This window comes from Nitrosomonas sp., from assembly GCF_019635155.1.
In the GTDB taxonomy this organism is placed as follows: domain Bacteria; phylum Pseudomonadota; class Gammaproteobacteria; order Burkholderiales; family Nitrosomonadaceae; genus Nitrosomonas.
This window is the reverse complement of sequence record NZ_JAHBZY010000001.1, coordinates 1-57671: the sequence shown is the minus strand read 5'-3', so window position 1 is coordinate 57671 and position 57671 is coordinate 1. Positions and strand designations below refer to the sequence as shown.

Sequence of the window (57671 nt, the reverse complement as noted above, 5' to 3'; positions counted from 1 at the left end):
TTTTGCCTGCCGAGGATTTTCCGGAAGTGGCTGACGAACCGGAATCCGAAGCGGCAATCACGTTATCGCAAAAGGAATTAAAAAATCTTTTTCATCATGTGCAATTTGCCATTGCACAGCAAGATATCCGCTATTACTTGAATGGTTTGTTGTTACTGGCGGATGGTAAGCAATTGATCAGTGTCGGCACCGATGGTCACCGCCTGGCTTATATCGCAACACCATTGGAAATCACACAAAAAAAACAGGAAGTGATTTTGCCGCGCAAGGCGGTGTTTGAATTGTCCAAATTGCTTGAGGATAGCGACGATCCGGTTAAAATCGAATACTTGCAGAATAAAATCCGCTTTTCTTTTGCAGACGTCGTGCTCACATCGAAAGTCATCGATGGCAAATTTCCCGATTACAACCGGGTAATTCCAACTCGCAACGACAAAGTGTTCGATATCGACCGGTTGATGTTTTTACAAGCATTGCAGCGCGTTTCGATTCTTTCGAACCAAAGCGAAAAATTCCGCGGGGTGCGGTTAATCGTCGACAAGGGCAGCTTGCGCATCATTTGCAAAAATAACGAGCAGGAAGAAGCCGAAGAAGAACTGGAAATCAACTACCAGGAAGAGCTGGTGGATATCAGCCTGAATATAACTTACTTGCTGGATCTGTTGAACAACGTGTCCAGCGAAACGGTGCAATGCGCATTTGAAAACGCCAATAGCAGCGTGCTGATGACGATACCCAGCAGCAAAGCGTTCAAATACATCGTCATGCCGATGCGGATTTAGTTTCACAGTTTAGCTATTTAGCTGGAAGAAACCTGCCACCGTGCTCGTAAAACCTTTTTAAACATTTCCTAGACAGACATATAAAAACCGATGACTGATCACAATTCCAATCCAAGCGACTACGATTCCGAAAGCATTAAAATCCTGAAAGGCCTCGACGCGGTTCGTAAACGGCCCGGCATGTATATCGGCGATACCAGCGATGGTACCGGTTTACATCACATGGTGTTCGAAGTCGTCGATAACGCCATCGACGAAGCATTGGCCGGGCATTGCGATGAAATCACCGTGACCATTCATCCCGACAATTCCGTCAGCGTGCTCGACAACGGTCGCGGCATCCCGACCGGCATTAAGCAGGACGACGAGTTGAAACGCTCCGCTGCGGAAATCGTGATGACCGAGCTGCATGCCGGCGGCAAGTTTGACGACAACTCGTACAAAGTGTCCGGTGGTTTGCATGGCGTCGGTGTATCGGTTGTGAATGCGTTATCCGAATGGCTGAAACTGACCATCCGCCGCGACGGCAAGGTGCATCATATGGAATTCCGCATGGGCGAACGGGTCGAGCCGCTAAAAGTGATCGGCGAAAGCGAACGTCACGGCACCGAAGTGCATTTTCTCGCCAGCAAGGAGATTTTCGGCCTTGTCGAATTCCATTACGATATTTTCGCCAAACGCCTGCGCGAGCTGTCGTTTTTGAACAATGGCGTGAAAATTCATTTGATCGACCAGCGTACCGGCAAGGATGAAAATTTCGCCTTTACCGGCGGCATCAAAAATTTCGTCGAATATATCAACCGCAGCAAAACTGTGCTGCACCCGGCGGTTTTTTACACCAGCGGTGTGAAAGACAATATTACCGTCGAAGTTTCGATGCAATGGAACGACAGCTATACCGAGCAGGTGCTGTGTTTTACCAACAACATCCCGCAAAAGGACGGCGGCACCCATTTAACCGGCTTGCGCGCGGCGATGACGCGCACGCTGAACAGTTACATTGAAAAGAACGAACTGGCGAAAAAAGCCAAGGTGGAAACCTCCGGCGACGACATGCGTGAAGGCTTGTCGTGCGTGTTGTCGGTAAAACTGTTCGAACCCAAATTCTCGTCGCAAACCAAGGAAAAGCTGGTGTCGTCGGAAGTGCGGCCGGTCGTCGAAGAAGTGGTATCGCAAAAATTTTCCGAATATCTCTTGGAAAACCCGGTCGATGCCAAAACTATTTGCAACAAGATTATCGACGCCGCCCGCGCTCGCGAAGCGGCGCGTAAAGCCCGCGAACTGACGCGCCGCAAAGGCGTGCTCGACAGCATGGGATTGCCGGGCAAACTGGCCGATTGCCAGGAGAAAAACCCGGAATTATGCGAACTGTATCTGGTCGAGGGTGATTCCGCGGGCGGCTCCGCCAAACAAGGGCGCGACCGTAAATTCCAGGCGATCATGCCGCTCAAGGGAAAAATTCTCAACGTTGAAAAAGCCCGCTTCGACAAACTGATCTCGTCGCAGGAGATCATTTCGCTGATTACTGCGCTTGGCACCGGCATCGGCAAGGATGAATACAATCCGGACAAACTGCGTTACCACCGCATCATCATCATGACCGACGCCGACGTCGACGGCTCGCATATCCGCACGCTACTGCTGACGTTCTTCTACCGGCAGATGCCGGAATTGATCGAACGCGGCCACGTCTACATCGCGCAACCGCCGCTGTACAAAATCAAACACGGCAAAAAGGAGCGCTACGTCAAGGACGACCATGAGTTGAAGCAATACATGCTGAGTCTCGCGCTCGACGGCGCCGAACTTCACACCAGTGAAGCCAAGCCGCCATTGAGCGGCGACACGCTGGCGCAAATCGCAAATGAATATATTCTCGCCGAAGCGGTCATCGAGCGCATGAGCCAGGCAATCGACAGCACGGTCATGCACGAATTGCTGCGCCAGCCCGATGTCGACCTGAGCAATGGCCAAACCGCCAGTGATAGTGCAGCCCGCTTGACCGCGCGCGTCAAGGATGTGGAAATCGTCGCGGAATACGATGAGGTGCACGAGCGCTACCGCCTCAAAATCATGCGTTTGTCGCACGGCAATATCGTCATCAGCTACCTCGACAGCGATTTCCTCGACAGCGGCGACTACGCGCAAATTCAGAAAACCGCGCAAGTATTCGACGGCCTGATCGGCCAAGGCGCTTATGTGCAACGCGGCGAACGCAAGCAATCGGTCAGCGAATTCAAACAAGCGCTGGAATGGCTGCTGGACGAAGCCAAAAAAGGCGTCAACATCCAGCGTTACAAGGGCCTTGGTGAAATGAACCCCAGCCAGCTCTGGGAAACCACCATGGACCCGCAAAACCGCCGCCTGCTGCGCGCGCAAATCGAAGACAGCATCCTCACCGACGAAATTTTCACCACACTGATGGGCGATGTGGTCGAACCACGCCGGGCGTTTATCGAGAAGAATGCGCTAAGGGCGACGAATATTGATATTTAAATCCGGTTTATTCAGTCATTAAGCGGTTACCGGGATTTTCAAAATCCTTCAAGGATTGACAGAATCAAATAGTAAAGAGGGTCGTTGTTGATTACGAAACCGCAATTAACACCGCATCAAAGTCAGTATTTTGCTTGGCTGCTCACGCGCCGGGCTGCAAGTGATTCGGTCGAATCGTTGGCTTCGACGCTGGTCGATTCGCAAGTTGACCTCAATCCCCATCAAGTCGAAGCAGCGCTCTTCGCATGCCGTAATCCGCTCTCTCGCGGCGTGATCCTTGCCGATGAGGTGGGGCTGGGTAAAACCATCGAAGCAGGTTTGGTGATTTCACAACGCTGGGCCGAGCGCCGCCGCCGCATTCTGATTATTGTTCCAGCTAACCTGCGCAAGCAGTGGCATCAGGAATTACAGGATAAATTCAGTTTGCAAGGCCGGATCCTGGAAGCCAAAAGCTATAACGCCATCCGCAAGCAGATTGATCGGAATCCGTTTGAGCATGGTTCTGGCCCGATGATTTGCTCTTATCAGTTCGCCAAGGCCAAAGCGGATAATATCAAAACCATCGAATGGGATTTAGTCGTGCTTGACGAAGCCCATCGGTTGCGCAACGTCTACAAAACCAGCAATGTCATCGCCAAAACACTGAAGGAAGCGTTGGCGCACGTCCATTCCAAGGTGCTGCTCACAGCAACGCCGCTGCAGAACTCTTTGCTGGAACTTTATGGGCTTACCAGTATGATCGATGACCGGATTTTTGGCGACATCGATAGTTTTCGCACCCAATTCACTGCGGCTGGAAAAGATCAAAATTTCGCCAACTTGCGTCATCGCTTGGCACCGGTCTGTAAGCGTACTTTGCGCAAAGAAGTACAGCCCTATATCTCGTATACCTCTCGCAAAGCGATTGTTGAGGAATTTACACCTTCAAGCGAAGAGCAGGAGCTGTCCCATCTTGTGTCGGACTATTTGCGCCGCCCAAACCTCAAGGCATTACCGGAAGGTCAGCGCCAATTGATCTCTCTGGTGTTGTGGAAACTGCTGGCATCGTCGACACATGCGATCGCAGGTGCGCTGGATACTATGGCAAACAGGCTTCAGAAAATACTGGATGATGCGGTCAATCTGCCTGATTTAGCGGAAGATCTGGATAAAGACTATGAATTGCTAGACGAAACCGCCGACGAATGGAACGATTTAGCGAGTAATGCCCCCTCTTCTATATGCAACGAACGTGAAGCCATTTCACAGGAAATTGGCGATTTGCGCCATTTCAAAACATTGGCAAGCGGCATTCACGAAAATGCCAAGGGTAAAGCGTTACTCACCGCGCTGGATCGCGCTTTCGCCGAATTGGATCGGCTCGGCGCGGCCAAGAAAGCGATCATCTTTACCGAATCGAAACGAACGCAGGATTATCTGCTTTCTTTGTTAGAACAAACCCGCTATGGCGAGAACATCGTGCTCTTCAACGGCACCAACAGCGATGCACGGGCGCAGACTATCTACAAAGATTGGTTGAAGCGCCACCAAGGCAGCGACCGCGTGACTGGCTCCAAGACCGCCGATACGCGAGCGGCGCTGGTCGAACACTTTAAGGAATATGGCAAGATCATGATCGCCACCGAGGCAGGCGCTGAAGGCATCAACCTACAATTCTGCTCGCTGGTCATCAACTACGACCTGCCGTGGAATCCGCAGCGTATCGAGCAGCGCATCGGGCGCTGTCATCGCTACGGGCAAAAGTTCGACGTGGTGGTGGTGAATTTCGTTGACCGCAGCAACGAAGCCGATGCGCGGGTATACGAACTGCTGGCGCAGAAATTCCAGCTTTTCGAGGGTGTATTCGGCGCCAGCGACGAAGTGCTGGGCGCTATCGGTTCCGGGGTGGACTTCGAGCGGCGTATCGCCGAAATTTATCGAAACTGCCGGGAACATGGGGAGATCAAGGCCAGCTTTGAACAGTTGCAACTCGACCTTTCCGGTGAGATCAGTGAGGCAATGGTCAAGACCCGCCAAATCTTGTTGGAAAACTTCGATGAGGAAGTGCAGGATAAACTACGCGTGCGCGCCGAGGACAGCCGCGTCGCGCGCAGCAAATTCGAGCGCATGCTGATGGACTTGACCCGGATGGAACTGGATGGCTGCGCCGCGTTCGATGATGACGGGTTCGTGCTTGGCAATCCACCAGCTGGAATTGAAAACAGCGGTGTCGCGGGAATCGAGCCTGGGCGCTACGAGCTGCCTCGCCGTTCCGGTGACGCTCATCTATACCGCATCGGTCATCCGCTTGCTGAATGGGTCATCCAGCAAGCGAAAACCCGCGATCTTCCTGCAGCTCGGCTGGTGTTCGACTACGAGGCTCACGGCACAAGAATCAGTACCCTTGAACCGTACCGCGCCAAGAGCGGATGGCTAAGTGTGAAGCTGGTTTCGGTCATGGCGCTTGGACAAAATGAACAGCATCTGCTGGTTGCTGCCAGTACCGCCGAAGGCGAGGTGCTGGCTGAAGACGATCCTGAAAAACTACTGCGCTTGCCCGCAATTATACAAGATGCAAACTTGTACAATAATGGCGAAGTTTTACAGGTCGAGCTTGAAGCCCGTCAGACCACGCTGCTGCGTGATATCAACCAGCGCAACCTCGGTTACTTTGAGCAGGAGGTCCAAAAATTGGACGCCTGGGTGGACGATCTGAAACTGGGATTGGAGCAGGAAATCAAGGCCATCGATGTTGAAATCAAGGAAGTACGCCGCATGGCTGCGGTTTCTGCCACATTGGAAGAGAAATTGGCGCAGCAGAAGCATCAGCGCGAGCTGGAAAGCAAACGCAGCAAGCTGCGCCGCGAGCTGTTCGCACGGCAGGACGAAATCGAAGCCCAGCATAACGCGCTCATCAATCAATTGGAAATACAACTTCAACAGCAGGTCGAAGAGCGCACGTTGTTTACCGTTGAATGGGAGTTGAAATGAGAAACCGAATGATCAACAGTGAATCAAGCAACCACACGGTTGATTTAGAGTTTTTTACTTCATTCAAATACGGAAAATAAATATAAAATCAATAGCTTTTTATATTCACTATGAAATACTGGATACTGTCGAAAGGGAGTTGATATAGGTCTATGAATAAAAATGTGACGATAGCTGGAAAATCTTTTGAGGATCTGAAACAAGTCAATGAACATGGAGCAGAATATTGGAGCGCCCGGGCTTTGCAATTTCTATTGGGCTACAGTCAATGGCGGCGTTTTGAGCAAGCCATCGATCGTGCCATAAGTTCTTGCAAAGAATCGGGAAATCCCCCGGAGAACCATTTTGCCGGCGCCGGCAAAATGGTCGAGCTGGGATCTGGTAGTGAGCGTATTGTCGAGGATTATCACCTTTCCCGCTTCGCCTGCTACCTCATCGCTCAAAACGGTGATCCACGTAAATCTGAAATCGCTCAAGCACAAAAATACTTCGCTATTCAAACTCGCCGCCAGGAATTGAGCGACCAAGCTGCTGCCGATATGGAACGATTAGAGTTACGAAAGCAGACCGCAGAGGAATTCAAAGCACTTTCCGGTGCTGCACAGGACGCCGGTGTACAAAACAAAATGTTCGGCGTCTTCCACGATGCGGGTTACAAGGGCTTGTATGGCGGATTGGGGCGCGACGCCATTAAGCGGCGCAAAGCCATTCCTGAGAAAGACAATCTGCTTGACCGCATGAATGCTACTGAACTGGCCGCCAACCAGTTCCGCATGACCCAAACCCGCGATAAACTGGCACGCGATCGGGTACATAACCAATCGCAGGCTATTCAGACCCACGAACAAGTTGGGCGTGAAGTACGCGATGCAATCAAGCGTATAGGCGGTGCGTTTCCCGAGAATATTCCTGCTGATGAACATATTAAAGAGGTGGAAAAGCGGATCAAGACAGCTATCCCTAAATTAGAACTGGATGAACGAGATGCAACGGGATTGCTGGGAGAGAACAAAGATAAGTAACAAGTAAACATTTTTTTACCATTAAGTGACGGTTACATGAAGCTTCGCTTTTTTGCATCTCTATTGATGTTCATTAGTTCTTACTTTCCATTGGCACTGATTTTTGTCATTAAGGACTTGGATGACACTAACTTTTTACCTAAACACCCGATTGCAGCGGGAATTATTTTAGTAATAACAATTTTAGCGTGTGCGACGGTAATTATTGCTGCCAACAAGATACAAAGTGGCATACCCGTAAAAGTTACAAAACTGGCGAACAAATCGGGAGATATGTTTACCTATACGATCCCCTACATGATTTCTTTTTACAATTTCGATCTTGGAGATTGGAAAACGCTAATCAGCCTTTTTGTATTCATGATTCTGATGTTTGCGTTGGCATACCGAACTCAGAATATATTCATCAACCCTGTTCTGGCACTGGCTGGTTATGGTCTTTATGACTGTCAATTTAAAGATGGCGAACGTGAAGTATCAGGACTTTTAATATCAAAATATCCATTCCAGCTCGGTGATATCTGCGTCATCGAGCGTTTATCGCAGTTCCTATATTTTGTAAGCAGTGTCCAGCTGAAGGGGAAAGCCGATGCCAAATAATGTCCAGAAGAAAATTGCTCATCTTCGCCAAACAGAGTTTAAAGATTGGGTAATTACTCTATGGCTTGTAAAGAGGCGTTTAGTAGAACAAATTGCGAATTACTCGGTATTACGTGTCGATATTGATATGAAATTACAGAATAAATTCAAGAATACCCTCACCGATAGAATTCAAGGAAAGAGTTATAAGCTCGAAGAATACGATTTTCTGACAGCAGATCAAGATGATCATCTTCTCACGATAGATTCAGCTGAAACTGATTTCAAGAAAATTCAAGAGGCGATAAACCAAGGATTACAAAACCATAAAGCTGAAAAATACGAAGACTTACTTGATTCTTGGGCATTCGTTGTCAAGCTGGAATACGATGGAGAAATTCTATATGGCGTAAGAAAAGTCAATAAACTGACAGGTGCCGCCAAGATGGCGAAACTATCCTACTTCATATTCGATAACCATCAATTAACTGATTTAGAAGACAAGAAAGTTTTTACACTAGACACAAGTATTGATTTCTTTGTTTATGATGGAACAACTTTCATTGCCAATAAGAAGGAATTTGAAAGCATTTTAAATTTCCGGCAAGGCATGGAAAATAATCGCGATGCTGTTCTCAAGGATTTTTCTGAGCTAGATATATTTACGGATATAGAAGCAATCAGAAAAACTGTGGGTTCAAATATTCGTTTATTACGCAAGATTTCAGCGATACAAAAGTCCGGTTATTACAAAAATAAGGACTTCATGGGGAATCTCATTAAAATTAATGAACAAAGAAGCTGGGGATTGTCTCTTCAGGATAACCAGATTGTTGTGACAGAAGAGAATGTGGAGTTGGTTTTAACGTTGCTAAATAACAGTCGACTCGAATCACCAATTAATCACGAAATATTTGATGCTTCGGTAAAAAAGAAAGTCGTATGAGCAACCAAAAACTAGAACTCACGTGGATCGATAAGGACAAACGTCAAAATCCGGAATCGCGTATCCTGCGTGAAGAATGGGTATTGAAATGAAGCGCATCCCCCCTTCGCAACATGGCACCTTGGAATCCTTGGCCAGTCAGATTGCCGAGATCGTTCAGCAGGCGCGCAGCCAGGTACGCCAAAGCGTCAACCAGGCGATGGTGGCCAGCTACTGGGAAATTGGCCGCCTGATCGTGGAGTACGAACAGCAGGGGCAGGAACGCGCCGCCTATGGCCAGCGCCAACTGGCGGAGCTATCCACCCGCCTCACAGACCTGTTTGGCAAGGGATTTGACGTCAGCAACCTGCGCAACATGCGCCGGTTTCATCTGGCTTTTCCGATTCGGGAGACAGTGTCTCCTGAATTGAGCTGGTCGCATTACAACGTCTTGACCAAGGTGGAAAATCCATCCGCCAATAAAGGTACGCAACGCAGAGAAAGCCATCAGCCAGAACTTCTGGGAGCGTAGGGCGCTACGGACGACAAATCGGCGACAGCCACGAGCGCTTGTTGAGCAGCAAGGACAAGGCGCTGGTCGAGGCCGAAGCCGCGCAGTACACGGAATCCCTGGTGGAAACCCGCAAGGATTTCCTGCGTGATCCGTATGTGCTGGATTTTCTCAACCTGAATCCCAGCCGCTTTCTGGAAGGCGATCTGGAGCAAGCCATCATGGACAACCTGCAAAACTTCCTGCTGGAGCTGGGCAAGGGCTTTGCCTTTGTCGCCCGCCAGCAGCGCGTGAGTTTTACCGATGAAGATTTTTATCTTGACCTCGTGTTTTACAACTACAAACTCAAATGCTTTTTGCTGGTGGACTTGAAACTGGGCAGGCTCACCCATCAGGACATGGGGCAGATGGATACTTATGTGCGCCTGTACGACGAGCAAATCAAAGGCGCGGACGACAATCCCACCATTGGCCTGGTGTTGTGCAGCGAAAAAAGCGAAGCCGTGGTGCGCTATTCCGTGCTGGCGGAACAACAGCAATTGTTTGCCGCCAAATATCTGCCTTATCTGCCGAGCGAAGCAGAGCTCAAACACGAACTGGAACGCGAGCGCGAACGCGCCCTGCAAAGATTGGTGCAGCGGCAAGAGGCACAAGAATGAGCGGCAAACAAAAACTCGAACTCACCTGGATCGGCAAGGACAAGCGGCCCAAGCTGGAGCCGCGCATTTTGCTGGAGAGATGCTGCGCTGTCGTATCACGCCAGGCATCGGGTGTCGGATAACGATAGCTTCGACAACCGGTTGATCTTCGGTGACAACCTGCTGGCGCTGAAGGCGCTGGAGCAGGAGTTCTCGGGGAAGGTGAAGTGCGTGTTCATCGATCCGCCGTACAACACCGGCAGCGCGTTCACGCATTACGACGATGGGCTGGAGCATTCGATCTGGCTGGGATTGATGCGCGACCGGCTGGAAATTATCAAGCTTGCTGTCCGAGGATGGTTCGTTGTGGATCACGATTGATGACAACGAGGCGCATTATTTGAAGGTGTTGTGTGATGAGGTGTTTGGGCGGGCGAATTTTGTTGCGAATGTGGTTTGGCAGAAAAAGTATGCTGTAGCTAATGACCATAAAACTATTGCGCCAATGCACGATCATGTTCTCGTCTATCGCAAAAGCGAAAAGTGGGAACGCAAGCTCATTCCAAGAACTGAAGCGAAAGATCGTCAATATAAATTTGAAGATGAAAAAGGTGTGTTTCGCTTTCCAGTGATTACACCTGTAGCAAGTCATTTGAAGAACGCCCAAATCTTTACTACCCGATTACGCAACCAAATACAGGGGAAGAAATTTGGCCTAGCAAAACACGTGTATGGGCATATTCTCAAGAAGAACATTTGCGGCATGCAGCTGAAGGTTTCATTTATTGGGGAAAAGACGGTTCCGGAAAAACCCCTTCTTTTAAACGTTATAAGCATTTACTGCGCAATCAGGGTATCGTCCCTCAGACGCTTTGGTCACATGAGTACGCAAGTCACACCGATGCGGCTCGAAAAGAAGTGAGGGCTGTATTGAGTAGCTCCTCTTTGTTGGATGACTTTATTACCCCAAAACCTGAAGGTTTGATTCAACGCGTTTTAGAAATCGCCACCAACCCCGGCGATCTCGTCCTCGATTCCTTCGCCGGTTCCGGCACCACCGGCTCGGTGGCGCACAAGATGGGCCGCCGCTGGATCATGGTCGAACTGGGCGAGCATTGCCACACGCACATCATTCCGCGCCTGAAGAAGGTCATCGACGGCGACGATCAGGGCGGTATTTCCAAAGCGGTGAACTGGCAAGGCGGCGGCGGGTTTCGCTACTACCGGCTGGCACCGACGCTGATCGTCAACGACCGCTGGGGCAATCCGGTGATCAATCCCGAGTACAACGCCGCACAGTTGGCCGAAGCGCTGGCGAAGCTGGAAGGTTTTACCTACGCGCCGTCGGAAGTTCGTGGTGGCAGCACGGCCATTCCAGCGAGCGCGATTTCATCTACGTCACCACGCAAAACCTCTCCGCCGATCAGTTGCAGGCGCTGTCCGACGAAGTCGGCGGCGAACAAAGCCTGCTGGTGTGCTGCGCCGCGTTCCGGGGTTTGGGTGCAAATGGCGCGGCGCAAGCCGCCGAGCGCTGGTCGAATCTGACGCTGAAAAAAATCCCCAAAATGGTGCTGGCGCGCTGCGAGTGGGGCCATGACGACTACAGCCTGAATGTCGCGAATCTGCCGATGGCGCAGCCTGAACCGGCCGAGCCTGCCGTGAGCCAAGGAAGACGGGCCAAGACGGATGGGCGCATCGCCGATCTGTTTGGCGATGGGGAGGAGGCGTGATGGCGAAGAAAAAGAAAGAAGTCTCCATTGTCCGCTCTTCGGCGGCGGAGTATCTGACCTTTGTGGCGGCCAGCGGCCAGGGCGGCGTGGAGACGGTCTATGCCGACGAGAATGTCTGGCTGACGCAGAAGATGATGGCCACGCTCTATGATGTGGATGTACGCACCATCAACTATCACCTAAAAAAAGTATTTGAAGACAACGAGCTGCAGCAAGATTCAGTTATCCGAAAATTTCGGATAACTGCCACCGATGGCAAGAACTATGACACCAGGCACTACAATCTGGCCGCCATCATTGCGGTGGGCTACAAGGTCAATTCCGAACGGGCGGTGCAATTTCGCAAGTGGGCCACGGGCATCGTCGAGGAATTCGCTATCAAGGGGTGGGTCATGGATGTGGAGCGCCTAAAGCAAGGCGGCTCTGTCCTGACAGATCAATACTTTGAGGAACAGCTGCAGCGTGTCCGTGAGATTCGCCTTTCGGAGCGCAAGTTCTATCAAAAAATCACGGATCTTTATGCCACGTCGATTGATTACGATGTGACTGCACAGGCCACCAAGCGATTTTTCGCCAGCGTACAGAATAAACTGCATTGGGCCATTCATGGGCAGACGGCGGCGGAAGTCATCGTTGCGCGTGCGGATGCAGAAAAGCCCAATATGGGGTTGACCACTTGGCAGGATGCGCCACGTGGAAAAATTCAGAAGTTTGACGTGGTTATCGCCAAAAATTACCTGAGCGAAAATGAAATGGCTCAACTTTCCCGGCTGGTGAACGCCTATCTGGATATGGCCGAGCTGATGGCGCAGAACAAGATGCCCATGACCATGCAGGACTGGGAAATTCGATTAAACCGATTCATTGAAATGACCGATCGTGAGGTATTACAAGATGCCGGTAAGGTCACGGCGGAAATCGCACGCGCCCATGCTGAAGCTGAGTTTGAAAAATACCGCATCGTGCAGGACCGATTGTTCGAGAGCGATTTTGACCGCATGCTGAAGCTGCTGGACAACAAGGGAGAATGAAGCATGAGTGTCCGCATCCAGAACCATATTATAGGACGCTTGTCGCTCCGCCCGCCGCAGGCCGAATCGCTGGCCAAATTAAAACAGGCATTGGATGCCGCGCCGGAAATGTTGACGCAGGAGCGCAATGTTCCGGCGGTACTGGCGACGCTCAAGGCGCAGTTCCCCAAGCTGGAAGACTTCGAGCGCGAGTTTCCCTCGCTTTGCTTTGCAATGGCGACCGGTGTGGGCAAGACGCGGTTGATGGGGGCTTTTATCGCTTATCTGCATCTGGCGCACGGCATCAATAACTTCTTCGTGCTCGCGCCCAATCTTACGATCTACAACAAGCTGATTACGGATTTCACGCCGAATACACCGAAATACGTGTTCAAGGGCATCGGTGAATTTGCCATCCATGCGCCGCGTGTCATTACCGGCGACAACTACGATCAGCAAAACATCACGGGTGGCGAGTTGCTGGGCGAAGTTCGCATCAATATTTTCAATATTTCCAAGATCACTTCCGAAGTGCGCGGCGGCCGCGAACCGCGCATCAAGCGCATGAAAGAGGTATTAGGCGATAGCTACTTCAATCATCTCGCCAATTTGCCGGATCTGGTGCTGTTGATGGACGAATCGCACCGCTATCGCGCGCAAGCCGGGATGCGGGCGATCAATGAATTACAGCCTTTGTTCGGACTGGAGGTCACGGCGACGCCGTTCGTGGAGGCAAACCCAAAGCCGATTCCGTTCAAGAATGTGGTCATGGACTATCCGCTGGCACTGGCGATGGAAGACGGTTTTGTCAAGGAGCCTGCCGTTGTCACGCAGCGTAATTTTGATGCGAAAGCACACACGCCCGAGGAAATCGAGAAAACCAAGCTGGAAGACGGCGTGCGTCTGCACGAAACAACAAAAGTTGAGCTGCTGACCTATGCCCGGGAAAACGGTGTTGCGCCGGTCAAGCCCTTCATGCTGGTGATTGCACGCGATACCACGCACGCGGGGCAACTCCGGGAATTGATTGAAGAGCGATTATACGAAGGGAGATATCAGGGCAAGGTGATTCAGGTCGATTCCAGCCGCTCAGGCAGCGAAGAGGAGGAAATGATCGCTCGTTTGCTCGCGGTCGAGAGTGTGGACGAGCCGACCGAGATTGTGATTCACGTCAACATGCTCAAGGAGGGCTGGGACGTGACCAATCTTTACACCATTGTGCCGCTGCGCGCCGCTAATGCCCGCACGCTGATCGAGCAATCCATCGGCCGGGGTTTGCGGTTGCCTTACGGCAAGCGTACTGGTGTGGCGGCGGTGGATCGCCTGAACATCGTCGCACACGACAAGTTTCAGGAGATTATCGACGAAGCCAATCGGGGCGATTCACCGATTCGCTTGAAGCATCTCATTCTCGATGCGCCTTCGGCTTTCGACAAGAAAGTGAGCGTGCAGGTTGAATCGGGAGCCGCAACTTGCCTCGGTCTGACGGACGCGCCGGTTATGCAGACGGGTGCATCAGGTGCTGATAATGAATCGGCAGCCGTTGCCGTGCCGGAGCCGGTGTTTACCACCGAGGCAGAAAAGCAGGCCGCACGCATGGTCATGGACGTGATCGGCAAGTACGAGGTCAAGCGCGATTGGGTACCCACCAGTAGCGCACTGCTGAAGCCCGAGGTGCAAAAGGAAATTCTGGCGGAGGTGGTTGAGCGGCTGAAACCCGTGCAAGGCGATTTGTTGGCGGGCGTGGATGAATCGGCTCCAGCACTCGATCTATCGGATGTGGTGGCAAAAACCGCTGCAATCGTGGTGCAACAAACCATCGACATTCCGCGCATCGCCGTGGTGCCGACTGGCGAAGTCACCACGGGTTTTCATCCGTTTGCGCTCGATGTCAGCCAGCTTCACTTGCAGCCTGGTGAGCGCGAGATCGTCGGTCAAATGCTGCGCACCAACGAGCAATTCACCTTAGCCGCAGAAGCCGGACTGAAGGAGCAGCGGCTGGAGGATTATATCGTTCATGCCCTGGTGGATTTAGATGATATCGACTACTTCATCCACGCCGATCTTCTTTATGATCTTGCAGGCCAGATGGTTCAGCATTTGCGCGGTTATCTCTCGGAGGGAGAGACTATAAACGTACTGGATCGTGACCGTCGTCTGATCGCACGCGAAATCCACGCGCAAATGATGGCTCACTTTTGGGAGCAGGCAACGGAGTATGAGGTGCAGGTCAGCCGCGGTTTTACCGGGCTTAAACCGTGCAACTACACGGCTACAGCTGGTCAGATGGCTCATCACTTCCGGGAGACGGTGCTTGATGTCAGCCGCATCAAGCAGATGCTGTTCGGCGGTTTCACGCGCTGTTTGTATCCGCTGCAGAAATTCGATTCGGATACCGAGCGCCGCTTTGCCATTATTCTGGAACGTGACGCTCTCAAGTGGATTAAACCGGCGAAGGGGCAGTTCCAGATCTACTACAAACTGGGTTCCGAGCAACCGGAATACATTCCCGATTTCGTCGCCGAAACCGATTCGGCAATTTTCATGGTGGAAACCAAAGCGCGTAACGATATCGATACTCAGGAAGTGCAAGCCAAGGCGGCAGCGGCTATGCGCTGGTGCAAGTACGCATCGGATTATGCCGCAACGGTTGGCAATAAACCCTGGAAGTATTTGCTGGTTCCGCACGATGAGATTACCGAATCAAAACGCCTGAGCGATTTCTTGCGCTTTGAAGTGAAGTGCTAAAGTTAGTCTTGCTGGGGATATCATGCCGATTCATAGCGTTTATTGGCGCAAATTTTGACAAATCGCGCCAATAAAGTTAATCTTTTGGCGTAATAATTTCTCTATCGCGCCAAATAATCTTGTTATGCCCAAAAAACTGACTGATGATCTGAACGAGCGGATCGAAGCCGAGATTGTCCGGCACATCGAAGGCGTTGGTATCGACGCGCTGCATGCGGCATTGGCAGAGATAGTCAGCCGCCGTACGTTGCAGCGCCGTCTTGCAAACTTGACCGATCTGAAAAGGGTATTTGTTTCCGGTAAAGGCCCGAGTCTGCGTTACCGCCAATCCCAAATAATCTACGCCCGGACACATGAACCGGCTTTAGTCGCAGCCTCGCCGGGCACCGAGGTTGATACCCCGGTATCGCCGGAAGGGAAAGAGATCCGGCGTTATGTGCGTCAGCCTCGGCAACAGCGGGCGCCGGTCAGTTACAAGCAGTCTTTCCTGGAGCAATATACCCCGAACAGTACCGCCTATCTCTCCGAATCCCTGCGCACGCAACTGCACAATCTCGGCCGTCCGTCCGTGACGGCGGCTGACGATGCTCCGGCGGGTACTTTTGCCCGCGACATTCTCAATCGCTTGTTGATTGATCTTTCCTGGGCCTCGTCGCAACTGGAGGGCAACACCTATTCGCGGCTCGATACCGAACGCCTCATCGAATACGGGCAAGCCGCCGCCGGTAAGGATGCGCTGGAAACCCAGATGATCCTCAATCACAAGGTGGCGATTGAATATCTGGTGCGCGATACCGAGCATGTGGGTGTTAATCCGGAAACCGTCATTGCGCTGCATGCCTTTTTGTCGGATGGTCTCATGCCCGATCCCGCAACTTGCGGCCGCCTCCGTAGCCGGCCGGTTGAAATCGGTGGCAGTGTTTATCTGCCGATTGCTCTGCCTCAGCGTATCGAAGAGTTATTCGGCGTCGTTATCGAGATGGCGGCCGAAATTCTTGATCCCTTTGAGCAAGCTTTCTTCCTGATGGTGCATCTGCCCTACCTGCAACCGTTTGAGGATGTCAATAAACGCGTTTCCCGGCTGGCTGCCAACATTCCCTTTATCCGGCATAACTTCTCGCCGCTGTCTTTCATCGACGTCGCCGCGAAGGATTACATCGAAGCCCTGCTCGGCGTCTATGAACTCAATCGCGTGGAATTGCTACGCGATATCTTCGTGCGTGCCTACGAGCGTTCCTGCCAGCAATACGTCGCCGTGCGCCAGCAGCTGGTGCCGCCGGACGCTGTGCGCCTGCGCTATCGCACCCAGTTGTCAGCACTTGTTGCAGCTATTGTCCGTGGTGGCGCTAAAGCCGACTTAGCAGCGATCCGCGCCCAAGTACCCGGTACCGTGGCCGAAGCCGATCATGAGCGTTTTGTCGCGCTGGTGATGGAGGAATTTCAGAATCTTCATTCCGGTAATGTCATCCGATTCGGTCTGCGGCCGTTGGAATTTGCGGCATGGCAGGAAAAGAATAGCGGTAGAAATTGAATTGCAATAACAAACACACCAGCCTATTCTTGTAAAAGCATGTTCGTTGAAACAAGGAGGTCAAGTAATGAAAAAGCATTTTATCAATCTAAAACTTTTATCCGTGCCGCTGGCATTTGTTGTGACGCAGGGTGTTTCCCATGCCATGCCCGGTATGCACGGTTCCGGGAGCGGAGCTGCGACGGAGCATCCGCGGGTGTCGAACAGCATCGCTGGGAAAATCAATTCGACCGGTTCGGAGATGGAGATTACCTACAGCGTCGATGGCAAGACCGCGATTTTTGTGTCGACGCGCGAGGGCAGTATCCAGTCGCCCGGTGGTAATTACAGTTTCGATATCTGGATGTCGCGCCTGGTCGATGGCGAATGGCAGGAGCCGGTTCATTTGGGGCCGGGCATCGATCCCAAAATGGGGCCGAACATCAATACTTCGGCGTGGGAGTTGGAGCCGAGCTTTTCCGACGACGGCAATGTGATTTATTTCACGCGCTACGAGCCGGGCAATATGTTGTCCGGCGATTTGTACGTGGTGCAGAAAGTCGATGGTGTGTGGCAGGAGGCCAAAAACTGGAACGACGTGCCGGAACTGCCGAACATCAACACGACGACCGGCGAGGAACATTGTCCGATTATCGCGTCCGACAGCTTGATTTATTTCAGCTACCACCAGCCCGGCGTGACCCAGGACAGCGATATCTGGAAGGTCGAGAAAAAGGACGGCGTGTGGCAGAAACCCGAAAGTTTGGGTCCGAAAATCAACTCGCCGCACCGTGACCATATGCATTGGACCGGATTGTCGAAAGACGGCAAAAGCCTGATCATCACCAGCACGCGGCCGGATTTGGGTTCGCGCGGCGGGCACGACGAGTGGATTTCACAGCAAAATGCCGATGGCGAATGGCAGCAGCCGGTGAATCTCGGCGATGCGGTCAATACCGGCGGCGAGGATATGTGTTGGACGTTCACGCCGGACGGTAAGCAATTTACCGGTAGTTGGGGGCCGCATGGCACCTACGATATGGATATCCGTTCGATTAATAAAAGAGATGTGCCATTGCTGAAGGATTTCGAGCCGATGGGATTGCCGCCTAATTTGCTGAAGAGCAGCAGGTAAGAGCTTAATGCGCCGGTAGAGTTGATACCGGCGCAGTTGTTTGAAGATCAGCGATTACGCTGCTGCGCGTGAAGCGCGTTTACGTTCGTGTTCCAGCAAGTAGCGTTTGCGGATGCGGATGGTTTTCGGGGTGATTTCCACCAATTCGTCGTCGGCGATAAATTCAATCGCGGATTCCAGCGTGAGTTGAATCGGCGGGATTAATGTCACCGCTTCATCGGTTCCCGAGGCGCGGATGTTGGTCAGTTGCTTGCCCTTGATCGGATTTACGACCAGATCGTTATCGCGGGTATGGATGCCGATCACCATGCCTTCATAGAGACGGTCACCGGGGCTGACGAACATGCGGCCGCGGTCTTGCAGTTTCCACAGCGCATAGGCGACGGCTTCACCTTGTTCGGCGGAAATCAGCACACCGTTTCTGCGCGGCGGAATTTCCGGGCGCATCGGCGCGAATTCGTCGAATACGTGACTCATCAGACCGGTGCCGCGCGTCATGGTCATGAATTCCGATTGGAAACCGATCAAGCCGCGCGCCGGGATGCGGTAGTCGAGTCGCACGCGCCCTTTGGCATCCGATACCATATCTTGCAAATCGCCGCGGCGCGCGCCTAATGCTTCCATCACCGCGCCTTGATTGGCTTCGTCAACGTCGACGGTAAGCATTTCAAACGGCTCGCATTTGACACCGTCGATTTCGCGGATCACGACGTGCGGACGAGAAACAGCCAGTTCATAGCCTTCACGGCGCATGTTTTCCAGCAGAATAGTCAGGTGCAATTCGCCGCGGCCGGAAATCAGGAATGAATCGGTTTCGCTGGTATCTTCCATGCGTAATGCAACATTGGTCAGCAATTCTTTTTCCAGGCGTTCGCGCAATTGGCGGCTGGTGACGAATTTACCTTCCTGCCCGGCAAACGGCGAGGTGTTGACCTGGAACGTCATGGTCAGGGTCGGCTCGTCGACCGCCAGCATCGGCAGCGCTTCGGGTTGGTCGACATCGGCCAGCGTGGCGCCGATGCTCAGTTCTTCCACGCCGTTGATCAAGACAATATCGCCCGCCAACGCTTCTTTCATTTGTATCCGTTCCAGACCGCGGAAACCGAGCACTTGATTGACTTTGGCTTTTTTCGGCGGCTTGTCGCCCGCGAGCACCATCACTTCCTGACCGGCTTTCAGCTTGCCGCGATGAATGCGGCCAATGCCGATGCGTCCGACGAAGCTGGAATAATCCAATGCGCTGATCTGCAGTTGCAGCGGTTCATCGGGATTGCCGGTGGGTGCGGGCACATGGTTGAGAATGGTATCGAACAGCGGGCGCATGTCCGGGCTGGATTTATCCGGATCCAGCGTGGCAAAGCCATTCAACGCGGAAGCGTATACGACCGGAAAATCGAGCTGTTCATCGCTGGCGCCGAGTTTGTCGAACAAATCAAAGGTTTGATCGACTACCCAACCGGCGCGCGCGCCAGGCCGGTCGATCTTGTTGATCACCACAATCGGGCGTAAGCCTTGCGCCAGCGCTTTTTTGGTCACAAACCGGGTTTGCGGCATCGGACCTTCCACTGCATCGACCAACAGCAGCACACCGTCGACCATCGATAATACGCGCTCCACTTCACCACCGAAATCGGCGTGACCCGGGGTATCGACGATGTTGATATGAACGCCCTCGTAGTCGATGGCGCAATTCTTGGCTAAAATGGTGATGCCGCGCTCGCGCTCAATATCGTTGGAATCCATCACGCGCTCGGAAACTTGCTGATGCGCGGCAAAGGTGCCGGCTTGATGCAGGAGCTTGTCAACCATCGTGGTTTTACCGTGATCGACGTGTGCGATGATGGCGATATTGCGGATCGAACGAGACATAAATAATTCCTCAAAAAAATAAGCTGTTAGTTGTGCCAATGGGGGCGATATTATAGCAGCCGATGGTTAAAATACGATGACAAATTTTCAAAAACCTGGAAATTCGCCGGGAATCTTGCATGAATCCGGCAATAAATCGCGCGATTCAACGCCGTGCTTTTTATCGGCAGATTCTTTGCAATCCTTGCAATTAATCCCCCAAGAAATTACCGCCAGTATTGAACGTTTGCTACGGGCGCGCAGCCGTCAACAGGCTTGGAATGCACCCAAAGCAGTCATTACGCCGCCCGATAACCGCTATATGATGGCGACATTGGCGGCTGCCGACGATCCGCCGTTTTTAGCCGTCAAGGCATTGGTACTGAATCCGGATAATCCGCAACAAGGCTTACCGAGCATTAATTCGCTGGTAACATTGCTCGATAGCCGCAGCGGTTTGCCGCTGGCGGTAATCGACGGCAATTGGATTACTGCGGTGCGAACTGCCGGGTTGAGTGCGGTCGCAGCCAAACGGCTGGCTCGCACGGATGCTTGCGTCGCGGCGTTTATCGGTTGCGGCATACAGGCGCATAGCCATTTGCAAGCATTTGCCGCATTGTTTCCGTTAAGCAGCGTTCGCGCCTATGCACGCGGGCCGAGCCGCGATCGTTTTTGCCAATATGCCGAAAATATGGGGTTGACCGCAATGGCTTGTCAAACCGCCGAAGCAGCGATCCGCGGTGCGGATTTAATCGTTACGTCGGTGACCTTGTCGCCGCAATTGGTTCCGTTTCTCGATGCACACTGGTTGGAACCCGGTGCATTTGTGACAATGACCGATCTGGCGGCGCCGTGGCTGAAAGACAGTATGCCGATGCTGGATCGCATCATTGTCGACGATCTGGAACAAGAAGCCAGTATGCCTGTGCCGCTGGTCGATCCGGCGCTGGTGTGCGGTGATCTGACCGGTTTGATGATAGACACCGCGTTGGTTCGTCAAAATGCCAGTGAGCGGATTGCGTTCGTATTTCGCGGTTTGGCGCTGGGAGATCTGGCTGTGGCTGGTTTGGCTTATCAGCGTGCTTGTGAGCGTGTGCCGGATGAATCGGCAGAGTAATTACCGGCCGGAGATTATTCCTTGTTAGTTTCCGCGCCGGTCATCAGGAATTTAACCAGCAGCGCGAAAATCAGCGGAACCATGCTCAAGCCGGTGACCATATAATGTTCGGTGGTGAATTGATCGCCTTCGTCCATGATGATGTAACCGAAGAAGATGGTGACCGGGGTAAGAATTGCCAGCACGATGACTAATCTGAATAATCCTTTCATGGTATTTTTCCTTTCATACAATAATTTTTAGAGATGCTTTAATTTGAGTATATGCCGATTGCAGTCATGAACAAAACCCCGTCTGTCCATCGAAGTGCTATCAGGTCGTTGAAAAGCTATCTGCGCGCCGCTACGGTGTTGCGCATTTATTACGCATAAACTGCGCTTTTCGTCTGGTTTTGCTTTGTTATAGGCTGTCTCGAAAACGTTTTTCAACGGCCTGATAAGCAAGGTAAAATAAAACCTTTGATGCAACAATATTACGAATGGAATCCGTATTGATCATTTCCAATTTTCCCGATCACGAAAGTGCCGATGCATTGGCGAAAGCTTTGCTTGATCAGCATTTGGCAGCTTGTGTCAATCTCTTAAGTCCTTGTACATCGGTTTACCGCTGGCAGGATAACATCGAGTCGGCGGCGGAAATTCCGGTTCTGATCAAAACCCGCCGCCAGCATTATGACCGGGTTGAACAGTTGATCAAGATGATGCATCCTTATGAACTTCCTGAAGTGATTATGGTTCCTATAGTGGGCGGATTACCTGCCTATCTGCAGTGGGTAGCCGATGAAACTCACCGATCAGACTAAATATTACAGAATACCGATGCGATTAATTCAATTTTTGTTGTTGTTATTTTTAATATCCTGTCCGCAAGCGTTTGCGCAGGAAGGCAGCTCTTTCAGCATATTCCAGAAATTACAGGGGTTGGGCATCAACCTCGGGCAGAACAATCCGCAAGAACTGCTGCCGCCGGACGAAGCGTTCAAAATATCCGTGGAAGTGCGCGACGGCCAAACGTTGATTGCCCATCTGACACCGGCGAAGGATTATTATCTATATCGCGACAAGATTACTTTCGAGCCGAAACAGGAAGGCTTAACCATCGAAAAAGTGACGTTGCCGCCGGGTCAAATGAAAGATGACATGACCTTTGGGCAAATGGAAGTTTATTTCAACCCGATACAAGCGATCATTTCGTTGAAGCGCACCGATTCCGCCAGCGAGCAGCCGCTGACGCTGGAAGCTGGTTATCAGGGTTGCAACGAACCGGTCGGCGTGTGTTACGCACCGATTCATAAAGTTATCGAATTGACGCTGCCGGCAGTCGCCGCGGCTATCGGTGCCGTTGCCGATGCGGTCAGCAATCCGGCGGTTGCTGCCGACGCCACTGCGGAATTATTTCAAATGCCATCCCGCGTGCCCGCCATCGAAACCGAGTCCTACAAAATCGAGCGGATGTTTGAAAGTGGCGATTACTGGCTGATCCTGACCGGGTTTTTCGGCATTGGTTTGCTGTTGTCGTTTACACCGTGCGTGTTTCCAATGTTTCCGATATTGTCGGGGATTATTGCCAATCGCGGCAAACATATGACCAAGCGGCACGGCTTTATTCTGGCGCTGGCTTATGTGCTCGGTATGGCGATTACCTATGCCATCGCCGGTGTGGCAGCCGGATTGTCAGGCGCAATGTTATCCGCTGCATTGCAGAACGCTTGGGTCTTGGGTACGTTTGCGGTGATTTTTGTGTTGCTGTCGTTTTCGATGTTCGGTTTTTATGAATTGCAATTGCCGGGTGCATTGCAAACCAAATTGTCCGAGGAAGCCGGGCATCTGAAAGGCGGGCATTTGACCAGTGTGTTCGGTATGGGCGCGTTATCCGCTTTGATCGTTGGGCCTTGCGTTGCGGCCCCGCTTGCAGGCGCGTTGCTTTACATTAGTCAAACCCGCGATGTCATGCTGGGAGGTTCGGCGTTGTTTGTCATGGCACTCGGTATGGGTGTGCCGTTGCTGCTGCTCGGTACATCGGCCGGTGCATTGCTGCCCAAGGCCGGGTCGTGGATGGAATCCATCAAGCGCTTTTTCGGCGTGCTGCTATTGGCGGTCGCGCTCTGGATTGTCTCGCCGGTTATCAACGATGTCGTGTATATGTCGCTTTGGGCGGCGTTGTTGATCATTTCGGCGATCTATTTACATGCAATCGATCCGTTACCGGAGAGAGCGACAGGGTTGCAGAAATTTCTTAAAGGCATCGGCGTGATCGCATTGCTGATCGGTGTTGCAATGCTGATCGGCGTGTTATCAGGCAGCCGCGATGTTTTGCAGCCGCTTTCCAAAATCGGTATAGCCGGTAGCGGCGGAAATACTGCGGAAATGACAGCGGCGGCTTATCCGTCATTACCGTTTCAACGGGTAAAAAGCCTCGCGGAGCTTGATGAGCAGATTGAGCGTTCCAAAAATAAATATGTTATGGTGCGGTTTCATGCTGATTGGTGTGTTTCCTGCAAGGAAATGGATCGCTTCACTTTTTCCGATACCAAAGTCCAAGCCCGCTTGAAAGATGTGGTGTTACTGGAGGTTGATGTAACCGACGGCACGCCGGATGATATGGCGCTGCTTAAGCGATTTAAGTTGTTTGGGCCGCCGGGTATTCTTTTTATTGACCGTCAGGGACGGGATGTGCCGGACATCAAAGTCATTGGATTCCTCAACAATAACGATTTCTTGACAGTATTGAATGCGGTTCTGATTTGAGTGCACGCTCTATAAACCGCAAGCTGCTGTTCAGACAGTAAAATAATTTTAGGATGTGACGATGTCAAAATTTAAGCAGATTTTTTTGTATTTTTGTGTTGCCGTGGTTGCTTTGGGCGCAGGCTCATTTTTTCGTGCATTGTTGTCGGATGTGTATCAAACGGAGTTGACCAGCGAAGAAAGCCAGCAAGGTGCAAAAGCGATTCTTGAAACCAGCTTGCCTGATTTGCAAGGAAAAGATCAGGCGGTTTCGCAGTGGCTTGGTAAAGTCATGGTGGTAAATTTCTGGGCGACTTGGTGTACCCCATGTCGGGAGGAAATCCCGGAATTTATCGAAGCGCAAAAGAAATACGGCGATGATGGCTTGATTTTTGTCGGAATTGCCATTGATCAAGCTGACAAAGTGAAAATGTTCAGCCAGGAATTCGGGATCAATTATCCGGTTCTGATCGGGAGTTTTAATACCTGGTCATTGCTCGAGGCCACCGGAAACCGTATGTCTGCTCTGCCCTATACGGTGGTTCTGAACCGCTCCGGCGAGATTGTCGAAACCTATTTAGGGCGTGTCAGCTTGAAAAAATTGGAAAAACTGATCGCGCCGCTATTGAAAGAACAGTCGGCAACCGGACAATCGGCGCAGATCTGATAAATGTTCGAATAGGAAGCGGATTTCATAATGGTAACCATTGTCTCTGCCGGAATGAATCATGTAATATGTTTGTCAGGAATGAAATGCATCGAACGTTAGCCATACATGCGAGCCGCTCTATCCTTGCAATACCTCGCGCATTCTGATGTTTGCAAATACTTACCTAAGGATTCAAAAGCTTTTGATTTTTATTGTATAAGGTACTGAAGGTAGGAGAGCAAGGGGTTAATCGCAATGTGATGGGGGGTTTTTTCCGGTAATCGTTTGGGAGAACCTTATCATGACACAGCGTACGGCTAATAATTGTTTCATCGTTTTATTCTTGTTGTTCCAAGTGCTTTTTTCCCTTGGCTGCACATCGGCTCAAAAATATGAGGGCAGCCGCGAACAATTCGACGATATCGTCATTACCACCAAAGTGCATGAGGCGATTATCGACGAACCATCCTTAAGACCGTTCGATATCAATGTCAGAACCATCAAAGGCATCGTCGAACTGAGTGGTCATGTCAATTCCAGGGATGATATGGATAAAGTAATTGCAATTGCCCGCAAGGTGGAGGGTATCAAGCTGATTAAAAACGACATGCGGACTTATGGAACCGGTGATTATTGAACGCTGGATAAATTACAGTTTGCGTAAGTACGAATACCGGGAGAATTTCTTTATTTTGCTTAACGTGAAACTGACGTGACCGGCATCGGCGGCCGGATGATCGTCATCATTTAAAACGGACAAATGAAGTGACTGCCGATTTTGTTCTGATCGTTCATTTTTTGTATGTGTTGTTTGTCGTTGGCAGTTTGCCAGTTATCTGGATTGGTGCCTGGCTGAAATTTGGATTTGCCGCAAATCCATGGTTCCGCTACCTGCATCTTGCCGCTATTTTATTTGTTGTGGCCGAATCGTTGCTTGGCGTTGCTTGTCCGCTAACTGTTTGGGAAAACAATCTGCGCCAAATGGAGCCGGATGTCGGTTTCATTCAGCATTGGTTACATCGCATCATTTTTTATCAAGTGTCCGAAGTGGTGTTGACAGCGATTTATATCGCTTTTGCCGCTTTGGTGGTAATGACTTTCAAATGGATTCCGCCGAGACGCAATAATAATAATTAGTCTTCTGAAACCAAGTATTAATTGTCAATTCGATAGTTAAAACTTAATCTGACTGGATTAATCGTATTTATGACATCTATTCAAGCAGAAACAATTTTATTGTTCGGTGAGGTACTGGCAGATATATTCGAGGATCGAAAAGTGTTTGGAGGCGCGCCATTTAATGTCGCACGCCACCTGCAAGCATTTGGATTGCATCCAGTACTGATATCGCGCATTGGAAACGACGAGCTTCGCCGTGAATTACTGGCGGTGATTAAGGATGCCGGCATGGATGATTGCGGTATACAGCTTGATGCCTCTCATCCAACGGGCCAAGTGATGGTGCACATGGAAGAAGGTAAGCACCGTTTTGACATTCTGCCGGAGCAGGCGTATGACTACATCCATGCCGGCATAACGCATATGATCACTTTGGCCATGCGTCCGCAGCTGATATATTTTGGTACGCTGGCCCAACGCAGCACAAAATCCGCTCAAGCCTTGGGTGCGCTTATCCGCAGCAGCAATGCGCCGCGCTTGCTGGATATCAATTTACGTGAGCCTTGGTATGATGCGCCTACCATCGAGCGTTCTCTGAGGCGCGCAAACCTGTTAAAACTAAATTGGGAAGAGCTGGATATGCTGGCATCTTTATTCCGGTTATCCGGTAAAAATCCAGCACAAAATGCTGACGCGCTGATTAAGTGTTTCGGTTTGGATAGCGTTTTGGTCACCTGTGGTGAACAGGGCGCTTGGCAACTCGACAACGAAGGCAAAATAGAAAGTGTTAAGGGATCCGCATCTTCACAACCACTGGTGGATACGGTTGGTGCAGGCGACGGCTTTGCGTCTGTTTATATTCTGGGTTTATTGCGCGGTTGGCCGGTGACGCTGATTTTGTCGCGTGCCAATGCCTTTGCGGCCGCTCTGTGCGAAATAAGAGGAGCAATTCCAGATTCTCCGGATTTTTATGAACCGTTCATAAAGGATTGGAATATATGACGATGGACTCGGGCAACAACGAAAACCCATTGTACATTTTAATGATCAGTCCGCACGGTTTGATCAGAGGGGATAACATGGAATTGGGGCGGGATGCGGATACCGGCGGACAAACGACCTATGTGGTGGAACTGGTACGCGCGTTGGCACGCCATTGCGATGTCGGGCAAGTTGATTTGTTGACACGATTGGTTGATGATCCCGCGGTATCCCCGGATTATTCCCAGCCCATTGAAGAAATGGGTGACGGCGCGCGTATTCTGCGCTTGCCTTTCGGTCCGTCGCATTACATACGCAAGGAATTGCTGTGGCCTCATCTCGACCAGCTGGTGGATCGCAGCTTACATTTTTTGCGCCAACAGGGACGATTGCCGGATCTGATACATACGCATTACGCCGATGCAGGGTATGTAGGACAACAACTATCACTGCTCCTTGGTATACCGCAAGTGCACACGGGGCACTCGCTGGGACGTCCAAAGCAAGCGCGTTTGCTGGCAAGTGGCCGGAAAAAGCACGCGATTGAACGCCAGTTCAATTTCGAGCGCCGCATCGCGGTGGAAGAGGAGTTGCTGGTAAGCGTTAATATGGTGGTTACCAGCACGCGGCAAGAGGTTACCGAACAGTATGGCATGTACCATAATCGTGAAAGCAGCCGCTTTGTCGTAATTCCTCCAGGGACCGACATTACGCGTTTCTCGCCGCCGGGACGCAGAAAAATTAATCCTAACGTAATGCAAATGGTGGATAAATTTTTATCGGATCCGACCAAACCGATCATACTCACAATTTGCCGCCCTTCCATTCATAAGAATCTGAAAGGTCTGATCGAAGCTTATGGAGGTAATCCCGAGCTACAGAAAATGGCTAATCTGGTTATCGTTTCCGGCAACCGTGATGACATTCGTGAGCTGGATGAAGCTTCGCAGAAAGTGCTAAGGGAGCTGTTACTGGATATTGATCGTTACGATTTATGGGGACGCGTGGCCATCCCTAAACATCATTCCGCCGAGGATGTGCCGGAGCTATACCGCCTGGCTGCGCGCCGCCGCGGCGTATTTGTCAATCCGGCGCTAACGGAACCATTTGGCTTGACCTTGATTGAAACCGCCGCGAGCGGTTTGCCATTTGTCGCTACCGAAGATGGCGGGCCGCGGGATATTTTGGCGAATTGCTGCAATGGTTTGTTGGTGAATCCGTTGGATCCGGTCGCGATTGCTGCAGCATTATCCAACGTATTATCGAACAAGCAGCAATGGCGGACGTGGTCGAAGAATGGCGTCATAGGGGCGCGTCGTCACTATAGTTGGGATGCGCACGTAAGCAAATATATGAAGGAAATACGCCGGCTGCTGCATCGTGATCGCAAGCGCATGCGGCGCCAGATTTCATTCACAATGCAAGACGGCAAATCGCCCATGCCGCTGGCGCGAAGAGCCTTGATCAGCGATATAGACAACACCTTGCTTGGAAACAGAGCAGGACTGCAACAACTGATCAGCTGGTTAAAAAAACATGCGGGATCCATCGTTTTCGGTGTCGCTACCGGGCGTTCTCTGGAAAGTGCGGTGAAAGTTCTCAAGAATGCACGGGTTCCGATTCCGAATGTACTAATCACCTCGGTTGGGAGCGAAATCAATTATGGCCCCAGGCTGCAACCGGATATCGGATGGGCTAACCGCATTGCCCATCTATGGCGGCGTGATGCATTGGAACAAGTTTTGTCCGGTCAGCCTGGATTGACGCTCCAAGTTGCTGAGAATCAACGCAAATTCAAGCTCAGTTATAACGTGATATCAAAGGAAATGCCACCCCTGCAGGATTTATATCGATTGCTGCGGGAGCATCGCTTGCATGCGCGACTTATCTATTCGCATGAAAAATTTTTAGACGTATTGCCGATACGCGCCTCCAAGGGACATGCCATCCGCTATCTGGCGTGCAAATGGGGACTGGCACTGGAGAATTTTCTGGTGGTGGGTGATTCCGGCAATGACAAGGAAATGTTGCTCGGGGATACGCTGGGGATCGTGGTTGGTAACTACAGTCCAGAGCTCGAGTCGCTGCGCGACTTGGAACAAATCTATTTCGCTCAGGCTCATCAAGCCAACGGTATTCTGGAAGGGCTGGAGCATTATAACTGGCGGACTGAGCATAACGGTTAATTGTAGGTATATTTATGTATGAACAGATCTCACATTCTTTGCTCAATGACATCCTGGTTGAGGTAAAGAAAAAAACGAAGCCGCAGAATCTGCAATTTTTCTATACCCGGCTGGGGGCAAATTTCTATGCCATTTATTCGCTATTTAATACGCTTTATGGCGATCACCCGGATTTTAAGCAACACATGCTGCATCTCGTAGAAGCGCTAATGCGCCAATATATCAGCAGGCCCAGTCATCTTAAGAAAATTGATCTGGAACGGGAAAAAGATCACAACTGGTTTTTAAGTCAGAAATGGGTCGGTATGGCGCTGTACTGCAACGGATACGCCGACAACCTGAAGGATATGCTGTCTCGATTGAATTATCTGCAGGAATTGGGTGTTAATCTAGTGCATATCATGCCCATCTGCGATTGCCCCGAAGGCAAAAGTGATGGCGGCTATGCCGTAAGAGATTTTTGCAAGATTGATAGCCGTTTCGGTACTTTCGAGGATTTTGACAAATTAGTCGCTAGCCTGAAAAAACGGGACATGCTGCTCACCCTGGATGTGGTCGTCAATCATACTTCCGACCAGCACGAATGGGCTAAGAAAGCACGCGAGGGCGATAAGGCGTATCAGGACTATTATTTCACCTTCAATGACCGGTCGATTCCGGATATTTATGAAGAATCCATGCCGGAAGTATTTCCGGAAACGGCACCCGGCAACTTCACCTGGGATGAGGCGATGGGCAAATGGGTGATGACGGTGTTTAATCGCTATCAATGGGATTTAAACTACCGGAACCCGGCGGTTTTTATAGAGATGTTGAACATCATTCTATTCTGGGCCAATCGAGGCGCGGATATTCTGCGGCTTGATGCCGTGGCGTTTATGTGGAAGAAAATGGGCAGTTCTTGCCAGAATGAGCGCGAAGCGCATCTGATTTTGCAGCTGATGAAGGATTGTTGCCAAGTTACCGCTCCCGGTGTGTTGTTCATCGCGGAAGCCATCGTTGCGCCTACCGAGATAATCAAGTACTTCGGTGAAGATGCCATTAATGCTAAAGAATGCGAGATTGCCTATAACGCGACGTTTATGGCGCTGTTGTGGGATGCCGTGGCGACAAAAAAAGCGGTGTTGCTTAACAAAGGGATACAAAATATTCCTTCAAAACTTGAGCGGGCAACTTGGCTCAACTACGTGCGCTGTCATGATGATATCGGCTGGGGTTTCAGCGATGACGACATTGTTACTGCAGGGTATGAGCCGCAGTCGCATCGGCGCTTTTTAGTGGATTATTTTACCGGAAATTACGAAGGATCATTTGCGACCGGGCTTGCTTTCGGGAGAAATTCAGAGACCGGTGATGCGCGTATCTCCGGATCCCTGGCTTCACTTGCCGGGCTCCAGCGCGCACTGAAAAATAACGACCCCGATGCCATTAATACAGCCATCAAAATTATTCTCCTGTTGCACGGAATGATTCTTTCTTTCGGCGGTATTCCGATGCTTTACTACGGAGATGCTATTGGAACGCTAAACGATGATTCCTATCTGAACGATGAATCAAAAAACGATGATAGTCGCTGGATACACCGCCCGAAAATGAATTGGGAAAACGCGATGCTAAGAACGCAGCCAGGAACAGTCGAGTACAGCATCTTCAATGCGGTAAAGAAAATGATTTCTATCCGTAAGGAAATACCGGCTTTTGCGGATAGAAACAATCGGGAGTTATTGAATGTAGATAATCCTCATCTTTTTGTATTTTCACGATTTGATCAAATCAATAGCAGCTCCAGAGTTTTAGTCATTGGAAACTTTGATGATGAGTCGCAATTCTTGAATTTGTCGCCTTTGCAGCGGATGGGTTTTTTTCAGTACGATTCAATCAAAAATTTATGTAGTGGCGAATCGTTGCCAATAATGAATGAGAGTCTAATGATTCCCGCCCGGTCTTTCTATTGGTTGCAGACATAAAGGTTGTTATACGGAATGACAGGGAAGACGGCTGCCGCCAGGATACTGTAATAACCATCACTCTTCCGATACCAAGTATTGATCGAGACCTTTGTACGGTGTCATGAACGGTACGAGAATAAGGCAGATTTTTAACGCAATTATTGTGCCGTGTAGTAACCGTGCAAAGATCTGTGGTTGTTAATTTCTGAATTTTCTTCGGTATCGGGTTGCAACAGTTCCTCGATATTGGGTTCGAACGTTTCGTCATCGAAGGCGATATCGCCGTTTTCAAATGGACGGTCCTGTACTTTGAGATTTGCAAAATCATAGCGGGCGGTATCGGCCAAATGCGATAGTTGCACGTTTTGCAGGGAACGGAACATGGTTTCCAGCCGGCCCGGAAATTTTTTGTCCCATTGCTGCATCATTTCTTTAATAACCTGGCGCTGCAAATTAGGCTGCGATCCGCACAGGTTACACGGGATAATCGGAAAATCCGCAACTGCCGCGTATGACGCCAAATCTTTTTCCTTGCAATAGGCTAACGGCCGGATCACGATATGTTTGCCGTCGTCACTCACCAGTTTGGGCGGCATCGCTTTGAGTTTTCCGCCATAAAACATGTTTAAGAACAGTGTTTCCAGGATGTCGTCGCGATGATGGCCCAACGCGATTTTGGTGGCGCCCAGCTCGCCGGCAACCCGGTATAGCACGCCGCGGCGTAGCCGGGAGCATAGACTGCAGGTCGTTTTACCTTCGGCGATGACGCGTTTTACAACACTGTAGGTGTCTTGTTCTACGATGCGGAACGGCATGCCGGTGCGGGTCAGGTATTCCGGTAGTACTTGCTCGGGAAATCCGGGCTGTTTCTGATCGAGATTGACAGCAATTAATTCGAATTCCAGCGGCGCATGTGCTTGCAGATTGCGTAAGATATCCAGCAGCGCATAGCTGTCCTTGCCGCCGGACAGGCAGACCATGATCCGGTCACCGGCTTCGATCATATTGAAATCCGCGATTGCCGACCCCACTAATCTTCTTAAGCGCTTTTGTAGTTTGTTGGCATTATATTGCTGTTTTTTTTGCATGCTGTACGATAAATCTATAGAAAAAGTTTCAAAAAAGATTGCTCAAACCGATAACAGGAGCGCTGCGGATATTCGACAAACGGTTTGGAACAATTTAGCATAGCCGGATTCTAATCGGGTTTGATCGTTGGACCGAGGGTTATTTTTCAGGAGAGTTTGATGAACAGAATTATACCATTGGTAATTTTGGTCTTGTTTTCAACCAATGGCTTCTCGGCTGCAAGCCATTCCCAATTGGAACATGATTTCGGCAAGCCAGGCGATGCTGATAAAGTATCGCGTATTATTAAACTGACGCAAGTGGATAACATGTTTCTGCCGGCTGAAGTGACTGTAACGGAGGGCGAGACGGTACGGTTTGTGGTTAAGAATGGCGGAAATCACAAACATGAAATGTTGATAAGCTCAATGGCGGAACTTAAGAAAGCTGCGAATATGCGACGGATGTATCCGGATAAGGAGCACACGGAAGCCTATTTGCTGCAATTGGAACCCGGTGAGCAAAAAGAATTGGTTTGGCAATTTTCGACTGCAGGCACTGTTGATTTTGCTTGCCCGTTGCCCGGTCATTTTAAAAAGATGCGTGGAAAAATTATTGTGGAGAAGAAATGAACAAACAAATCGGTACCTTGTTAGTTGGATCGTTGATGACGGTAGGACTGTTAAGCATTGCATCGCAAGCTGCTGCTACAACGACTGTTGAGGTGTATAAAAGCCCGACGTGCGGTTGTTGTGCGAAATGGGTGGATCATATGCGGGATCATGGTTTTACGGTTAAAACGCATGATGTCGGTAATAAGGAAATTAGAAAAAAATCCGGGCTTTCCGAATCGGTCGGCTCATGCCACACGGCTTTGGTAAATGGCTATGCGATTGAAGGCCATGTGCCGGCGCCGGATATTATCCGTCTGCTAAAGGAAAAACCAAAAGCAGTCGGATTGGCAGTACCCGATATGCCGCACGGATCTCCTGGAATGGAAGGCTCGCGCAGTGATCCCTATAATGTGCTGTTGATTACCGAGCGCGATCAAACTCGTAAGGATGCAACCATCTACAACCGCTACGATCCGTATGCCAAGAAAGTAATGCAATCGGAGCCGGCTGCAACGCCGGAAGCTGGGAAAAGCGGTTCCATCATGCGCTTAAAGTAACATTGGTTTTAGACGAGCATGCGCAATAGTTTGTTGAGCGGGGTTACTGCCGCGCTATTGATGGGTTGCGGCGATACAGCACCGCCTGTATCGTTTCCTTGGAAGCAATTAAGCGATAGCAATACCGCACAGGTCGAAAGAAATTTTGATCCGGCGCAAATCCAGCGTGGCGAAAGTGTTTACAACGCCAATTGTATCGGCTGCCATGGCCCTAATGGTGCGGCGACGCCGGAGTGGCGTAAACCGGGCCCGGACGGCAAATATCCACCGCCGCCGCTGGATAGTTCAGCGCATGCTTGGCATCATTCGACGGACGTGTTGAAAAAGACGATTCTTAAAGGAACGCCCCCGGAGATTGGTTCAATGCCCGCATGGGAAGGCAAATTGACGGAACAGCAAGTCGACGATGTGATTGTTTGGATCAAATCCCTTTGGTCTGACGAGATTTATGATCTTTGGTATAAGAATTTTGAAGGTAAATAATCCGTCGATATGGAAGTAGTCACCTGATAAAGAATTATTCTTCCGGTTCTCGATTCAGAGAATCTATCTGTTCCAAAATTTGCTGCTTTTCATTTTCCAATTCTTGATAACGTGCATAAAGCCGGTCTAAATCGGCGGAATAATGATCAATGCGCGCTTTCCTTTCCTGTTGACGCTGAAACAAATCATCGTAATTAGGTATCGGAATGCTTTGTCCGGGCGTGCTGGGCAGCGGCACATTCATGGATGGCTCGGAAACATCATTACGGCGTAATTCCTGGATCATCAAAAATTGCTGATAAATTGACTGTGATTCTTGTTGCACCCGGTTTAATTCCGTTTCCAACTGACGCAACTGTCCTTGTTTGGCGGTTTTTTCCGCGTCGGCCAAAACGGGGGTAGCGATGATCAGTATTAGAAAAACAAGAATGGTTTTCATAGACATTAAGCGCTTAATAATGAATTCGGTTTTGTAAGCGTACGAGGATATTATATTTTAAATCCCGAGGGAAACACGGATTAATTGTCTGCACAAGCGATTTGTTGCGGCGGCAGCGGCGATGCCTGTTCATGCGATATCCGTCAGAATATATGTCCGGCGGACATACGCATCGTATCGGCATCCAGTTGCCGGTTTCTTCAACTTTGCACCCATGGCAGTCCCGCCGCTTTCCAGCCGGATTCCTTGCCGCGATGACCGTGTTCGTCCTTATCGCCTTCAAATCCTTCGAGAATGTTATAGCATTCGGCAAAATCCATATCGGTCGCCATTGCAGCCGCCTGATTTGAGCGCGCGCCACTGCGGCAGATAAATAAAACCGGCAGTGATTTATCGACTTGGCTGGTTAGTTGATCGAAAAAATGCGGATTGGGCTGCATACCGGGGTACGAACGCAGTTCGATTTCGATTGCGCCGGGAATGCGGCCAACCCAATCCAGCTCGGCGTACGAACGCACATCGACCAATTGTGCTTGCATCTGTTCTTGTAATATCCGATACGCCTCTATCGGCAGCAACGCGCCTTTGTAGGGAAGCCCCAGCTCTTTCGCGCGTTGTTGCGCCTTTTCCAAAATTGCCTCAATCGTTTCCATAGAATATCTCGCTAAGGTTGTAAAAAATGGTGCTTGGATGGCTTTATAATAGATGGTGCAGCTCTTCCAATCACCTTTTATATTCCTCGATATTATAGCGCTTCATGGAAAAAATCCGCTTATCCAAACTGATGTCGGAACAAGGCATCTGCTCGCGGCGTGAGGCCGATCGCTTTATTGAGCTCGGTTGGGTATTTGTCGACGGTGAACGGATTTCCGAACTCGGCACCAAAATTTTTCCGACACAAAAAATCACGTTGAATAAAGCGGCGCAAGCGCAGCAAACCGGGTTAATCACGATCCTGCTCAACAAGCCGGTCGGCTATGTATCCGGGCAGCCGGAACCGGGCTATCAACCCGCCGTGGTTCTGATCAAGCCGGAAAATCTGTTTACTCCAAAGCAATTGGCGCAACCGGCCAAACCGGCCAAGCGATTCCAACCTGCGCACTTGAAAAATCTGGCACCTGCCGGACGGCTCGATATCGATTCGCAAGGTTTGCTGGTGTTCACGCAGGACGGCCGCATCGCCAAGCAATTGATCGGCGAGCATTCCGGGATCGAAAAAGAATACCTGGTACGCGTCGAAGGCAGCTTACCGCCTGCCAAGCTGGCATTGCTGAATCACGGCTTGAGTCTCGACGGCCAGGCATTGAAACCGGCGCAAGTGAGCTGGCAAAACCGTGATCAGTTGCGTTTTATTCTACGTGAGGGCAAGAAACGCCAAATTCGCCGCATGTGCGAACTGGTGGGTCTTAAAGTAACCGGCTTGAAGCGCGTGCGTATCGGCAAGATTGGATTGCGCGATTTACCGGAGGGAAAGTGGCGTTATTTGCAGGATGGTGAAAATTTTTGATGTGGTAGTTTATTGCGGATGCACTGCATTTTCTTTATAACAGGGCGCCTATCACTCCTTTCATGCGGGGACAAGCAATGGACGAATCAAAGATAATTTCCGCGGTTAAGCAGCAATATGAAGCTTTACCGTATCCTCCCAGAAATCCTGACGACGAAAAAAGCCGTTTGTTGCGCACCGTGGGTGATTCGCTGAGTGAATTGAATCATTGCTGTTTCAAAGGACAAAGAAATTTCGACCGGGATTTCCGTTGCTTGGTCGCGGGCGGCGGTACCGGAGACAGTGTTATTTATCTGGCGGAACAACTGCGCGGGACTTCGGCGGAAATTGTTTACCTGGATATGTCCAAAGCATCACGCAGTATCGCCGAGCAACGCTCCGCAGTTCGCGGACTGAACAATATTACTTGGCTGACCGAATCCTTATTATCCATCCCGGAATTAGGCATTGGAAAGTTTGATTACATCAATTGTTCGGGGGTTTTGCATCATTTGAGCGATCCCGTGGAAGGCGCCCGGGCGCTTGCCAGCGCGCTCAAGGACGATGGTGCGATGTATCTGATGGTATATGCCGAATATGGCAGACACGCCGTTTATTTAATGCAGACGCTGTTTCGAGAATTGATCCCCCAGCACTTGAGCATTCAAGAAAAAGTAAACATGGCGCGCCGGATTATCGGATCATTGCCCGTGCATCATGCTTTTATCAAAGACTTGGATAAGTGGGCGAACGAGATTACCGCCAGCGGCTATGGCGATTCGGGTTTGTATGATTTATTGCTGCATAGCGTTGATCGCTGTTATAACGTCAATGAAATCTATGAACTCGCGGCGGCGGCGGATCTAAAGCTGGTGACGTTTCTTGGCAGCAGCAAGCGATATTACGATCCGGCGCATTTGGTCGCTGATGAAAATATCCGGCTGGCATGGCATGGGAAAAGCTTGCAACAACAACAATCCATTGCGGAGAAACTGTTTTCCAATCATATCAAGCATCAATGTTATCTTTCCCGGCAAGCGGCTTGTACGGCTACTTTGGACGATGAAGACAATGCGATCATGCTTGAGCACGAGCTTGCGAATCAAAATATGGCCATCCATGAAGCGATCAAACCCGGAGAAACCCTTAGCATCACATTCACGATCAACAACGAAAAAACGGTTTTTCAGTTAAGCGGCAACAAAGTCAACAAAGCCTGTTTCCGCTATATGGATGGAAAAACGCCGATTAGCAGCATCATTCGCAAAGTAAAAATGAAATGCGGCGACAGTGAGCAAAAAATCCGCTCGGAATTGCGATCCATTTTTGAAACCCTTTTTCCGATGGGTTGCATCTATCTTCAACGTCCCTGATTCGTATGTACATACATGCATCAACGCGTCCATGTCATACTGAAAATCCCGGCGTATCAACTTGAGCTTTATTACAGCGGCACGATCGGTACCGTAGCGGCTGAAACCATTGATGGCCGGGTTATCTATTTTCCGGCCAATGTGTTGCGGCAGGTGGTGCAAAGTCATGGCGTGTACGGTACGTTTGAGCTGATGTTTGATGAAAGCAATAAATTCGTGTCGATCCGCCGCGCCGGTCACGATTCGCAAGCGGGTTGATCGCGGCTTTCATTGCACGGTCACGTGCGCTACACTTTCGCTGTTTCCTTAATTCCTTTCTATTTTCAATCAATCAACAAAGATCACTCTCATGGCTCAATACGTAATGTCGATGCTCCGCGTGAGCAAAATGGTTCCACCGAAACGTCAGATTATCAAAGACATATCGCTCAGCTTCTTTCCCGGCGCCAAGATCGGCCTGCTCGGCTTGAACGGTTCCGGCAAATCCACCGTGCTGCGCATCATGGCCGGTGTCGACAAGGAATTTGACGGTGAGGTGCAGCGCTTGCCGAACATCCGCGTCGGTTATCTGCCGCAGGAACCGCAACTGAATCCCGAGCACACCGTGCGCGAGGAAGTCGAGGAAGGCATGGGCGAAGTGATGCAAGCACAAAAAAAACTCGACGAAGTGTACGCCGCGTATGCCGAAGAAGGCGCGGATTTCGACGCCTTGGCGGAAGAACAAGCGCGGCTGGAAGCGATCATCGCCACCGCGGGCAGCGATACCAGCCATCAAATGGAAATCGCCGCCGACGCGTTGCGTTTGCCGCCGTGGGACGCGGTGGTTAAAAATCTGTCCGGCGGGGAGAAGCGTCGCGTGGCGTTGTGCAAGCTGCTGCTGGAGAAACCGGATATGTTGCTGCTTGACGAACCGACCAACCACCTGGATGCCGAATCGGTCGAATGGCTCGAACAATTTCTGGTGCGCTTTCCCGGCACCGTCGTCGCGGTCACGCATGACCGCTACTTTCTCGACAACGCCGCCGAATGGATTCTCGAGCTTGATCGCGGCCACGGCATTCCGTGGAAAGGCAATTACTCCAGCTGGCTGGAACAAAAAGAAGCGCGGCTGGAGCAGGAAAACAAGCAGATCGATGCGCATATGAAAGCGATGAAGCAGGAATTGGAATGGGTGCGGCAAAATCCCAAAGGCCGTCAGGCGAAATCCAAGGCGCGTATCGCCCGCTTTGAAGAACTCAATTCGATGGAATACCAAAAGCGCAACGAAACGCAGGAAATTTTCATCCCGGTCGGCGACCGCCTCGGCAATGAAGTCATTGAGTTTGACGGCGTATCGAAATCCTACGGCGACCGGCTGCTGATCGACAACCTGAACTTCAAGATCCCACCAGGCGCGATTGTCGGGATCATCGGCCCGAACGGCGCGGGTAAATCGACCTTGTTCAAACTGATCACCGGCAAGGAACAACCCGATTCCGGCGAAGTGAAAATCGGTCCGACGGTCAAAATCGCGCATGTCGACCAGGCGCGCGACACGCTGGAAAACGATAAAACCGTGTTCGACGCCATTTCCGGCGGCAACGACAACCTCGTCGTCGGTAAATATACCACCCCGGCGCGGGCGTATCTGGGCCGTTTCAACTTCAAAGGCAGCGACCAGCAAAAAATCATCGGCCAGCTCTCCGGCGGTGAACGCGGGCGCTTGCACCTGGCGCAAACCTTGATCGCCGGCGGCAACGTGCTGCTGCTCGACGAACCGTCCAACGACCTTGACGTCGAAACGCTACGGGCATTGGAAGACGCCCTGCTCGAATTCGCCGGTTGCGTGCTGGTCATCTCTCACGACCGCTGGTTCTTGGATCGTATCGCCACGCACATCCTCGCTGCCGAAGGCGACTCGCAATGGACGTTCTTCAACGGCAACTACCAGGAATACGAAGCCGACAAGAAAAAACGCCTGGGCGAAGAAGGCGCGAAACCGAAACGGATACGGTATAAGCCGATTAGCCGGTAAGATTTGTTTTTTCTATTTGATACTTAGGCAAAGAAACGACAGCTAATCATTGATTACGAAACTATATTGAACCGTTGTATTAAAATACCAAATCTTGTTACCTGTAGCGAGGCTCTTCATAGATAGGTTTGCCATAGTTTCATAACATTTGTGAAAAGAAAAATTTCAAAATCATCTTTCTTTAAATTTGGCCAGGGTCTACTGCCAATCAAAGCTTCCCAGATTCCATCTGAAGTTATTGCCGGATTCACACTTGCTGCTTTGGCGATACCTGTGAATATAGGGTATACGAAGATTGCCGGAACCCCGGTTATCACCGGGCTTTACACCATGCTTCTGCCAGCATTGTTATTTGCATTAGCGGGTGGGTCCCGTCTTCTTGTAGTGGGTGCAGACTCGGCAACGGCGGCTATTCTTGCCGCGGGTCTCATTGGCATGGCAAGCACCGGAACGGATGAATATCTGGCGCTTGCCGGAATTCTTGCTCTTATGGTTGCAGCTTTCATTATTCTGGCGCGAATTATCGGTTTAGCCTTCTTGGCCGATTTTTTGTCACGCTCGGTACTTATTGGTTTTTTGACTGGTGTGGGTATTCAAGTAACCTTGGGGCAGATTTCAAGCATGCTGGGTCTCAAAGGGGGAGGCCATGGAACGCTGCAGAAAATCTGGTTCGATATACAGCAGATTGATGAGATCAATTACAGTGCGCTGAGTGTTGCGCTTATAGTACTCCTGGCAATTTTAGTTGCAAAGAAAATCTCGAAACACATTCCCGGTGCCCTGATTGCAATCATTGGTGCAATAACCGCAAGCTGGATCTTCAACTTTAGCGCATTGATGCCTCTTGTCGGTTCGATTCCCGATGCTCTGCCCCATTTTTTACTGCCACAAGTTAATTGGAGCTGGGATCTTGTTCATAAGCTCCTGCCCATTGCTTTTTCTATGTTTCTTGTCATCCTTGCCCAAAGCGCCGCGACTTCACGCGTTTATGCTGCGCGTTACAATCAACCGTTTGATCAGAATGCTGATTTGAATGGTCTGGCACTCGCGAATATTGGTGCCGGTTTATCCGGAACATTTGTAGTGGCCGGTAGCCCCACGAAAACCCAGATTGTGGATAGCGCGGGTGGCCGTACTCAGCTAACGCATCTAACAGCAGCCGGCATTGTCATATTGGTTTTGCTTTTTTTAACCGGGCCATTAGCTTATATGCCTGAATCCGTGCTGGCGGTGATTGTTTTTTTGACCGGCGTTGAATTGATCAAATTCCGTAAAATGATGGACATCCTTCAAGAAAAGCCATCAGAGTTCTGGATAGCAATGATTACCATGCTGATGGTCATATTTGTCGGAATTGAACAAGGTATCCTGCTGGCGATGGCATTGTCGCTTATCGAACACACTAGGCACGGCTACCGGCCCAAAAATATAGTATTGGAATATACCGAAGACGGCCGCTGGATCACTCACCCGGTAACCAGTAAAATTCAAGCGGTTCCAGGGTTGATGATTTACCGTTTCACGCATAGTATTTATTATGCAAACGCATCGCAACTTTCGAGAGAAATAGAAGCCCTTATACAGGTTCAGAATCCACCGCTGCGCTGGTTTTGCATCGACGCTTCTGCAATTTCCGACATCGATTATACAGCGACAAAAACTCTGAAATCTCTTTCTGATTTACTGGAGAAGAAAGGAATTCGTTTGGTTGTTGCTCAAATACTAGATGACTCCGATGACGATAGGCGTCGCAAGATGCTGGAATTGTTTGGAAAGGATGTTTTTTTTAATACACTGGATGATGTGGTTGCCGCATACATGTTAACCAGCATGAAAAATCAATACTGTCAGCTAATTCCGCACTGAGATATGCAGAATTTCTGAACTAATCGCCAAGTTTTTTAAAGAATGTGGAAACCAGAGTCATCGATCGAACAATGCTCTCGCGACTTGTTATCTAGACAGGATTTTTGCATGTGAGTGATATTAAAGAAATTACCCGAGCGCTTCTTCAATTCCGCGATGAGCGCGATTGGGCGCAGTTTCATAATGCCAAAGATTTGGCGGTGGCGCTGAATATCGAAGCGGCCGAGTTGCTCGAGGTTTTTTTATGGAAAGCGCCGGAGCAGGCGGATGTCGATAGCGTGAAGGAAGAGCTGGCCGATGTGATTACCTTCGCTTTGCTGCTCGCCGACAAATACGACCTCGACGTGAAGCAAATTGTGCTGGAAAAAATGGAGAAAAACGCGCGCAAATATCCGGTGGAGAAATCGAAAGGTAGCGCTAAAAAATATACGGAATTATAGAAAACTCTGATTAATTGACGGCACGAACGAATCACTTCGTTGCGCGGTACTCGTTCCCTCGCCTATCTTGTTGATATGTCTAGGTTGCTGCGTTCCGTGCGCCTCGTGCTTCATTTCGTTCATCGAATTAATCAGAGTTTTCTTAAGTGTATCGCTGCTAATTTGCAGCCAACCGCCACAATGACGTCAATTCCGCCGCGCGGGCGGCATGCAACGGGTCGCTGGTGTCGGCAACTTTTAGGTGGCGCGGTTTGACGTCGGATTTCGATAAAACCTGCAAGCCGGCGGCATCAATTATGTGCAACAATTCTTCGCGGCTGCGCAAGCCCAGGTGTTCGGCAATATCCGACAATATCAGCCAGCCTTCGCCGCCGGGCAATAGGTGATCGCGCAAGCCTTGCAAGAATCCTTGCAGCATGCGGTTTTCCGGGTCGAAAATGGCGTGTTCCAACGGTGAGCTTGGGCGCGCTGGTATCCACGGCGGATTGCATACAATTAATGCCGCTTGCCCTGGCGGAAACAGATCGGCTTCAACTAATTCAATTGCATCGGTTAAGTTCAATCGCGCCAGATTGTCACGCGCGCATTCGAGCGCACGCGGATCGTGATCGGTCGCGACGATGCGCTGAACGCCGCGCTGTGTCAGTGCCACGGCCAGGACGCCGGTGCCGGTGCCGATGTCGAAAGCGATCGACTGCTTATCCAGTATCGTGGGCGATGCTGCTTGCGCGACAAGCTGGACGTATTCGTTGCGGATCGGTGCAAACACGCCGTAATGCGGATGAATGGTGATGCCGAGCGCCGGGATGTCGATGCCCTTCTTGCGCCATTCGTGCGCGCCGATCAATCCTAGCAATTCGCGCAGCGGCGCGATAAACGCTTCGGTACGTGAACCGTATGCATCCCAGCAAGCGCTGCGGACATCCGGCGTGCGGCGCAGCGGAATGCTGAGATCGGCGTTGAACGGGATCAGCAGCTTCTCCAGAATGCGGGCGCGTTGCGATTGCGACAGGCGGTACCGGTGAAATAATTCTACAGGTGTCAGGGTTTCCGGCTTTTTCCTGCGAGCCGGTTTTTTGTTGTCGATACGCCGCGCGATGGCTTGCAGTAATAACTTAGCATTCTGGAAATCGCCACGCCATAACAAAGCGGTCCCTCCGCAAGCCAAACGGTAAGCGGTATCGGCGGGCATGCGATCGTCGGCAACTTGCACGCGTTCCGGCGGCGGTAAACCTTTCTCGCTTTGCCAATAAGCGATTTGTTCTTCGTCGGCTTCTTGCCAGCGCAGCATAGAGTCTTTCATTGCAAAGCGAAACCGGCAGGCTTTGCCGGTAATCCGCGCAATTTGAATCCCGGTTTGATGCCACGCTGGTCAAACCAGCCTTGATTCATTTCCAGCGCATAGCGCACCGGTTTGACCGAGCAATTCGAGCGCTCGGTGTGCGGTTCCATGTTTTTCAGATTGATAATCGCGCCGTCGTCGTCGAGGAATGCGATGGTCAGCGGAATCAACGTATTGCGCATCCAGTAACAGCGGATTTCCGATGCTTGATACACAAACAGCATGCCTTCGTTGACGCCCATCAATTGCCGGTGCATCAGGCCGATGCTGTGTTGTTCGTGCGTTTGCGCCACTTCAGCCTGGATGATGTACATTCCGGCGGTCAATTCGACAATCGGCAGGCGCGGTTGCGGACCATCTTGCGCCAATGCTTGATTGACGAACGGAAAGCCCCAGGCGATTATCACGTTCACCAGCCATAACGGCTTCATGGCTGTTTATTTTCTTGCGATGATTGAGGCGGTTCACTTTGCGGCTGTGGCAATGCTGCGAGTTCCGGCGGCTCGGTGGCGGGCGGCTTGTCACGCCGTCCCAGCTTACCGATCAGTACAAAAAACAGCGGTACGAAAAAAATTGCCAGGAAGGTCGCCGCCAGCATGCCGCCAAATACGCCGGTGCCGATTGAATGGCGACTGGCTGCGCCCGCGCCGGAAGCGATCACCAGTGGCAACACGCCCAGAATGAAAGCCATCGACGTCATGATGATGGGGCGGAACCGAAGCCGCGCTGCATCAAGCGCCGCCTCGGTTAATGGCATTCCGGCTGCGCGGCGCTGATTGGCGAATTCCACAATTAAAATGGCGTTTTTGGCGGCCAATCCGATCAAAGTCACCAATCCAATCTGGAAATAAATGTCATTGGTCAGACCTCTTGTCCAGATTGCCAGGAATGCCCCCAGGATTCCGAAAGGAATGGCTAAGATAACGGCGAATGGAATAGACCAGCTTTCGTACAAAGCGGCCAGTACCAGAAATACCATCAGTAAAGCAAAGGCGAACACATAAACCGATTGTCCGCTGGCCTTGCGTTCTTGCAGCGAGATTCCGCTCCAGTCGATCGAATAACCTTTGGGTGTCAGGATTTCATCGGCGACTTGCTGCAATGCTTCAAGCGCCTCTCCCGAACTGTAGCCGGGCGCCGCTCCGCCCAAGATGAGCGCGGAATTGAATCCGTTGAAATGCGTCACGGGATCCGGACCGCTGTTAAACTCGGTGGTGACGACCGAATCCAGTGGAATCATCGTCGTGGTTGTACCTGTCCGGGCGCGCACATAGATCTTGCTGATATCATCCGGGTTGGAACGGTACTCCGGCAACGCTTCAGTTTGTACCCGGTAGATACGGCCGAATTTTACAAAATCATTGACATACAGATTACCAAAATAAGCCTGCATGGTATCGAATATTTCCGAAATCGGAACGCCCAGCGCCTTGGCGCGTTCGCGGTCTACCGTAGCAAACAACCGGGGTGCGCTGATGCGAAAATTGGTGCTGGCAACCGCGATGGCCGGGTGTTCGGTGGCTCTGGCGGTAAACTCCTGCGCCACTGCGGCAAATTCGGCGAAATCTCCTCCGGCGGGATCCTGCAGTTGCGCTGAAAAACCGCCGGTGGAGCCCAATCCGCTGATCGAGGGAGCATTGAAAGCTAGCACCAACGCTTCCGGAATTTTGGCAAACTCCTGGTACGCCGAGGCAATCAGACTGGATACCTGTTCACCGGCATGCCTGCGTTCATCCCAGTGATGCAGCGGGATAAACATTGTCGCTTGATTCGTGCCACGAGTGCCGAAAACGAAATTCTGACCGGCCAGGGTGTCGGTTGAGTGAACGGCGGGAATTCCTTGGAAATATCCTTCGATTCTTTCTAAAACCTCGATGGTGCGCGTCAATGAAGCGCCATCCGGCAATTGCACCACTGTAATGAAATATCCTTGATCCTCTTCCGGAAGAAAACTTCCGGGAACCGTTTTGAACAGACCCACGATCACCCCGATCAGCATTATAAAAATGGCGATCGCAATCATGGATCGCTTAATGACGATGTTGACCGTTCCGACATAACCCGCTTGCGCCCGGTCAAAAAGCCGGTTGAATGTTTTCCAGAATCGCCCGGAAGTGCCATGATTGGGTTTGAGCACTAAGGCGCATAACGCAGGACTGAGGGTCAGCGCTACAAATCCGGAAATAGCCACAGATAGCGCAATGGTGATGGCGAACTGTTTATACAGCTCACCTGTAATACCGCCCAGGAACGCCACAGGTACAAACACAGCGGCCAGCACCAACACAATTGCGATGACCGGCCCGGTTACCTCGCTCATGGCTTCTTTTGCCGCATCCCGGGGCGAGAGACCGCCTTGCGTCATATGGCGCTCGACATTTTCCACGACCACAATCGCATCGTCCACAACGATACCGATGGTCAGAACCATACCGAAAAGTGTCAGCGTATTGATCGAGAATCCTAGCGCATCCATGCCAGCCAGCGTTCCGATCAACGAAATGGGAACCGCGATCGCCGGAATGAGTGTGGCGCGCCAGCTTTGCAAGAAGAGAAAAACGACCAGGATCACTAATATCATAGCTTCAGCCAGCGTCTTGACCACTTCCCTGATGGAAACTTCGATGAATGTCGTCGTATCGTACGGGACATCGTAAGACACGCCGGCTGGGAAGCTGTGGGCGAGATTGTCCATTTCTGTACGTATCCGTTTAACGGTGTCGAGTGCGTTCGCGCCGGGTGACAAAAAGGTCAGTAAAAAAGTATTGGGTTTGCCATTCCACCGTCCTTGCAGATCGTAGGATTGAGCGCCCAGTTCCACGCGCGCAACGTCGCGCATCCGCACCATTGCGCCGTCCGGGTGAGCGCGGATAATCATGTCTTCGAATTCGCTTACTTCGCTCATGCGGCCACGCGTAATAACCGGAATAGTCAGCTCCGTGCCTTTCGATGTGGGTTCCCGCCCTATTCTGCCGGCTGGAAAATCGCGGTTCTGTTCCCGTACCACCGCTGCAATTTCGGTGGGCGTAATATTAAGTTGCGCCATACGCACGGGGTCGAGAATCAGCCGCATGGAATAATTCTGCCCGCCAAAAATGATCGCATCTCCAACACCGGGCAGCCGTTTAACATTATCGAGAATACGCAGTAACGTATAGTTCGAGAGAAAAACGGTGTCATGCTTGGGATCCGTTGAGCTCAACGCGATAACCGCCAATAAATCGGGGGATGTTTTTTTAACGGTAATGCCTTGACGCACCACTTCATCGGGCAATTGCGGTTCGGCCAGGCGCTGCCGGTTTTGCGTTTGTACTTGTGCAATGTCGATATCGGTGCCGATTTCGAACGTGAGCTTCATGGTCATGTGCCCGTCGTTCGTACTGGTCGATTCATAATATAAAAGATTATCGATCCCGGGGAGCTGCACCTCGATCGGGCGTGCCACGGCTTCCGCTACCACTTCCGCGCTGGCGCCCGGATAATCCGCATCGATCTGCACCATCGGCGGCGTGATCTGCGGAAATTGCGCAATAGGTAATTTTTGCAGGGCGACTAAGCCGATGACAACAATGATAATGGACAGTACGGACGCAAAAATAGGCCGGTCGATAAAGAAATGAGAATTCATGGCGTACTTTGCAGGTTGGATTGCTCGGCATCAGGCGTTGCAGTGATTGTTTTTTTCTGGTGTGCGACAGGATCGACTTTGGCGCCCGGAAGAATCCGGAAGAAACCCTCCACGACTACGCGTTCCCCCGGACGCAAACCTTCTTCGATCAGCCATTCTTTGCCACGCCACATGCTGGCTCTAATCGCTCTAAGTTCCACCTTATCTTCCTTGTCAACGACATAGACAAATGAACCGCTGGGTCCTTGTTGCACCGCGCGTTGCGGGATTAGGATGGCATCGGTGCGGGTATAGCCTTTGATGCGGATTTTGACGAACTGACCGGGATAAAAATAAGATTGTCCCGGAGCAAAAGCGCCTTCAGGGTTGGGAAATACAAATCGCCCTTGCAATGTGCCGGTTTCTGGCCGTAATGCGACATCTGCAAAATCGAGTACACCTTCTTGCGGATAGACGCTGCCATCCATGAAAGTCATCACACCGCGCAGTTGAAAAATATCCGGTCGCTCCACCTTATGCTCTGCGAGTTCGCGACGGCGACGGAGCAGGTAACTTTCGGGCACGCTGACATTGACGTACATCGGATCAAGCTGATCGATTGTCGCGAGAAGCGTTTCCTGAGCGGAAATCAATCGCCCTTCATAGAACTGGCTGCGGCCGATCCGGCCGTTTACCGGTGCTGTAATGATCGTATTATCCAGATCGAATTTGGCTTTGATCAAATCGTTTTGTGCGGCTTCCAGTGCGGCTTTGGCTCCCCGCACTTCCGCCTGTGCGTCATCCACATTTTTCTTGCTGACCGCTTGCTGCTCAAGCAGCGGGAGCACGCGCGCCAAATCCTGCTTAGCCAGGTCGAGCCGGGCCTGAGCTTGGGCCACCTTGGCTTTACTGCTCAGATAAATTGCATTAAAGGGCACAGGATCAATGAGATATAGCCGGTCGCCCCGCTTAATGTTGCGCCCTTCGATAAAAAAGACTTTCTTGATGATTCCGCTGACTTGCGAACGGATCTCGACCGGGCGAAAAGCTTCCGTTTGCCCGATAAATTCGGGTTCATCCTGAACCGCCTGCGTGGTTACGGTGATTACTTCGACTTGCGGAGCAGGGGCGGAGGAATTCTCAGGTGGTTTTTCAGCGCAGCCGGCCAGAAGAATCAGGCATACTCCGATGCTCAAATAAATTTTATTCATATTTTTCCTCTTGCTGATGCAAGCGAACTCAGTAGAGTTTTACTTTGTTTGCCTCATGATCATTTGCTGTATTCCGGCGACCATCCGCCTCCCAAGGCATTATATAACTGAACAATCGATACCAAATGCAGACGCTGCGTTGCACTCAGGGAAAATTCGGCGTCGAACAGCGTGCGTTTGGCGAGCAACACATCGACATAACTGGTAATACCGCCCTGATAGCGCAGATTTGCCACATGCAGAGCCGAATGCAATGCCTCCACTCGCTGCTGCTGCGCTTTGATTTGTTCATTGGCGGTGCGAATGGCTACCAATGTATCTTCCACTTCTTTGAATGCAATTAAAATCGTTTGTTCGTATTGCGCCAATGCTTGTCTTGCCTGCGCTTCCGCGGCGCGCTGCTCAAAACCCAGGCTTTGCGCATTAAGTAACGGGCCTGCCAAGCCGAGCCCGCCCACGCCAAACTCGCTGCCGGAAAGCAGCAGATTGGATAAAGCCGGACTGGCTACCCCTAGAAAACCGGTAATGGAAAGTTTGGGAAAGCGCGCTGCTTTAGCTACGCCGATTCTGGCGGTGGCTGCTGCCAGGCTTTGCTCGGCTTGAAGAATGTCCGGGCGGCGTTGCAGTAATTCGGAAGGCAACCCTGCGGGCACTTCCGGCGGAATCACTTGATCCGTCAAGGCGCGTCCTCGAACTATCGATATTGGGCTTCTTCCCAGCAATACACTGAGTTCATTCTCCTTCTGCACCATACCGCGCTCGAGCTCGGCCACCCGGGAAGCGGCATTCGCACGCTCCGCTTCGAATTGATCCAGATCAAGGCGTGAAATAATGCCGCCTTGCAGTTGCGCGCGCGAGATAGCGACGGATTCTTCCCAGGAAGCCAAAGCGCGATGCGCAATTTCGAGTTGAATATCAAACTGCAATAGGTCGAAATAGGATTGCGCCACTGCGCTGATCAGCGTCAGCACGATTGCACGGCGATTCTCTTCCCGTGCCATCAGCTCAGCGCGGGCAGCTTCGTTGGAACGGCGAATCCTGCCCCAGATATCCAATTCCCAGTTCAAAGTCGTTTGTCCGAAATAGTTGAACGGGGTTGCAAACCCGGGGCGCAGAAATCCACCCAGCGTACCGAATGCTGGTGCATTGGCGCTGATATCCATGTTGGGAACAAAATCCATGAACGCAATGCGTGAACGCGCCTGAAATTCCTCCACGCTGGCCACTGCCCGTTTAAGATCCTTGTTTTCCTGTAACGCTTGCCGGATCAGGTATTGCAGCGTTTCATCCTGCAGCAATTCCCACCATGGCAAATTGGCGATGGATTCAGCCTCCGTCTCCGACAATCGAAACTTCTCGGCAGTATCCACTTGCGGACGAATAAAGTCCGGTCCCATCGCACAAGCGGTGAGGAACAGAATGGGGAAAATGAGCAAGATACGAAGCCGGCGGTGCATGAATTTTATTTGAACATTGAAAACGACAGTTAAATGAATTATAAAAATTGATAGCTATGAGATGATTATAGACTATTGACGATATCTTTCCTTGTTTTCCGCCTTTCTGCAAGCGCGAGTGCGCTTGATTGTTTTTTTTAAGCAAATGCACAATGAATAGGTTATCAGATTTATCCGCAATGATCTCAGAAGTTTTCCTGAAGAAGTGCGCCGTGAAGCTGGTTTTCAACTTGATGCGGTGCAACGCGGCGGAATGCCGTCTGATTTTAAACCTATGTTGAATATCGGTGCCGGTGCTTACGAAATTCGGCTGCATATCAAGGGAGAATGGCGAATTATTTATGTCGCAAAAATAACTAATGTGATTTATGTCTTGCACGCATTCCAAAAAAAGACCCAGAAAACAAGGCGAAAAGACATAGAACTGGCGATCCGCCGCTTTCGACAAATAGGAGATTAAATCATGAATGAAGAACCGGTAACTGATTCCAGCGGCAATGTTTTCGCCGACCTTGGTTTCTCCGCCGAAGAATCCACATTGCTTGCCATGCGAGCGGAATTGATGGCGCGTTTGCGCGATACCATCAAGCAACGCGACTGGACCCAGCAAGGGGCCGCAGAAAAATTGGGCATTGGGCAATCCCGCGTATCCGACCTGATGCGCGGCAAATGGGAAAAATTCAGCCTGGACATGCTGATAACATTGACCACTCGCACGGGGCAGCATGTGGGGTTGGTTGTTGGGTGAAAGCGATTGACCGGTGTGCCAGTTGAATGTTCTGCAATAAACCTGGTTCGAGCCCCCTTGCTGATGCTTTTATCAAATGTGTTATATTGAAAACATAGTTGACGTATTTTTAGTAAGATAATGAAAATAGCATACTGTTTTTATTTGCTAATTTTATCTTTGACGCATTATATTGCGTTATTTTGGATGTTTAATTTTTGTTAGGCTTTAGTCATCATCAAGGAGAAATCTATGCAATCGATGAAAATGGGTTTCATGTCATATGTCGCTCTAGCCATGTCTGTCATTGCCTCACAGGTAGTTATGGCGGAGAATCCTCCATCTAATGAGGATGTTGAGAAAAGTATCAAGATTAAATCTGATGAGGCAATCCAACAACTCGAGAAAGCTGGGGTAATGCCACAACACCTTCGCCCCACGATTCATGGAATAAAGAAACTGGGATGTGCTGCTGCACGGGGAGAAGCTGGATACATTTGCGATGTCGAATCAGATGTCTTCACACCTGCCACTGGACGGATAAAGGCTGTTGAAAAATACCGACTCGTAAAGAAAAGCGACGGTTGGGTTTCTATCGGCAAGGTGGAATGAGGTAAGCACATGGAATTCAATGAGGACAGCTACCCCCGAATCAAAACAGCCTGTATGAACCGCCAAGAAATTGAGTTTCTTGCGCCAATTGCTGTTACTGCGTTTGAGAAAAGTTCTGCTCCTGAAGAATGGACGGCTTACCCACCATGCTTGCTACCCCCAGAAGGTTATGCCTACGTATTGGCGAATGCTGGAAATGATGCAAGAGGATCGCTAATGAAATTGGAGCTCTTGATTTATCTTGATCATGGACGCGTTTTTTATAAAGCGGCTGACAATCAGCATGTTGCTATTAAGGTAACGTGGCCCAAAGCCTAATACTGTGATGCAGAGGGCGCTGCCGGATAAAGTCGCGCAGAACCTCTTATCTCAAACGTTAATTTGTCAAATGTGCTTGGATATCTAAAAGAAATATCAAGAATTGTAAATCACTTAAATGACTTACGTTTGCATGTAAAATTTAACAGTGATCGTGTTTTCCGAGCATTGCCTTTCTGCTGAAAAGTCGGTTTTTGGTGAATGGAATGATCAGAAAATCGTCCGGTTCCGGTGAAATGAGAATTTTCAGTCAGAATTTCAAAGCAATGATTGAGTCCATCGCGATAAAATCTCGCCTGTTCGATGCTAAAAGTCTGAATGGTAAAATCAGCAATATCGGACAGGTCGGCGACCGCCCGATTGGTTAGCAGGAATTTAGCCACGCTTATTTTTAGAACGCTGCTCGGCTTCTTCCCAAATCTGGCCAACCGTCTTATTGCTTACGCCGCTCTCCAATCCATCCTGAATGGCTTGTTTTAATGCCAGAAACTGCGCATTTTGTTCCTGATCGCGGCGTACCAGATCACGGATATATTCGCTGTCATTGGTGAAGCCGCCAGCTGCAATTTGTGTTTTGATCCATTGATCTTGCTTGTCGGTTAATGTAATCGTTTTTCGTATGGTTGCCATGTTGATTTTCAAGTATTGAGTGAATTAATCATACTATTGATGCAGTATTGCATGGTAGCACTGTCTGAAAATTTTTGAGTATTTTTGCAACCGGTTTATCCGGTAATCGAGCTTCGCAAATTGACTGTATGCCTGGGATTGTTGATGAAGACAAATTTGCCCCTTTTCAAGGATCAATGAAAAATATGATATTCTCGAATCCACATTTATTCAGCGCTCCGTCCATGTCTCTCGATATTTCTTCTTTAACGAATGCCATTACCCGATTGGCGGAAGGCTGGGTGCGCTATCAATCCGATATCAGCGACACGCAGATCCGCGATGGCTTGATTCAGCGCCTTAAAATTACCTACGAGCTTGCACATAAAATGCTCAAGCGCTACCTGGAAGCATCGGCAGCCAATCCGGTGGAGTTTGACCAAGCCGATTTTCATTATTTGATACATTCCGCCAATGAACAGGGTCTGTTGCTCGGAGATTGGGCGCAATGGCGGCGGTATCGGGATATGCGGGCAAAAACCAGCCATACGTATGATGAGGCCATTGCGCGCGAGGTGGTGGATGCGATTCCGAATTTTCTGAAGGAAGCGCAATATCTGCATCAGCAATTGACGCAACGTTTGGCAAAATGAGCGACCGGCCACCGATTACCGTATCCGAAGCCGATTGGCTGGTCATACGAGACATTTTGCGTGCACATGTTCCGGATTGTGCCGTGTGGGCTTTCGGTTCCCGCGCGACCGGCCGCGCCAAGCAATACTCCGATCTGGATTTGGCGATCAACGGGGGAAAGCCGCTTGGAATAGATTTGGCTGCACAATTGACGGAAGCTTTCGCGGAATCGGATCTGCCTTACAAAGTGGACATCGTCGATTGGTCAACGGCGAGTGAGGCTTTTAAAAAGGTGATCGAACGCGATAGAGTGGTTGTGCAGGTATTGCTTTGACGCAAGAATGATGGGAGCTTGATACTGCTCGTATCCGCCAATTCTTTGTAACTTCCGCTTGCTTTCATTCTGGCCCACCACCTATAATCGCATTCAAACTTTTCAACCTTTTGGCTAATTATGCAAAAAGGTTTCACGTGAAACATTCCAGCGGATTTTCTTTCGTATCACTCGGATTTTCAATAATTTTAGGACAATGAATCATCATTCGGATTTTGACATTATTGTAGTTGGCGGCGGGCATGCCGGGACGGAAGCGGCGCTGGCGGCGGCGCGGATGGGCTGCAAGACGTTATTGTTGACGCATAATATCGAAACCATCGGGCAGATGTCGTGCAATCCGTCGATCGGCGGTATCGGCAAGAGTCATTTGGTCAAGGAAATCGATGCACTCGGCGGCGCGATGGGATTGGCGGCGGATGAGGCAGGGATTCAGTTTCGCGTGTTGAATTCGAGCAAAGGCCCGGCGGTCAGGGCGACGCGCGCGCAGGCCGATCGGGTATTGTACAAGCAAGCGATCCGTAGTCGGGTTGAGAATCAACCGAATTTGCGCGTGATGCAGCAAGCGGTGGACGATTTAATCATCGAGCGGGATCGCGTGGTTGGGGTGGTGACGCAGTTGCAATTGCAAATCCGCGCGCGTGTTGTGATTCTGACGGTTGGCACGTTCCTCGCCGGATTGGCGCATATCGGCAAAACCCACTTCAAAGCAGGCCGCGCGGGTGATCCGCCGGCGTTGACGTTGGCGCAGCGCTTGCGCGACATGGAATTTCCAGCGGGACGTTTGAAAACCGGCACGCCGCCGCGTATCGACGGCCGCAGCATGGATTATTCCAAATTATTGGAACAACCCGGCGATCAACCGGCGCCGTTTTTTTCGTTGATCGACACCGGCATCCGGCATCCGCGCCAGATTTCGTGCTGGATCACGCACACCAATGCCGAAACGCACGATATCATCCGCGACGGTTTGGTCGATTCGCCGTTGTATACCGGGAAAATCGAAGGCGTTGGGCCACGTTATTGCCCGTCGATCGAGGACAAGGTCGTGCGCTTTTCCGAGCGTGCATCGCACCAGATTTTTCTTGAGCCGGAAGGGTTACATACGCATGAAATTTACCCGAACGGTATTTCGACCAGTTTGTCGTTCGACGTGCAGGTCGAGCTGATTCATTCGATTGCCGGACTGGAAAACGCACATATCACGCGCCCCGGCTACGCGATCGAGTACGATTATTTCGATCCGCGCAATTTGAAGCGTTCGTTGGAAACCAAAACCATCGAAAATCTGTTTTTCGCCGGACAAATCAACGGCACTACCGGTTACGAAGAAGCCGCTGCGCAAGGATTGCTGGCAGGCATTAATGCCGCGCTGAAGGTTCATGAAAAAGAAGCCTGGTCGCCGCAACGTCACGAAGCTTATCTCGGCGTAATGGTTGACGATTTGGTGACGTCCGGCGTGACGGAACCGTACCGCATGTTTACCAGCCGTGCCGAATACCGCTTGCAGTTGCGTGAAGACAATGCCGATTTGCGTTTGACCGAAACCGGCAGAAAACTCGGTCTCATCGGCGATCAGCGGTGGAGCGCGTTTTCAGTCAAGCAAGAAGCTATTATCAAGGAACAACAACGACTCGATTCGATCCGGGTATTCCCGGGCACTCTGCCGGAGCAGGATGCGATGCGTGTGCTCGGTAAAGGCATTGAGCGCGAATATACTTTGGCCGAATTGCTGAAACGCCCGGATGTAACCTATGCAACGCTGATGACGTTGCCCGGCGCGGGCGAAGCGGTCATCAACGCGCAAGTTGCCGAACAGGTGGAAATTCAAGCCAAATACTACGGCTATATTCAGCGTCAGCAGGAAGAAGTGGTGCGCCAGGCGCAATACGAAAATACGTTATTGCCGAAGGATATCGATTACCGCGCGGTGAAAGGCTTGTCGAACGAAGTGCAGCAGAAATTGAATCTGCACAAGCCGGAGACCGTCGGGCAAGCATCGCGCATCTCCGGCGTAACGCCGGCGGCGATTTCGTTGTTGCTGGTGCATTTGAAACGCGGATTTGCGCCAGACGGCAAACAACAGACTGCATGAGTCTGTTGCCGCAAATCGAGCAGTCGTTGCGGGCGCTGGATAGCCATTTCAGCGTTGAAACGGGGCAGCTTTCCGAAAGTATTGAACGCTATTTATTGTTGCTTGAGAAGTGGAACCGGGTGCATAACCTGACGGCGATCCGCGATCCGCGCGACATGCTGGTGCAGCATGTGCTCGATAGCTTGGTGGTGCTGCCACATATTCACGGGCCGCAGATCGTCGATGTCGGTACCGGTGCGGGGTTACCGGGCATACCGATTGCGCTGGCGAAACCCGATTGGCAGGTGATGCTGGTGGAAAGCAATCAAAAGAGAGCCGCATTTTTGCAGCAGGCTAAGATCGAATTAAAATTGCAGAATATTCAAATCATGGCGCAACGCATCGAACAGATCGAAGCAAAACCGGCGAATACCATTGTCTCGCGCGCATTCTCGGAATTGGGTGAGTTTATTGCGCTAACCCGGCAATGGGCGGCGGCAAACAGCGATTGCCGCTGGGCGGCGATGAAAGGTAATTGCACGAAGCAAGAGCGGCGGCAGATACAAGCGCCGTTTGCAATTGAAAACATCGTAACGCTCCATGTACCCGGATTGGAAGCGATGCGTCAATTAATCATCATCAGGCACGAACGGCCATGACCAAAATACTTGCGATTACCAATCAAAAAGGCGGCGTCGGTAAAACCACCACCAGCGTGAATCTGGCCGCCAGCTTGGCCGCTGCGGATAAATGCGTGCTGCTGATCGATCTCGACCCGCAAGGTAACGCCACGATGGGTAGCGGTACCAATAAGCAGATGGTCAAAACCACGGTCTATCATGTGTTGCTTGGCAGCGCGGGTATCCGCGAGGCATTGGTGAGTGAAACGCAAGGAAAATACGATTTGATTCCCGCCAACCGTGATTTGGCCGGTGCCGAAGTCGAAATGGTCGATTTTCCGCAACGTGAAGCGCGGCTGAAAACAGCCTTGGAAGATATTCAGTTTGAGTACGATTATATTTTGATCGATTGTCCGCCTGCCCTAAATTTGCTGACATTGAACGGTTTATGTGCGGCGCATGCGGTGATGATTCCGATGCAATGCGAATATTACGCGCTCGAAGGCTTGAGTGACTTGGTTAATACCATCAAGCGGGTACGCGGCAGTTTCAACCCGGCGTTGCGCATCGAGGGACTGCTGCGCACCATGTTCGACCCGCGCAATATCCTGGCGCAGCAAGTATCCGATCAATTGAAAAAACATTTCGGCGATAAAGTTTACCGCACTGTGATTCCACGCAATGTGCGCTTGGCGGAGGCGCCCGGCTTCGGCTTGCCGGTGATGTATCACGATGAGCAATCGAAGGGTGCGCAGGCCTACTTGGATTTGGCGAAGGAGATTATAAATGCGTGATTACGATCACAAGGAAGCGGCACTATGACCAAGCAGATAGGCTTAGGACGCGGTTTGGATGCATTGCTGGCGAGCACTGGTGCCGAAGGTGTGGTGGATGAACCATTGCAGAATTTGGCTATCACCAAGCTGCAGCCTGGCAAATATCAGCCGCGAACCAATATGGATGAAGCGGCGCTGACGGAATTGGCCGAATCGATCAAAGCGCAGGGTATTATGCAGCCGATTCTGGCACGGCCGGTTGCCGACGATCGCTTTGAAATTATCGCCGGAGAGCGCCGCTGGCGTGCCGCGCAGTTGGCCGGGTTGACGGAAGTACCGGTATTGATCCGCAAAGTACCGGATGAATCGGCATTGGCCATGTCGTTGATCGAGAACATTCAGCGTGAAAATTTGAATCCACTCGAACAAGCGCTCGGGATTCAGCGCCTGATCAACGAATTCGGCATGACCCATCAAACTGCGGGAACAGCGCTCGGTAATTCGCGCAGCACCATTTCCAATTTGTTGCGGTTATTGAATTTATCCCTGCCGGTACAGGAATTGATGATGCAAGGCAAGATCGACATGGGGCATGGCCGGGCGTTATTATCACTGAATGCCGCACAACAAATCCGGATTGCCAACGTGATTGTGCACAAGCAATTGTCGGTGCGCGAAACGGAAAAAATGGTCAATCAACTGGAACAACCGGTAGCGAAAAAAATTACAAAGCCCGATCGCGATCTACTGCGGTTGCAAGAAGATGTATCCGAGCGCTTGGGAGCGCAGGTGGCGATCAAGCCGAAAAAAAATGGCCAAGGCAATATCGTAATTCACTATACAAGCTTGGACCAACTGGATGACATACTGCGCAAGTTATAAAATAGCCGGTCGACACAATTAAAGAGAGCAAGGAAAAATTATGGATGCACGATTATTGGATATTTTGGTCTGCCCGTTGTGCAAGGGACCGCTGATTTACAAAAAAGAAGACAAGGAATTGATTTGCAAGCCGGATCGGTTAGCGTTTCAAATCAAGGACGGTATTCCGGTAATGCTCGTCGATGAGGCGCGCCGGATTCCCGACGAAGTCGAGATTGATAACTGATGAATACCAATATTCGCTTAACGCCTCGGGTAGCCGCGATTATGGGTGCATTGGTGGCGGATGCCGCCGCGCTCGGGTTGCATTGGCTATACGATGCCGAACGCATCGCGCAGATTGAGAAAACCAAAGGATTGGTGTTTCTGCCGCCTTGCGCGGAGGATTACGAAGGCGTCAGCGGTTACTTTGCGCATGACCGGAAAACCGTAGGCGACTCGTCGGGTTACGGCGAATTGTGTTGGCTGATGCTGCGGCATATTGCGCAACATGGCCAATTCGACCGTGTCGCTTATCAGACCGAGTACCGCAGTTATTTCGGTCCGGGTGGTGCTTATACCGGCTATGTCGATTCGCCGACGCGGCAAACTTTGCAGACCTTGTTAGCGTTGAAACCCGAAGAATTTCCGGAGAACTCAGGCGCCGATGACGATCAGTTCGCCGCATTGGCGGCATTGCCGGTAGTTGTTGCGACGCATAGCGGATCGCATGAAGCATTGAGTATTAAAATCGAACAGGTGGTGCGCTTAACCAACGATAACGATACCGCTGTAGCAGCGGCGCATTATGCCGGTATGGTGCTATTTCAAGTGTTAGGCGGTATGCCGGTCGCAAAGGCGCTGACTGCATCGCTGCCGTATGCAAATGCATCCGTGAAACCACTATTGGAGGAATCGCTGCAAGCTAAAATCTTTGACGGTGCAGCCATCGGCAAGCGCTTCGGCATTGCTTGCCATGTGCTCGAGGGCCTGCCGCTGATCGCGCATATCGCCAATCATGCGCCCGATTATCGTACCGCCATCGAAGAAAATATTCGCATCGGTGGCGATAGCTGCGGTCGCTCAATTATGCTCGGTGCGATCATGGCTGCGCATACCACGCAACAAAACGATTTCAATTCAATACCGCTGGAGTGGATGGGATGCTTGCGCAATTTGAAGGCTATCACAGAGGCCTGTGCGCGACTCTCGTTCCAATAGATGATTTGAATATAGATGGTTACGGCTATACTTTGCCCCGCCTTATCTTTCCACCTATCGATGATTTGATCGTTCTTCAACCAGTAACTTGCTTTTAATGATCAGCGTTTGTTCGGCGTTACAAGGTTGATCTATCGCGCACATGAGATAGCGGTTTATTCTTTGTTTGTTGACAGTACTCGCTCTCTCGCCTATCTGATTGATATACCTATATTACTGTGTTCCGTGCGCCTCGCACTTCATCACGGTCGTTAAATTAATCAATATTTCCTTAATTCTAACCGTGGCTGCTGGGTTG

59 protein-coding genes (1 of these 59 running past the window's edge) are annotated in these 57671 nt (G+C 50.8%); 48 read left to right on the top strand and 11 right to left on the bottom strand.

Translation table 11 applies throughout. The features are described 5' to 3' along the window. From dnaN to KF839_RS00215, 17 genes are all read left to right on the top strand, one after another. A protein-coding gene (gene dnaN, locus KF839_RS00275; RefSeq protein ID WP_292915808.1) for a DNA polymerase III subunit beta crosses the window boundary here: on the top strand, positions 1-782 show its 3' portion. It extends 334 nt beyond the left edge of the window; 782 of the gene's 1116 nt are visible here — the last part of the coding sequence; the start codon falls outside the window, past its left edge; it ends in the stop codon at positions 780-782. Positions 783-872: 90 nt separating this feature from the next. Continuing rightward, complete coding sequence (gene gyrB / locus KF839_RS00270) at positions 873-3278, top strand: DNA topoisomerase (ATP-hydrolyzing) subunit B (RefSeq protein WP_292915807.1); 2406 nt, start codon at positions 873-875, stop codon at positions 3276-3278. An 87-nt stretch (positions 3279-3365) separates the two neighbouring features. Continuing rightward, positions 3366-6248 carry an SNF2-related protein gene (locus KF839_RS00265; protein WP_292915806.1) on the top strand — a complete coding sequence of 961 codons (2883 nt, stop codon included), beginning with the start codon at positions 3366-3368 and terminating at the stop codon, positions 6246-6248. A 152-nt stretch (positions 6249-6400) separates the two neighbouring features. Beyond that, entirely contained in the window at positions 6401-7270 is an 870-nt protein-coding gene (dinD, locus tag KF839_RS00260; RefSeq protein WP_292915805.1) for a DNA damage-inducible protein D, read from the top strand. Positions 7271-7306: 36 nt separating this feature from the next. After that, positions 7307-7870 (top strand): hypothetical protein, encoded by a 564-nt coding sequence (locus KF839_RS00255; protein WP_292915804.1) that lies wholly within the window; start codon positions 7307-7309, stop codon positions 7868-7870. Next, the gene (locus KF839_RS00250) at positions 7860-8795 is read left to right on the top strand and encodes a Kiwa anti-phage protein KwaB-like domain-containing protein (RefSeq protein ID WP_292915803.1); all 936 of its coding nucleotides are present in this window, start codon (positions 7860-7862) and stop codon (positions 8793-8795) included. Before KF839_RS00255 ends, KF839_RS00250 begins: the two co-directional genes overlap by 11 nt. 76 nt (positions 8796-8871) lie before the next feature. Then, a complete protein-coding gene (locus tag KF839_RS00245; RefSeq protein ID WP_292915802.1) occupies positions 8872-9306 on the top strand; it encodes a DUF1016 N-terminal domain-containing protein in 435 nt (144 codons plus the stop codon). A 41-nt stretch (positions 9307-9347) separates the two neighbouring features. After that, positions 9348-9944 (top strand): PDDEXK nuclease domain-containing protein, encoded by a 597-nt coding sequence (locus KF839_RS00240; protein ID WP_292915801.1) that lies wholly within the window; start codon positions 9348-9350, stop codon positions 9942-9944. Then, positions 9941-10066 carry a hypothetical protein gene (locus tag KF839_RS14835; RefSeq protein WP_416362340.1) on the top strand — a complete coding sequence of 42 codons (126 nt, stop codon included), beginning with the start codon at positions 9941-9943 and terminating at the stop codon, positions 10064-10066. The genes KF839_RS00240 and KF839_RS14835 overlap by 4 nt, the downstream gene beginning before the upstream one ends. Beyond that, on the top strand, positions 10056-10304 hold the full coding sequence (locus KF839_RS14830) for a hypothetical protein (RefSeq protein ID WP_416362339.1): 249 nt from the start codon (positions 10056-10058) through the stop codon (positions 10302-10304). The genes KF839_RS14835 and KF839_RS14830 overlap by 11 nt, the downstream gene beginning before the upstream one ends. After that, positions 10288-10845: a DNA methyltransferase gene (locus tag KF839_RS14825; RefSeq protein ID WP_416362338.1), complete on the top strand. Its 558-nt coding sequence runs from the start codon at positions 10288-10290 to the stop codon at positions 10843-10845. Before KF839_RS14830 ends, KF839_RS14825 begins: the two co-directional genes overlap by 17 nt. 26 nt (positions 10846-10871) lie before the next feature. Continuing rightward, positions 10872-11468: a DNA methyltransferase gene (locus tag KF839_RS14820; protein WP_416362337.1), complete on the top strand. Its 597-nt coding sequence runs from the start codon at positions 10872-10874 to the stop codon at positions 11466-11468. Further along, positions 11420-11653, top strand: coding sequence for a hypothetical protein (locus tag KF839_RS14815; protein ID WP_416362336.1), 234 nt, complete (start codon positions 11420-11422; stop codon positions 11651-11653). Before KF839_RS14820 ends, KF839_RS14815 begins: the two co-directional genes overlap by 49 nt. Then, entirely contained in the window at positions 11653-12684 is a 1032-nt protein-coding gene (locus KF839_RS00230; protein ID WP_292915800.1) for a virulence RhuM family protein, read from the top strand. The genes KF839_RS14815 and KF839_RS00230 overlap by 1 nt, the downstream gene beginning before the upstream one ends. 3 nt (positions 12685-12687) lie before the next feature. Beyond that, entirely contained in the window at positions 12688-15411 is a 2724-nt protein-coding gene (locus tag KF839_RS00225; RefSeq protein WP_292915799.1) for a DEAD/DEAH box helicase, read from the top strand. A 124-nt stretch (positions 15412-15535) separates the two neighbouring features. Beyond that, positions 15536-16942, top strand: a complete 1407-nt coding sequence (locus KF839_RS00220; RefSeq protein WP_292915798.1) for a Fic family protein — start codon at positions 15536-15538, stop codon at positions 16940-16942. Between the two features lie 46 nt (positions 16943-16988). Further along, positions 16989-18056 (top strand): hypothetical protein, encoded by a 1068-nt coding sequence (locus tag KF839_RS00215; RefSeq protein ID WP_292915797.1) that lies wholly within the window; start codon positions 16989-16991, stop codon positions 18054-18056. A 54-nt stretch (positions 18057-18110) separates the two neighbouring features. Here the strand turns inward: KF839_RS00215 and typA are convergent, their stop codons facing one another. After that, positions 18111-19925, bottom strand: a complete 1815-nt coding sequence (gene typA / locus KF839_RS00210; protein ID WP_292915796.1) for a translational GTPase TypA — start codon at positions 19923-19925, stop codon at positions 18111-18113. 76 nt (positions 19926-20001) lie between these two features. On the opposite strand from typA, the gene KF839_RS00205 reads away from it, so the two are divergent. After that, positions 20002-21021, top strand: a complete 1020-nt coding sequence (locus tag KF839_RS00205) for an ornithine cyclodeaminase family protein (RefSeq protein WP_292915795.1) — start codon at positions 20002-20004, stop codon at positions 21019-21021. Positions 21022-21035: 14 nt separating this feature from the next. On the opposite strand, the gene KF839_RS00200 is transcribed toward KF839_RS00205, so the two are convergent. Beyond that, the gene (locus KF839_RS00200; protein WP_292915794.1) at positions 21036-21233 is read right to left on the bottom strand and encodes a hypothetical protein; all 198 of its coding nucleotides are present in this window, start codon (positions 21231-21233) and stop codon (positions 21036-21038) included. A gap of 266 nt (positions 21234-21499) precedes the next feature. Here KF839_RS00200 and cutA point away from each other — a divergent pair, with 266 nt between their 5' ends. From cutA to KF839_RS00160, 8 genes are all read left to right on the top strand, one after another. Beyond that, on the top strand, positions 21500-21823 hold the full coding sequence (gene cutA, locus KF839_RS00195) for a divalent-cation tolerance protein CutA (protein ID WP_292915793.1): 324 nt from the start codon (positions 21500-21502) through the stop codon (positions 21821-21823). Positions 21824-21839: 16 nt separating this feature from the next. Next, on the top strand, positions 21840-23768 hold the full coding sequence (gene dsbD, locus KF839_RS00190; RefSeq protein WP_292915792.1) for a protein-disulfide reductase DsbD: 1929 nt from the start codon (positions 21840-21842) through the stop codon (positions 23766-23768). 61 nt (positions 23769-23829) lie between these two features. After that, the gene (locus tag KF839_RS00185; RefSeq protein ID WP_292915791.1) at positions 23830-24414 is read left to right on the top strand and encodes a TlpA family protein disulfide reductase; all 585 of its coding nucleotides are present in this window, start codon (positions 23830-23832) and stop codon (positions 24412-24414) included. A gap of 283 nt (positions 24415-24697) precedes the next feature. Beyond that, positions 24698-25033 (top strand): BON domain-containing protein, encoded by a 336-nt coding sequence (locus KF839_RS00180; RefSeq protein WP_292915790.1) that lies wholly within the window; start codon positions 24698-24700, stop codon positions 25031-25033. Between the two features lie 128 nt (positions 25034-25161). Then, positions 25162-25533 (top strand): DUF2784 domain-containing protein, encoded by a 372-nt coding sequence (locus KF839_RS00175; RefSeq protein ID WP_292915789.1) that lies wholly within the window; start codon positions 25162-25164, stop codon positions 25531-25533. Positions 25534-25602: 69 nt separating this feature from the next. Beyond that, complete coding sequence (locus KF839_RS00170; RefSeq protein WP_292915788.1) at positions 25603-26517, top strand: carbohydrate kinase family protein; 915 nt, start codon at positions 25603-25605, stop codon at positions 26515-26517. After that, positions 26514-28682: an HAD-IIB family hydrolase gene (locus KF839_RS00165; protein WP_292915787.1), complete on the top strand. Its 2169-nt coding sequence runs from the start codon at positions 26514-26516 to the stop codon at positions 28680-28682. Before KF839_RS00170 ends, KF839_RS00165 begins: the two co-directional genes overlap by 4 nt. A 14-nt stretch (positions 28683-28696) precedes the next feature. Then, positions 28697-30649, top strand: coding sequence for an amylosucrase (locus KF839_RS00160; protein ID WP_292915786.1), 1953 nt, complete (start codon positions 28697-28699; stop codon positions 30647-30649). A 140-nt stretch (positions 30650-30789) separates the two neighbouring features. Here the strand turns inward: KF839_RS00160 and ttcA are convergent, their stop codons facing one another. Next, positions 30790-31719, bottom strand: a complete 930-nt coding sequence (ttcA, locus tag KF839_RS00155; protein WP_292915785.1) for a tRNA 2-thiocytidine(32) synthetase TtcA — start codon at positions 31717-31719, stop codon at positions 30790-30792. A 159-nt stretch (positions 31720-31878) separates the two neighbouring features. Between ttcA and KF839_RS00150 the strand changes: the two genes are divergently transcribed. From KF839_RS00150 to KF839_RS00140, 3 genes are read left to right on the top strand one after another with little or no spacing between them, the layout of a single operon-like run. After that, positions 31879-32331 carry a cupredoxin domain-containing protein gene (locus tag KF839_RS00150; RefSeq protein WP_292915784.1) on the top strand — a complete coding sequence of 151 codons (453 nt, stop codon included), beginning with the start codon at positions 31879-31881 and terminating at the stop codon, positions 32329-32331. Next, positions 32328-32870: a DUF411 domain-containing protein gene (locus tag KF839_RS00145; protein ID WP_292915783.1), complete on the top strand. Its 543-nt coding sequence runs from the start codon at positions 32328-32330 to the stop codon at positions 32868-32870. The genes KF839_RS00150 and KF839_RS00145 overlap by 4 nt, the downstream gene beginning before the upstream one ends. Positions 32871-32888: 18 nt before the next feature. Next, the gene (locus tag KF839_RS00140; protein WP_292915782.1) at positions 32889-33353 is read left to right on the top strand and encodes a c-type cytochrome; all 465 of its coding nucleotides are present in this window, start codon (positions 32889-32891) and stop codon (positions 33351-33353) included. Positions 33354-33387: 34 nt separating this feature from the next. Here KF839_RS00140 and KF839_RS00135 read toward each other — a convergent pair whose 3' ends face one another. After that, the gene (locus tag KF839_RS00135; RefSeq protein ID WP_292915781.1) at positions 33388-33792 is read right to left on the bottom strand and encodes a hypothetical protein; all 405 of its coding nucleotides are present in this window, start codon (positions 33790-33792) and stop codon (positions 33388-33390) included. 200 nt (positions 33793-33992) lie between these two features. Then, complete coding sequence (locus KF839_RS00130; RefSeq protein WP_292915780.1) at positions 33993-34445, bottom strand: rhodanese-like domain-containing protein; 453 nt, start codon at positions 34443-34445, stop codon at positions 33993-33995. A gap of 104 nt (positions 34446-34549) precedes the next feature. Here KF839_RS00130 and KF839_RS00125 point away from each other — a divergent pair, with 104 nt between their 5' ends. The 6 genes from KF839_RS00125 to KF839_RS00100 all read left to right on the top strand — a co-directional run bounded on the left by KF839_RS00125 (position 34550) and on the right by KF839_RS00100 (position 40971). Further along, a complete protein-coding gene (locus KF839_RS00125; RefSeq protein WP_292915779.1) occupies positions 34550-35299 on the top strand; it encodes a pseudouridine synthase in 750 nt (249 codons plus the stop codon). Positions 35300-35376: 77 nt separating this feature from the next. Continuing rightward, positions 35377-36651, top strand: coding sequence for a class I SAM-dependent methyltransferase (locus tag KF839_RS00120; protein ID WP_292915778.1), 1275 nt, complete (start codon positions 35377-35379; stop codon positions 36649-36651). A 15-nt stretch (positions 36652-36666) separates the two neighbouring features. After that, positions 36667-36909 (top strand): DUF2835 family protein, encoded by a 243-nt coding sequence (locus tag KF839_RS00115; protein ID WP_292915777.1) that lies wholly within the window; start codon positions 36667-36669, stop codon positions 36907-36909. 91 nt (positions 36910-37000) lie between these two features. Then, entirely contained in the window at positions 37001-38665 is a 1665-nt protein-coding gene (gene ettA / locus KF839_RS00110; RefSeq protein WP_292915776.1) for an energy-dependent translational throttle protein EttA, read from the top strand. A 150-nt stretch (positions 38666-38815) separates the two neighbouring features. Further along, positions 38816-40531 (top strand): SulP family inorganic anion transporter, encoded by a 1716-nt coding sequence (locus KF839_RS00105; RefSeq protein WP_292915775.1) that lies wholly within the window; start codon positions 38816-38818, stop codon positions 40529-40531. Positions 40532-40641: 110 nt separating this feature from the next. Next, on the top strand, positions 40642-40971 hold the full coding sequence (locus KF839_RS00100) for a nucleotide pyrophosphohydrolase (RefSeq protein ID WP_292915774.1): 330 nt from the start codon (positions 40642-40644) through the stop codon (positions 40969-40971). A gap of 157 nt (positions 40972-41128) precedes the next feature. On the opposite strand, the gene KF839_RS00095 is transcribed toward KF839_RS00100, so the two are convergent. From KF839_RS00095 to KF839_RS00075, 5 genes are read right to left on the bottom strand one after another with little or no spacing between them, the layout of a single operon-like run. Next, positions 41129-42274 carry a class I SAM-dependent methyltransferase gene (locus KF839_RS00095; RefSeq protein WP_292915773.1) on the bottom strand — a complete coding sequence of 382 codons (1146 nt, stop codon included), beginning with the start codon at positions 42272-42274 and terminating at the stop codon, positions 41129-41131. Further along, a complete protein-coding gene (locus tag KF839_RS00090; protein ID WP_292915772.1) occupies positions 42271-42744 on the bottom strand; it encodes a DUF192 domain-containing protein in 474 nt (157 codons plus the stop codon). Before KF839_RS00090 ends, KF839_RS00095 begins: the two co-directional genes overlap by 4 nt. Continuing rightward, positions 42741-45941, bottom strand: a complete 3201-nt coding sequence (locus KF839_RS00085) for an efflux RND transporter permease subunit (protein WP_292915771.1) — start codon at positions 45939-45941, stop codon at positions 42741-42743. The genes KF839_RS00090 and KF839_RS00085 overlap by 4 nt, the downstream gene beginning before the upstream one ends. Next, complete coding sequence (locus KF839_RS00080) at positions 45938-47131, bottom strand: efflux RND transporter periplasmic adaptor subunit (RefSeq protein ID WP_292915770.1); 1194 nt, start codon at positions 47129-47131, stop codon at positions 45938-45940. The genes KF839_RS00085 and KF839_RS00080 overlap by 4 nt, the downstream gene beginning before the upstream one ends. Before the next feature lie 59 nt (positions 47132-47190). After that, the gene (locus KF839_RS00075; RefSeq protein WP_292915769.1) at positions 47191-48588 is read right to left on the bottom strand and encodes an efflux transporter outer membrane subunit; all 1398 of its coding nucleotides are present in this window, start codon (positions 48586-48588) and stop codon (positions 47191-47193) included. A gap of 163 nt (positions 48589-48751) precedes the next feature. Between KF839_RS00075 and KF839_RS00070 the strand changes: the two genes are divergently transcribed. The 5 genes from KF839_RS00070 to KF839_RS00050 all read left to right on the top strand — a co-directional run bounded on the left by KF839_RS00070 (position 48752) and on the right by KF839_RS00050 (position 50613). After that, positions 48752-49048 (top strand): type II toxin-antitoxin system RelE/ParE family toxin, encoded by a 297-nt coding sequence (locus KF839_RS00070; RefSeq protein ID WP_292916065.1) that lies wholly within the window; start codon positions 48752-48754, stop codon positions 49046-49048. Between the two features lie 3 nt (positions 49049-49051). After that, positions 49052-49336 carry a helix-turn-helix domain-containing protein gene (locus KF839_RS00065; RefSeq protein ID WP_292915768.1) on the top strand — a complete coding sequence of 95 codons (285 nt, stop codon included), beginning with the start codon at positions 49052-49054 and terminating at the stop codon, positions 49334-49336. A 231-nt stretch (positions 49337-49567) separates the two neighbouring features. Further along, the gene (locus KF839_RS00060) at positions 49568-49927 is read left to right on the top strand and encodes a hypothetical protein (RefSeq protein ID WP_292915767.1); all 360 of its coding nucleotides are present in this window, start codon (positions 49568-49570) and stop codon (positions 49925-49927) included. 9 nt (positions 49928-49936) lie between these two features. After that, the gene (locus KF839_RS00055) at positions 49937-50245 is read left to right on the top strand and encodes a hypothetical protein (protein WP_292915766.1); all 309 of its coding nucleotides are present in this window, start codon (positions 49937-49939) and stop codon (positions 50243-50245) included. Between the two features lie 206 nt (positions 50246-50451). After that, positions 50452-50613 (top strand): hypothetical protein, encoded by a 162-nt coding sequence (locus KF839_RS00050; protein WP_292915765.1) that lies wholly within the window; start codon positions 50452-50454, stop codon positions 50611-50613. A gap of 7 nt (positions 50614-50620) precedes the next feature. Here the strand turns inward: KF839_RS00050 and KF839_RS00045 are convergent, their stop codons facing one another. Continuing rightward, entirely contained in the window at positions 50621-50875 is a 255-nt protein-coding gene (locus tag KF839_RS00045; RefSeq protein WP_292915764.1) for a type II toxin-antitoxin system ParD family antitoxin, read from the bottom strand. Between the two features lie 176 nt (positions 50876-51051). On the opposite strand from KF839_RS00045, the gene KF839_RS00040 reads away from it, so the two are divergent. From KF839_RS00040 to KF839_RS00005, 8 genes are all read left to right on the top strand, one after another. After that, positions 51052-51507, top strand: coding sequence for an HI0074 family nucleotidyltransferase substrate-binding subunit (locus KF839_RS00040; protein WP_292915763.1), 456 nt, complete (start codon positions 51052-51054; stop codon positions 51505-51507). Next, positions 51504-51821, top strand: coding sequence for a nucleotidyltransferase family protein (locus KF839_RS00035; RefSeq protein WP_292915762.1), 318 nt, complete (start codon positions 51504-51506; stop codon positions 51819-51821). Before KF839_RS00040 ends, KF839_RS00035 begins: the two co-directional genes overlap by 4 nt. A gap of 196 nt (positions 51822-52017) precedes the next feature. Beyond that, positions 52018-53916 carry a tRNA uridine-5-carboxymethylaminomethyl(34) synthesis enzyme MnmG gene (gene mnmG / locus KF839_RS00030; protein WP_292915761.1) on the top strand — a complete coding sequence of 633 codons (1899 nt, stop codon included), beginning with the start codon at positions 52018-52020 and terminating at the stop codon, positions 53914-53916. Beyond that, positions 53913-54554 (top strand): 16S rRNA (guanine(527)-N(7))-methyltransferase RsmG, encoded by a 642-nt coding sequence (rsmG, locus tag KF839_RS00025; RefSeq protein ID WP_292915760.1) that lies wholly within the window; start codon positions 53913-53915, stop codon positions 54552-54554. Before mnmG ends, rsmG begins: the two co-directional genes overlap by 4 nt. Beyond that, entirely contained in the window at positions 54551-55309 is a 759-nt protein-coding gene (locus KF839_RS00020; RefSeq protein WP_292915759.1) for a ParA family protein, read from the top strand. The genes rsmG and KF839_RS00020 overlap by 4 nt, the downstream gene beginning before the upstream one ends. Before the next feature lie 24 nt (positions 55310-55333). Then, positions 55334-56173: a ParB/RepB/Spo0J family partition protein gene (locus tag KF839_RS00015; protein WP_292915758.1), complete on the top strand. Its 840-nt coding sequence runs from the start codon at positions 55334-55336 to the stop codon at positions 56171-56173. A 40-nt stretch (positions 56174-56213) separates the two neighbouring features. Further along, positions 56214-56399 (top strand): Trm112 family protein, encoded by a 186-nt coding sequence (locus KF839_RS00010; RefSeq protein ID WP_292915757.1) that lies wholly within the window; start codon positions 56214-56216, stop codon positions 56397-56399. Beyond that, positions 56399-57373: an ADP-ribosylglycohydrolase family protein gene (locus KF839_RS00005; protein WP_292915756.1), complete on the top strand. Its 975-nt coding sequence runs from the start codon at positions 56399-56401 to the stop codon at positions 57371-57373. Before KF839_RS00010 ends, KF839_RS00005 begins: the two co-directional genes overlap by 1 nt. The last annotated feature ends 298 nt before the right edge of the window (positions 57374-57671 follow it).

Bases quoted from the DNA above. Each gene is read 5' to 3' on its own strand.
- KF839_RS00060 (WP_292915767.1), top strand. From the start codon at position 49,568: ATGCAATCGATGAAAATGGGTTTCATGTCATATGTCGCTCTAGCCATG.
- KF839_RS00180 (WP_292915790.1), top strand. From the start codon at position 24,698: ATGACACAGCGTACGGCTAATAATTGTTTCATCGTTTTATTCTTGTTG.
- KF839_RS00220 (WP_292915798.1), top strand. From the start codon at position 15,536: ATGCCCAAAAAACTGACTGATGATCTGAACGAGCGGATCGAAGCCGAG.
- KF839_RS00065 (WP_292915768.1), top strand. From the start codon at position 49,052: ATGAATGAAGAACCGGTAACTGATTCCAGCGGCAATGTTTTCGCCGAC.
- KF839_RS00035 (WP_292915762.1), top strand. From the start codon at position 51,504: ATGAGCGACCGGCCACCGATTACCGTATCCGAAGCCGATTGGCTGGTC.
- KF839_RS00200 (WP_292915794.1), bottom strand. From the start codon at position 21,233: ATGAAAGGATTATTCAGATTAGTCATCGTGCTGGCAATTCTTACCCCG.
- KF839_RS00020 (WP_292915759.1), top strand. From the start codon at position 54,551: ATGACCAAAATACTTGCGATTACCAATCAAAAAGGCGGCGTCGGTAAA.
- rsmG (WP_292915760.1), top strand. From the start codon at position 53,913: ATGAGTCTGTTGCCGCAAATCGAGCAGTCGTTGCGGGCGCTGGATAGC.
- ettA (WP_292915776.1), top strand. From the start codon at position 37,001: ATGGCTCAATACGTAATGTCGATGCTCCGCGTGAGCAAAATGGTTCCA.
- KF839_RS00185 (WP_292915791.1), top strand. From the start codon at position 23,830: ATGTCAAAATTTAAGCAGATTTTTTTGTATTTTTGTGTTGCCGTGGTT.
- dsbD (WP_292915792.1), top strand. From the start codon at position 21,840: ATGCGATTAATTCAATTTTTGTTGTTGTTATTTTTAATATCCTGTCCG.
- KF839_RS00170 (WP_292915788.1), top strand. From the start codon at position 25,603: ATGACATCTATTCAAGCAGAAACAATTTTATTGTTCGGTGAGGTACTG.
- ttcA (WP_292915785.1), bottom strand. From the start codon at position 31,719: ATGCAAAAAAAACAGCAATATAATGCCAACAAACTACAAAAGCGCTTA.
- KF839_RS00075 (WP_292915769.1), bottom strand. From the start codon at position 48,588: ATGCACCGCCGGCTTCGTATCTTGCTCATTTTCCCCATTCTGTTCCTC.
- KF839_RS00090 (WP_292915772.1), bottom strand. From the start codon at position 42,744: ATGAAGCCGTTATGGCTGGTGAACGTGATAATCGCCTGGGGCTTTCCG.
- KF839_RS00045 (WP_292915764.1), bottom strand. From the start codon at position 50,875: ATGGCAACCATACGAAAAACGATTACATTAACCGACAAGCAAGATCAA.
- KF839_RS00255 (WP_292915804.1), top strand. From the start codon at position 7,307: ATGAAGCTTCGCTTTTTTGCATCTCTATTGATGTTCATTAGTTCTTAC.
- KF839_RS00080 (WP_292915770.1), bottom strand. From the start codon at position 47,131: ATGAATAAAATTTATTTGAGCATCGGAGTATGCCTGATTCTTCTGGCC.
- KF839_RS00095 (WP_292915773.1), bottom strand. From the start codon at position 42,274: ATGAAAGACTCTATGCTGCGCTGGCAAGAAGCCGACGAAGAACAAATC.
- KF839_RS00205 (WP_292915795.1), top strand. From the start codon at position 20,002: ATGACAAATTTTCAAAAACCTGGAAATTCGCCGGGAATCTTGCATGAA.
- mnmG (WP_292915761.1), top strand. From the start codon at position 52,018: ATGAATCATCATTCGGATTTTGACATTATTGTAGTTGGCGGCGGGCAT.
- KF839_RS00135 (WP_292915781.1), bottom strand. From the start codon at position 33,792: ATGAAAACCATTCTTGTTTTTCTAATACTGATCATCGCTACCCCCGTT.
- KF839_RS00145 (WP_292915783.1), top strand. From the start codon at position 32,328: ATGAACAAACAAATCGGTACCTTGTTAGTTGGATCGTTGATGACGGTA.
- KF839_RS00015 (WP_292915758.1), top strand. From the start codon at position 55,334: ATGACCAAGCAGATAGGCTTAGGACGCGGTTTGGATGCATTGCTGGCG.
- cutA (WP_292915793.1), top strand. From the start codon at position 21,500: ATGGAATCCGTATTGATCATTTCCAATTTTCCCGATCACGAAAGTGCC.
- KF839_RS14835 (WP_416362340.1), top strand. From the start codon at position 9,941: ATGAGCGGCAAACAAAAACTCGAACTCACCTGGATCGGCAAGGACAAG.
- gyrB (WP_292915807.1), top strand. From the start codon at position 873: ATGACTGATCACAATTCCAATCCAAGCGACTACGATTCCGAAAGCATT.
- KF839_RS00230 (WP_292915800.1), top strand. From the start codon at position 11,653: ATGGCGAAGAAAAAGAAAGAAGTCTCCATTGTCCGCTCTTCGGCGGCG.
- dinD (WP_292915805.1), top strand. From the start codon at position 6,401: ATGAATAAAAATGTGACGATAGCTGGAAAATCTTTTGAGGATCTGAAA.
- KF839_RS00085 (WP_292915771.1), bottom strand. From the start codon at position 45,941: ATGAATTCTCATTTCTTTATCGACCGGCCTATTTTTGCGTCCGTACTG.
- KF839_RS00225 (WP_292915799.1), top strand. From the start codon at position 12,688: ATGAGTGTCCGCATCCAGAACCATATTATAGGACGCTTGTCGCTCCGC.
- KF839_RS00245 (WP_292915802.1), top strand. From the start codon at position 8,872: ATGGGTATTGAAATGAAGCGCATCCCCCCTTCGCAACATGGCACCTTG.
- KF839_RS00055 (WP_292915766.1), top strand. From the start codon at position 49,937: ATGGAATTCAATGAGGACAGCTACCCCCGAATCAAAACAGCCTGTATG.
- KF839_RS00125 (WP_292915779.1), top strand. From the start codon at position 34,550: ATGGAAAAAATCCGCTTATCCAAACTGATGTCGGAACAAGGCATCTGC.
- KF839_RS00160 (WP_292915786.1), top strand. From the start codon at position 28,697: ATGTATGAACAGATCTCACATTCTTTGCTCAATGACATCCTGGTTGAG.
- KF839_RS00010 (WP_292915757.1), top strand. From the start codon at position 56,214: ATGGATGCACGATTATTGGATATTTTGGTCTGCCCGTTGTGCAAGGGA.
- KF839_RS00165 (WP_292915787.1), top strand. From the start codon at position 26,514: ATGACGATGGACTCGGGCAACAACGAAAACCCATTGTACATTTTAATG.
- KF839_RS00140 (WP_292915782.1), top strand. From the start codon at position 32,889: ATGCGCAATAGTTTGTTGAGCGGGGTTACTGCCGCGCTATTGATGGGT.
- KF839_RS00130 (WP_292915780.1), bottom strand. From the start codon at position 34,445: ATGGAAACGATTGAGGCAATTTTGGAAAAGGCGCAACAACGCGCGAAA.
- KF839_RS00005 (WP_292915756.1), top strand. From the start codon at position 56,399: ATGAATACCAATATTCGCTTAACGCCTCGGGTAGCCGCGATTATGGGT.
- KF839_RS00150 (WP_292915784.1), top strand. From the start codon at position 31,879: ATGAACAGAATTATACCATTGGTAATTTTGGTCTTGTTTTCAACCAAT.
- KF839_RS00250 (WP_292915803.1), top strand. From the start codon at position 7,860: ATGCCAAATAATGTCCAGAAGAAAATTGCTCATCTTCGCCAAACAGAG.
- KF839_RS00120 (WP_292915778.1), top strand. From the start codon at position 35,377: ATGGACGAATCAAAGATAATTTCCGCGGTTAAGCAGCAATATGAAGCT.
- KF839_RS00115 (WP_292915777.1), top strand. From the start codon at position 36,667: ATGCATCAACGCGTCCATGTCATACTGAAAATCCCGGCGTATCAACTT.
- KF839_RS00040 (WP_292915763.1), top strand. From the start codon at position 51,052: ATGAAAAATATGATATTCTCGAATCCACATTTATTCAGCGCTCCGTCC.
- KF839_RS00050 (WP_292915765.1), top strand. From the start codon at position 50,452: ATGATCAGAAAATCGTCCGGTTCCGGTGAAATGAGAATTTTCAGTCAG.
- typA (WP_292915796.1), bottom strand. From the start codon at position 19,925: ATGTCTCGTTCGATCCGCAATATCGCCATCATCGCACACGTCGATCAC.